Genomic DNA, 57671 nt, shown 5'->3' on the forward strand with positions numbered 1-57671 from the left:
ATCCCCGTGGCCCGGGCCACCAGTCCAGCCACCTTCGCCTGCACCCCTGCGGCGCCGGCGAGAACGTCCAGGCAACCACCAGCCAGGCCGGCCAACGGATCAGCCTCCGAAAACGCCTCCGGACCCGAACCGTCCAGCTCAGCATTCAACACGGCAAGGGCAGCATCGATCGCCGCGAACGCCCCCGCCACTGCCGCTTTACCCATACCAACATCATCCCAAGGAGGTCAGACATTCTGTTCGTCGGGAGAAGGCGGGTTGCTTCGGGAAAGAGGGCTACCCCTCCCTTGGCGCATTGTCCCGGATCATGTTCGTGATCCGGGCGGTGGACAGCCTGCGCCCCTGTTCGTCGGTCACGATGATTTCGTGGGTGGCCAGGGTCCGTCCCAGATGGATGGCGGTGCATGTTCCGGTGACCGCGCCGGCGGAGATGGAACGATGATGCGTGGCGTTAATCTCAATGCCGACAGCGTGCCGGCCCGGCCCGGCGTGCATGCCGGCAGAAAACGAGCCGAGAGTTTCGGCCAGGACCGCGTGCGCCCCGCCGTGGAGGATGCCGGCCACTTGGGTGTTGCCCTCCACGGGCATGGTCGCCACGGTGCGCGCGGGGCCCATTTCCACGAACTTGATCCCCATTTTCACCACCAAAGCTCCGATCCCAAAGCCGCCAAGCCAGCCGTGAAGATGGTCAGGGATGCCGGCGGCCGCCAGCTCAGCGGCGAAAGGCCCGGGCGTGAAATTGTCCATCATGGCAACTAGGCTGGCACCTGTGAGTGAATCAACCAAACCGGCCCCTTTCCCGTCCCAGGCCCTGCAGGAGGACAACGCACCGCAGGGTTCAACCACCCTTGAGGACGCTGCTGTTCAGGACAAGGGTCCGGCCCCGGCCGGAGAATCGGTTTCGGCCACTGTCGCCCCAGTCGTCCCCATGACCGGACAGCCACGGCTCCTGGTGCTGGACGGCCACTCCATGGCATTCCGCGCGTTCTTCGCGCTGCCCGCGGACAAGTTCTCCACCTCCAACGGACAGCACACCAATGCCATCCACGGATTCACCTCCATGCTGATCAACCTCATCAAGGAGCAGCAGCCCACCCACATTGCCGTCGCCTTCGACGTCTCGGACGAAACCACCCACCGCAAAAGCGAGTACACCGAGTACAAGGGCGGCCGGAATGAGACTCCCCGGGAGATGAACAACCAAATCGACCTGATTGCGCAGGTGATGGAAGCCTGGGGCATCAAGACCATCACCATGCCCGGATACGAGGCCGATGACATCCTCGCCACCCTGGCCACCATGGGCGAAAAGGCCGGTTTCGAAGTCCTGCTGGTAACGGGAGACCGCGACGCTTTCCAGCTGATCAATGACAACGTCTTTGTGCTGTACCCGAAGAAGGGCGTCAGTGACATCCCCCGGATGGATGCCGCCGCCATCGAAGCGAAGTACTTCGTCCCCCCGTCCCGGTACTCTGACCTCGCCGCGCTGGTGGGGGAGACGGCGGACAACCTGCCCGGTGTCCCCGGCGTCGGGCCCAAGACGGCGGCAAAATGGATCAACCTTTACGGCGGACTCGAGGGCGTCCTGGAACACCTGGATTCCATCGGCGGGAAAGTAGGCGACGCACTGCGGGAAAACGTCGACGCCGTCAAGCGGAACCGCCGGCTGAATGCACTCCATACAGACCTGGAACTCCCGGTCACGCTGGACGACCTTTACCAGCCCCGCCCCAACCAGGCGGCACTGGAGGACCTCTTTGACAAGCTCGAATTCAAGACGATCCGGAGCCGGCTCTTCGCGCTGTACGGCGATGAGGACAAGCCTGCCGCGGAGCGGGAGAGCATCGACACGCCGGAGTACGCCACCCCGGCAGCTGCCGCCGAACTCTCAGCCTTCCTGGCGGCCGGAGCGGGGCAGCGTGCCGCACTGGCCGTAGACCTCGTTCCCGGCCGGATCGGTGAGGACGCCGCTGCACTGGCCATCGTGCGGGAGGGCGCCGCTGCCTACATCGACCTGTCCGGACAGGACGCCGAGACGGAGAACGTCCTGGCCGGCTGGCTGCGGGACCCGGAGTCACCGAAGGTCCTGCACGGGTTCAAGGCCGCCCTCAAGGCGCTCACCGCGCGTGGGCTCGAACTCGAAGGCGTGGTGGATGACACCTCAATCTCGGGCTACCTCATCCAGCCGGACCGCCGCACCTATGAGCTCGCCGAACTCGCCCAGCACCACCTCAACGTAGCGATCTCCTCCGCTACAGCCAAAGCGGGCCAGCTGGAGCTTTCGTTCGACGGCGAAGACAATGCCGCCGCGGACGCACTGGTCCAGGCGGCCGCCGTCGTGCTTGCCCTCAGCCGCTACTTCGAAGCGGAACTGAAGGAGCGCCGCGCCGAGGAACTTCTGTCCACCCTGGAGCTGCCGGTCAGCCGGGTCCTGGCGGACATGGAGCTCGCCGGCATTTCCATCGACATGGGGCGCATGGACGACCAGCTGGCCGATCTGGCCCGGGTCATCGACCAGGCGCAGGAGCAGGCGTTTGCGGCAATTGGCCACGAGGTCAATCTGGGCTCGCCCAAGCAGCTGCAGACTGTCCTGTTCGAGGAACTGCAGCTCCCCAAGACCAAGAAGATCAAGTCCGGCTACACCACGGACGCGGCTTCGCTGAAGAACCTGCTGGAGAAGACCGGGCACGAGTTCCTGGTCCAGCTCATGGCGCACCGCGAAGCAGCAAAACTGCGCCAGATGATCGAATCGCTGAAGAAGTCGGTGGCGGAGGACGGGCGCATCCACACCACCTATGCACAGAACGTGGCAGCCACGGGCCGGATCTCCTCCAACAACCCCAATTTGCAGAACATCCCCATCCGCAGTGAGGAAGGCCGTCGGGTCCGCGGCATCTTCGTGGTGGGGGAAGGCTATGAATGCCTGCTCTCCGCTGACTACTCGCAGATCGAAATGCGCATCATGGCCCACCTGTCCGGCGACCAGGGCCTTATCCAGGCCTACAAAGACGGCGAGGACCTCCACCGGTTCGTCGGCTCCAACATCTTCCACGTGCCCGCGGAAGAAGTCACCAGCGCCATGCGCTCCAAGGTGAAGGCGATGTCCTACGGGCTGGCCTACGGCCTGACGTCGTTCGGCCTGTCCAAGCAGCTGGAGATCTCGGTGGACGAGGCCCGCACCTTGATGAAGGAATACTTCGACCGGTTTGGCGCCGTCCGCGACTACCTCCGCGGCGTGGTGGACCAGGCCCGTGTGGACGGCTACACGGCAACCATCGAGGGACGCCGCCGCTACCTGCCGGACCTCACCAGCACGGACAGGCAGTTGCGCGAAAACGCTGAGCGCATCGCGCTGAACAGCCCGATCCAGGGCTCCGCTGCTGACATTATCAAACGCGCCATGCTCGGCGTCCATGCCGAGCTGAAGGCGCAGGGACTGAAGTCCCGGATGCTGCTGCAGGTCCACGACGAACTGGTCCTTGAGGTGGCGACGGGTGAGCGCGAAGCCGTCGAGAAGCTGGTCACCGAGCAGATGGCGGCCGCAGCGGACCTCAGCGTGCCGCTGGAGGTCCAGATTGGCGTCGGTCCCAGCTGGTACGACGCCGGGCACTAACGCCGGTCGCTGCTGGTCAGGCGCCGGTTTTCTTGGTTAGGCTCAGGTGCGTGGCTGATCTGAGTGGAAACTATGAAATTCGGCGCTTCAGCGCCGTGTCCCAGGGCAAGGACGGTTACGCGCAGGCGGAGACCTGGAGCCGTGCAGTGTCCTTCGGCTTCCACGAATCCACCAGGACCGCCGAGCACGTGGCAAAATCGCTCGCGACCTACGAGGCCGACGGCCGTGTCCTTACCGGCGTTTACCAGACCGGCCCGGTGGCACCCTCGTCAATGCCTGCCGACGTGCCGGTGGCCACCTTCGCCACGTTCCGCAAGACCCTGAACATCGGCTTCGGGCAAACTCTCGAAGCGCACCTGGTCACCTCGGTGACCGTTCGCACCTCGCACCGGCGTCGGGGCCTGCTGCGCCGGATGATGTGCGAGGACCTGCAGCTGGCCAAAGAGGACGGCGTGGCAGTCGCGGCGTTGACGGCGTCGGAGGGAACCATCTACGGCCGTTTTGGCTACGGCGTGGCGAGCTTCGAACGCGTCGTCAAAGTGGACACCACCAGCCGCTTCAGGCTGCGGCACGAGGCCACCGGCACTGTGGAGGTAGCTGACCCCAAAGCCTTGCTGGAGCTGGCGCCGGCAGTCTTTGACCGGGTCCACCGGCTGACTCCGGGATCCATCGGCAGGCAGGAATGGTACCGGCAGCTGGCCTCCGGCTCGCTGGGCCGCGACGGCAAAGAGGACCCATCGGTCAAGGTGGCGCTCCACTACGGGCCCGGGGGAGACGTGGACGGCTACGTCTCCTACAAGTTCCTTGGCTGGGACACCGAGCCCTACACGGTGGAGGTCGTGGACCTGCTGGCCGGCAGCAACGACGCCTACCTTGAGCTGTGGCAGTACCTGGGCGCCATCGATCTGGTGGAACGGGTGTCATGGGTTGAGGCGCCGCTCGATGACCCGCTTCCCTGGGCCCTGGACGATCCCCGCTGCATCGACTCCTCCGACAGCCGGGACATGCTCTGGCTCCGCATCCTGGACGTCCCGGAGGCGTTGGCCGCCCGGCACTATCCCGCGGACGGCCGCCTGATCCTGGAAGTCCTGGACCCGCTCGGCCTCACAGCCGGAACGTACGCGCTGTCAGCGCAGGGCGGCAAGGCCGCCGTCGAACGCTTGCCGGAAGCCGCGGAAGCAGACCTGACGATGGCCGTGTCAGCCTTGTCCTCCATTTACATTGGCGGCGTCTGTCCCGTCACCCTGGCAACGGCGGGAAAGATCCGCGAACACACCGCAGGCTCCGCTTTGCAGGCCCGGCAGATGTTTGCGGTGGAACGGCCAACCCACTGCCTTACGCACTTCTGACGGCAGCGCCCGCGGTCAGGAGCGGCCAGGGCCAGTGCGGGGGCGGTTTTGACCCGTGTTGTGCCCAGCCACTAGAATGAACGGGCGTGTGTGAAGTGTGCCCAGTTTTGGCTGCATGTGAACGCCGCGCAATCAGGATGACCCGGCAATTCCGCCGCGCTCCGCTTCCAGGTCAGTACCCGGAAGTGGTGGTCGCCTGATCAACTAACTATCCACAACGGAGCCCCTACTACATGACCATCACCTCCACCGAGAAGCCCGGTACCCCCGTAGTCGCGATTAACGACATCGGTACCGCTGAGGACTTCCTCGCAGCTGTCGACGCCACCATCAAGTACTTCAACGACGGAGACCTCGTCGAAGGTACCGTCGTCAAGGTCGACCGCGATGAAGTCCTGCTCGACATCGGTTACAAGACCGAAGGTGTCATCCCCTCCCGCGAGCTTTCCATCAAGCACGACGTTGATCCCGGAGACGTCGTCTCTGTTGGCGATCAGGTCGAAGCCCTGGTGCTCACCAAGGAAGACAAAGAAGGCCGCCTGATCCTCTCCAAGAAGCGCGCTCAGTACGAGCGTGCCTGGGGCGACATCGAGAAGGTCAAGGAAGAAGACGGTGTTGTCACCGGTACCGTCATCGAGGTCGTCAAGGGTGGTCTTATCCTCGACATCGGCCTGCGCGGCTTCCTGCCCGCATCCCTCGTCGAGATGCGCCGTGTGCGCGACCTGGCTCCGTACATTGGCCAGCAGATCGAAGCCAAGATCATCGAGCTGGACAAGAACCGCAACAACGTGGTCCTGTCCCGCCGTGCGTGGCTCGAGCAGACCCAGTCCGAGGTCCGCTCCACCTTCCTCAACAAGCTGGAAAAGGGCCAGGTCCGTCCCGGCGTTGTTTCCTCCATCGTCAACTTCGGTGCCTTCGTGGACCTGGGCGGCGTAGACGGCCTGGTTCACGTTTCCGAGCTGTCATGGAAGCACATCGACCACCCGTCCGAGGTTGTCGAGGTTGGCCAGGAAGTCACCGTCGAGGTTCTCGAGGTGGACCTGGACCGCGAGCGCGTCTCCCTGTCGCTCAAGGCTACGCAGGAAGATCCGTGGCAGACCTTCGCCCGCACCCACGCCCTCGGCCAGGTTGTTCCGGGTAAGGTCACCAAGCTCGTTCCGTTCGGTGCGTTCGTCCGCGTCGAAGACGGCATCGAAGGCCTCGTCCACATCTCCGAGCTGGCCGTCCGCCACGTGGAACTGGCCGAGCAGGTTGTCTCCGTTGGCGACGAACTGTTCGTCAAGGTCATCGACATCGACCTCGAGCGCCGCCGCATCTCCCTCTCCCTCAAGCAGGCCAACGAGGGCGTCGACGCCGACAGCACCGAATTCGATCCGGCTCTGTACGGCATGGCCGCAGAGTACGACGAAGAGGGCAACTACAAGTACCCCGAGGGCTTCGACCCCGAGTCCAACGAATGGCTCGAAGGCTACGAAGCACAGCGCGCCGCCTGGGAGCAGCAGTACGCTGACGCCCAGACCCGCTGGGAAGCCCACAAGAAGCAGGTTGCCCAGCACGCTGCCGACGACGCTGCAGCTGCAACGTCCGGTGACAGCGATTCCGGTGCCACCAGCTACTCCTCGGAGCCCGCTGCTGAGTCCAACGCCGGTGCAGGCACCCTTGCATCGGACGAGGCTCTTGCCGCGCTGCGCGAGAAGCTGACCGGCAACTAATTGCCGCCTGCGCCGGATATCCGGCGCCAGCACACACAGGCTCCCTGCTTCGGCAGGGAGCCTGTTGTGCTTAACCCGGCCGTGCCCGCCCGGCTCTAAAACCTGAAGGCGGCACTTTTGCTGCTGCCGGCGGGGTGCTGCCCGTTACCATGGGGTCTGCAGGCAGGCGAAGGGGCGGAAGTTACGCAAATGCGCCGTTAGCCCCTCAGAGCGCAGGCCCGCCTAAAGCGCGACGACGGCCTGAACGGTCCCGTTGTCGTCGGGCGTGAGGACTGCCCCGGCACCTGCAAGGACACGCTGGGCGCCAAGGTTGCCTGTCAGGGTCCGGGCTGTGACCTGGTCGATGCCGGCTTTGCGTGCCTCGTCCAGCACCAGGTCCAGGGCAGCACTGCCGATGCCCCGGGACCTGAAGCTCCTGCCAAGCCAGATGCCGGTTTCCGCCGTGCGCTGGCCATTGTCGGAGTCAACGCGGCGCAGCCGAATGGAGCCGGCAAGACTGCCGTAGGCAAGTATGCCCCAGGTCTTTTCTCCGGCGAGTCCGTTGAGCCCATGGGCGGCGGCGCGGTGGTGGCTGCAGAACCACTCAGTCCGTTCCGGGTTCCAGCCCGGCCCGCCCAGTGGGGGAGCGACTTCGTCAGGGGAGGCATCCCGCCTGGCCAGTTCCAGGAGTTGTGCCAGGACTGTCTCCTCGACATCCACCAGGGCCACGTCAGGGGAACGGGACATCAACCCACTCCGTTCCCTCAGGGGAAAGCATCGCGGTGCCCCCGGACAGGGACAGCACGCGCTCTGATGCAGTGGCCACGGCTTCCGCATCGTCGGGCACCACAACACGCAGCACTGCATGCTGTCCCGGGTAGCTGGTTTCACCCATCACGAACGCTGCGGCCCGGAGGTCGTTTTCCAGCCTCCCGGCAGCAGTGTGCGGAATATGGGTGGAGCAGATCCGCAAGCGACTGCGGCGCACCAGGGGCACCAGCGACAGTGCCGAGGACACGGATTCCGAGTACGCACGCACCAGGCCGCCTGCCCCGAGCAGAACGCCGCCGAAGTAACGCACGACGACGGCGCTTACGTCGCTGAGGTCGGCCACCCCAGGTGACGTTTCCCTTTTGGCCAGAGCCTCGAGCATGGGGGCTCCCGCTGTTCCCGATGGTTCGCCGTCGTCGCTTGAGCGCTGGATGTCCCGGTCCGGGCCGATGATGAAGGCCGAGCAGTGGTGCCTTGCGTCGTGGAACTCCCGGCGAAGGCCGGCGATGAGGTCCCGGGCAGCTTCCTCGGTACCGGCCCGGCGGAGGACCGTGATGAACCTTGAGCGCTTGATCTCGAGCTCGTGGCGGAAATCAGGCCCGCCGGCAAGGGTGGTGTATGACCCTGTCCGGCTCTCATGATCTGGCACCCACCAAGTCTAGTGTCGGGGAGGGGCCCCCGGGCCAACCCCGGGGCTTCACAGCGCGTGCGGTGGGGCCAGGGAGGCAGTCCGGCATAGTGTGGGAGGGTGCTGAAGATCGGGTTGACGGGCGGTATTGCCTCAGGGAAGTCAGTGGTTGCCTCGCGATTGAAGGAACGTGGGGCAGTGCTGGTGGATGCTGACGCCCTTGCACGTGAGGTTGTGGAGCCAGGTACGGAGGGACTGACCCGCATCGTGGCGGAGTTCGGCAAAGATGTCCTCGCCGGCGGCGGCCGGCTGGACCGGCCCAAGCTCGGTTCGCTGGTATTCGGTGATCCGGCCCGGCTCGCCGTGCTGAACGGGATCGTCCACCCATTGGTCCGTGCCCGCGCCGCGGCCATCACCTCAGCGGCACCCGCCGACGCCGTGGTGGTCCAGGACATCCCCCTGCTGGTCGAAACCGGCCAGGGCAGCAGCTTCCATCTGGTGCTGGTGGTGGACGCCCCGGAGGACACCAGGCTCCAGCGGATGCTGGAACACCGGGGGATGACCGCTGAAGCTGCCCGTTCCCGTATTGCAGCCCAGGCCACACGGGAAGACCGGCTCGCGGCGGCCGATATCGTCCTGGACAACTCCGGCAACATCCAGCACCTGCTGGAGCAGGTGGACCGGCTGTGGGACGACCGGCTGGTGCCCTTCGCCCGCAACCTCGCGGCAGGGACGCGCGCGGCGCGGAGCGGCGGCCCTGTGCTGGAGCCGCACCGCGCAGACTGGGCGCGGCAGGCAGTTAGAATCTCGGCACGGTTGACGACGGCGGGTTCCGGGCTCATCCTGGCCGTGGACCACATCGGTTCCACCTCCGTCTCCGGGCTGCCTGCGAAGGACGTCGTTGACCTGCAGGTCGCGGTGCCGGACCTCGAAGCCGCGGACAGGCTCGCACCGCTCCTGGCCGCCGCAGGCTTTCCGGGGATACGGGGAATCGAATCGGACACTCCAAAACCCAACGCGCCTGATCCAACCGAGTGGCAGAAGCGGTTCCACGCCAATGCCGACCCAGGCCGTCCGGTCAACATCCACGTCCGCGTTGCCGGCTCTCCCGGCTGGCGCTATGCCCTGATGTTCCGGGACTGGCTGCGGGACAACCCGTCCGCGCTGGGGCTCTACGCAGCGCACAAGGCAGAGCTTGCTGCGCGCTTTTCCGGTTCGGCCGGCACCAGGGAGTATGCGGAGGCCAAGGAACCCTGGTTCAACGATGTTGCCTGGCCGCAGATGTCCGCCTGGGCCCGGGAAACCGGGTGGGCGCCGCCGTCGTACGAATCCTGAAACCGCCAAAATACGGCTGCTGTTCGCCCATAACGGACTGGACCGTTCAGTGTCGGTGCCCGGTTGTAGATTAGATCCATGAGCCTTGCGCAGGAGATCAACCGTGTTGTAGCGCCCTTCGAGGTCATCAGCGAATTCAAGCCCGCGGGCGATCAGCCGGCAGCCATCGCGGAACTTACGGAGCGCATCAGGAATGGCGAGAAGGACGTGGTGTTGCTCGGCGCCACCGGTACCGGTAAAAGCGCCACCACGGCCTGGCTGATCGAACAGGTCCAGCGCCCCACCCTGGTTATGGTCCAGAACAAGACCCTGGCGGCGCAGCTCGCGAATGAGTTCCGTGAACTGCTGCCCAACAACGCGGTGGAATACTTCGTCTCCTACTACGACTACTATCAGCCGGAAGCCTACGTGGCGCAGACGGACACCTTCATCGAAAAGGATTCCTCCATCAACGAGGAAGTTGAAAGGCTCCGCCACTCTGCCACCAACGCTCTGTTGACCCGTCGGGACGTCGTCGTCGTCGCTACCGTGTCCTGTATCTACGGCCTGGGCACGCCGGAGGAATACATCGCAGGTATGGTCACGCTCCGCAAGGGGGCGGAGATGAACCGTGACGACCTCCTCAGGAAATTTGTGTCCATGCAGTACGCGCGCAATGACATGGACTTCCACCGGGGTACCTTCCGTGTCCGCGGCGACACTGTCGAGATCATCCCGATGTACGAGGAACTGGCTATCCGCATCGAGTTCTTCGGTGACGAGATTGAGAACATCCAGACCCTCCACCCGCTGACCGGAGAGGTGATCCGGGACGAAGAGGAGATGTACGTCTTCCCGGCATCCCACTACGTCGCCGGGCCCGAGCGCATGTCCCGGGCCATCAAACGGATCGAGGACGAGCTTGCCGACCGGCTGAAGGTACTCGAGGGTCAGAACAAGCTGGTTGAGGCTCAGCGGCTCCGGATGCGGACCAACTATGATCTCGAAATGATGCAGCAAATGGGCTTTTGCAACGGCATCGAGAACTACTCCTCGCACATCGACGGCCGCGCACCCGGAACAGCTCCGCACTGCCTCCTCGACTACTTCCCGGATGATTTCCTGCTGGTGGTGGACGAGTCCCACGTGACCATCCCCCAGATCGGCGCGATGTACGAAGGCGATATGTCCCGCAAGCGGAACCTGGTGGATTTCGGCTTCCGCCTGCCCTCGGCCATGGACAACAGGCCGCTCAAATGGGACGAATTCCTCCAACGCATTGGCCAGACTGTCTACCTGTCCGCCACCCCGGGCAAGTATGAACTGGGCAAGGCTGACGGCTTCGTCCAGCAGATCATCCGGCCCACCGGCCTTATTGACCCCGAGGTGGTGGTGAAGCCCACCAAGGGCCAGATCGACGACCTGCTGGGCGAGATCAAGATTCGCACGGCAAAGAACGAGCGCATCCTGGTCACTACCCTCACCAAGCGGATGGCGGAGGACCTCACGGACTACCTCCTCGGACACGGCATCAAGGTGGAGTACCTGCACTCGGACGTGGACACCCTCAGGCGGGTGGAACTGCTGCGTGAACTCAGGATGGGTAAGTTCGACGTCCTGGTCGGCATCAACCTGCTCCGTGAGGGTTTGGACCTGCCCGAAGTGTCGCTGGTCAGCATTTTGGACGCAGACAAGGAAGGTTTCCTGCGGTCCTCCACGTCGCTGATTCAGACCATCGGCCGTGCAGCCCGTAACGTCTCCGGGCAGGTGCACATGTACGCGGACCGCATCACAGACTCCATGGCGCAGGCCATCGATGAAACAAACCGCCGCAGGGCCATCCAGGTTGCCTACAACAGGGAACACGGCGTGGATCCGCAGCCCCTGCGGAAAAAGATTGCCGATATCACGGACCAATTGGCCAAGGAAGACGCCGACACCCAGGAGCTGCTCAACAACAACCGGCTGGCCAAGGGAGGCAAGCGGAAAGCCGCGGCCAAGGGTGCCGCCCAGGTGCGGGCGGACGGCCTTGCAGCAGCGCCGGCCGAGGACCTGGTGGGGCTGATCGAACAGTTGACGGAGCAGATGCACGGTGCCGCAGCCGAACTGCAGTTCGAAGTTGCAGCCCGGATCCGGGACGAAGTCAGCGAGCTGAAGAAGGAACTGCGGCAGATGCAGGCAGCCGGGCACGCCTGACACAAACGCAGCCGGGGACAGCCCGGCCGGCCGCCTGCGGTACAGTTAAGGTCACGTAGGGGAGTATCCCAAGCGCTACGATCGTCAACACGCAGGGCATGGATGCCCGGCCGGGCGTAGCGGGCCGCCGTTTCAGCACCAAGTGCGCAGGCAGGCCGGAGAGACTTACACCGCATCTCTGTACCCTGCGAAAGGCTACCCTGTGCTCGAATTGCCCGTGTGGTTCGAAGTCGGCTCTTTTGTCGTCCTCGGCCTTATCCTCCTGATCGACCTTCTCCTGGTGGTCCGCAGGCCCCACGAACCCTCCATGAAGGAAGCCGGCCTCTGGGTAGCGTTCTACGTCAGCCTTGCGCTGGTGTTCGCCGGAGCCATGTTCGCTTTCACCGGCCCGGAATACGGCGGCCAGTTCGTTGCCGGCTGGGTCACCGAATACAGCCTCAGCATCGACAACCTGTTCGTCTTCATCATCATCATGGCCCGCTTCTCGGTGCCCCGGAAGTACCAGCAGGAAGTGCTGATGGTGGGTATCATCATCGCGCTGATCCTGCGCGGCATCTTCATCCTGCTGGGCGCCATCGTGATCGAGCAGTTCAGCTGGGTGTTCTACATCTTTGGAGCGTTCCTCCTGTGGACGGCCTGGAAGCAGGCCCAGGACGAGGGTGAAGACGAGGAAGACCGTGAGAACCCGCTGATCGCCAAGATCCGCAAGGTTATCCCCATGTCGGAGAAGTTCGACGGCGGCAAGCTGCGCACCACGGTGAACGGCAAAAAGGTCTTCACCCCCATGCTGATCGTGTTCATCACCATCGGCCTCACGGACCTGCTGTTCGCCGTCGACTCCATTCCCGCGATCTTCGGCCTCACCCAGAGCCCCTTCATCGTGTTCACGGCCAACCTGTTCGCCCTGATGGGCCTGCGCCAGCTGTACTTCCTGCTGGGCGGCCTCATGAACCGCCTGATCTACCTGAAGCACGCGCTGTCCTTCATCCTCGCCTTCATCGGCGTCAAGCTGGTCCTGCACGCGATGCACGTGAACGAGCTTCCGTTCATCAACGGCGGGCAGCACATCGAATGGGCTCCCGAAATCCCCACGTTCGTGTCCCTGGCCGTCATCGTCGGCACCATCGTCATCGCGGTGATCGCCAGCCTGGTCAGCTCCAAGGCCAAGGAAGCGCACCTGGATCCGCGGCTTGAGGAAGACGTGCGGCGAAGCCACAGCGACGTCGAGTAAGCGTCTCCTTTCCTTCAGTTCCGGGATAACCCGGCCGTCCTGCGGCCGGGTTTTTCCGTTTAAAGTCGGTTCTCCAAGCCCGCAAAAAGTGGCTCTGTAGGTGCGGCGGGACCGGGACTATGCTCGGAGCATGGCTTCCGCCCTGACACCGGAACAACCCGCCCTGCCTTCGGAACAAGGAGTGCGCCGCGTGCAGCGCCGCACCGTGGTGCTGCTGAGCGCAGCCCAGGTATTCGGCGGAATCGGCACCGGTGCCACCGTCTCGATCGGGTCTATCCTTGCCGTGGAACTGTCGGGTTCCAGCGCCTGGGCCGGCGCCGTCGCCACCGTTATGACACTGGGCGCCGCGCTGGCAGCGTTGCCCCTCGCCTCGCTGGCAGACCGCCGCGGCCGCCGCGCCGGCCAGGTCACCGGACTCGCCGCCGCCCTGGCGGGTGCCGTGCTGATGGTGCTCGCAGTGGTTTCCGGCCTTTTCATCCTCCTGGTGCTGGGGGCCGCCGGCATCGGCGTGGGCACCGCAGCCAGCCTCCAGGCCCGCTTCGCCGCCGTCGACCTTGCCGACGCGGAACACCGCGGCAGGGCACTGTCCGCCGTCGTGTGGGCCGTGACTGTTGGGGCGGTGGCCGGGCCCAACCTCATCCAGCCGGGGACCGCCGTCGGCGAAGCCCTCGGTCTTCCGCCCGTAGCGGGGCCCTTCGTGATCGCGGGGGCGGGGCTCCTCGTGGCGAACGTCCTGCTGTTCGCCGGGCTGCGGCCGGACCCACTGCTGCTGGCCAGGGAAATCGCCTTCCGGGAGGCAGGCGGAGGCGCGCAGGGCAAGGAACAGGTGTTGGCGGCGGTGCAGGGGCACGGCAGCAAAGGGACAGCCACCAGCGGGCCGGCCAGAACCCCGGGACAGGCAGTTGGACCAGTGAAGCGCGGCGGCGGCTCACTGGTCCGTGGGCTGCGCGCGATCCGCGGCTCCCGGACAGCGCTTCTGGCGGTGGCCGCCGTCGTCGGAGCGCATGCGGTGATGGTGGGTGTGATGTCCATGACTCCCCTCCATCTGCAGGAACTGGTGGAGGGCCCCGGTGCCGGCCATGCCGGCCACACTGCGTCCGGTGATGTGCTGGTGATCATCGGATTCACCATTTCCCTGCACATCGCCGGGATGTTTGCCTTGTCGCCGGTCATGGGCTGGCTGACCGACAAAGCGGGCAGGGCCCAGACAATCATGATCGGCTTCACCCTCCTGATCACAGCCGTGGCAGTGGCCGGGTTCGGCGAGTCGTCCACGGGTGCGGTCGCGGTGGGGCTGGTCCTGCTGGGCCTCGGCTGGTCGGCCGCCACGGTGTCCGGTTCCACCCTGCTGGCCGAAAGCGTGGGGCAGGAGTCCCGTGTGGTGGTGCAGGGCGTCTCGGACATGCTGATGGGGGCCGCCGGTGCGGTGGGCGGGGCCGTCTCAGGCCTGGTCCTCAGCTGGTTCGGCTACCTGGGACTGAACCTGCTGGGCGGCGTGGTGGGCGCAGCGGTCCTCGCCGCTGCCTTCCTCACCGTCATGGCACGGCGGCGCCAGTCAGCGGCCGCCTGACCGGACCATCCCCAGGAGCCGGCCGAATATGCCTTCGCCGTCATCCGCGATGCCGTCATGGTGGAAGTCGGCGGTCTCCCAGACCTGGAGTCCGCGGACTGCGGATGCTGTCTCAAGGGATAGCTTGCGGTCCACATAGATGTCGTTGGAGTAGATGGCGGCAGCCACAGGAACGGTATTGGCGGCCAGCCGGTGGGGGTCGTAGAGCGGCCGCCAGTCCTCTTTGGCAGCCAGCAGCCCTGCCACCTCCTTCAGGGGCCGAAGCGCCGGATCCTGCTCGAAGTACCAGGGATAGACCATCTCACCTGTCAGCAGCAGCGGTTCCGCATCCGGCCGGAATTCGGGGTACTCGTCCAGCACACGCCAGGCGGACCACCCGGTGGCCTGTCCCTGCCCGTAGATGGATTCGTGCATCAGGGCGTAAAGCGGGTTGGCACGGCGCGACACGATGCCCTGCACCTGGTCCAGGAACACATCGGAGAGCCTCGCGCCGCCGTCGGCTTCAGTGAAGGCGTCCTCCAGCAGGTAGTGCAGGCTGTCCACCCTGGTGTTTCCGCCCAGGTAGGCACCCAGCATCTGGAAGCGCTCCACAGTGAGGGGGCCGCCGTCGGGCAGGAATTCAGGCGTGCTCCGCAGGTGCCGGGCAATGCGTTCAACCGTGGCACGGTCTTCCGGATACCAGCCGAAGTACTCGGCGTTCCGGGCGGCCACCCGCTGGAACGTGGCCCGGTAGACGTCGTCCGCGGGGCCGGACAGGGGTGGGAGGCCACCGGTTACCAGGACCTCGCGCAGGCCCTCGGGGGCGAACGACAGGTAGGTCAGCGCGCAGAAGCCGCCGTAGCTTTGGCCGTACACAGTCCAGGGCCCGGAGCCAAGCGCGTCCCGGATGAGCTCGGCGTCGGCCACGATGGAATCGGCGCGGAAGTGCGCCAGGTAGGCGGCCTGGCTGCCGGCCGGCCCGCGCAGCGGCAGGGTGTTGCGGTCTATCGGTGACGACAGGCCGGTGCCCCGCTGGTCCAGCATCAGGATACGGAAGTCCCTCGCAGCGGCTTTGCTCCAGCCGCCCAGCGAGCCAAGCCTGTTGCCGCGCCCGCCCGGGCCGCCCTGAAGGAACAGCAGCCAGGGAAGCTGCGCAGCCTTCTCCTCACTGTGCGCCGCCGAAACGTACTCCCGGGCAAAAACAGTAATGGTCTCGCCAGAGGGCACGGAGTGGTCCAGCGGGACCGTGAAGACATGCTCGGCGGTGCGCATGCCCCGGAACTCGTGCCTGGCCCTGATTTCGTGCGGCGCCCCGACCCTTGCTCCGGCCGGCAGGCCTGACTTAGCCATTGGCAACGGCGGGCACGGCGCTGCCGGACCTATCGCTGCCAAACGCGGTAAGGGCCTCGCCGGTGAGCCGGAAGGTGGACCAGCCGTCCATTGCCCTGGCGCCCACGCGGCGGTAGAAGTTGATGGATGGTTCGTTCCAGTCAAGGACGCTCCACTCCACCCTGGCGTAGCCGTTTTCCAGGGCGATTGCGGCCAGGTGCTGGAGCAGGGCCTTTCCGTGCCCTTCGCCGCGGGCCTCCGGGCTGACGTACAGGTCCTCAAGGTAAATCCCGTGCACGCCTTCCCACGTGGAATAGTTCAGGAACCACAAAGCGAACCCTTGGACTTCCCCTGCCCCGTTTTCCGCCATCGCAGCGAACACCCGCGGGTTATCCCCGAACAGCACCTGCTGCAGCATTTCCGGAGTGTTCCGGACGGCGTCCGGTTCTTTCTCGTAGTGCGCCAGTTCGTGGATCATCCGAAGGATTGCGGGGACGTCATGGGGGGTTGCGGGGCGGATTACACTCATTGTTCGAGCTTACCGGGCGACCCCCGGCCAGGGGACGGTTCAGAGCCGGTTGACGTCCGTTACCCTGATGACTGCCGTTCCGGTTTCGTCGGATGCCGCCAGGTCCACCTCTGCTGAAATGCCCCAGTCGTGGTTGCCGGCAGGATCGTCGAAGATCTGCCTGACCTTCCACTGGTCCTTTTCTTCCGTGATCATCAGAAGTCCCGGGCCGCGGGCGTCCGGCCCGGTGCCAATGTCGTCGTGTTCGTCGAAGTAGTCGTCCAGGGCGTCCTCCCACCGGTCTGCATTCCAGCCGGCAGGGCCGTCGAGTTCGGCCAGCGCTGCAGCGTCCTCGTCGGCGAACAGTTCCACCCGGCGGAACATCTCGTTGCGGACCATCACCCGGAAGGCGCGGATGTTGGAGGTCAGCGACGGCGGGGGCGGCGGGGGTGCGTCGTGCGGGGTGGGCGCGGCGCCGGAAGCCAGTTCCTCCCACTCATCGAGGAGGCTTGAGTCGACCTGGCGGACCAGTTCGCCGAGCCAGGCAACGAGGTCCTCGAGGTCTTCGCGCAGCATGTCCTGCGGCACGGTCTGCCGCAGCGCTTTGAAGGCGTCCGCGAGGTAGCGCAACACGATGCCCTCGGAGCGGGCCAGACCGTAGAACTGGACGAATTCGCCGAAGTTCATGGCACGTTCGTACATGTCACGGACCACCGACTTGGGCGCCAGCTCGAAGTCTCCCACCCAAGGTGCGGCCTTCCGGTACAACTCGAACGCTTCGCCCAGAATTTCCGCCAGCGGCTGGGGGTAGGACACCTCGTCCAGCATGGCCATCCGCTGGTCGTAGTCGATGCCGTCCGCCTTCATGGCTGCCACCGCCTCGCCGCGGGCCTTCTTCTGTTGCGCGGAAAGAATCTGGCGGGGTTTCTCCAGGGTCGCCTCGATCACGGACACCACGTCCAGGGCGTACGACGGCGACTCCGGATCCAGGAGCTCCAGTGCAGCGAGTGCGAAGGGGGACAGCGGCTGGTTGAGCGCGAAGTTCGGCTGGAGGTGGACAGTCAGCCGGACCGTGCGGCCGTCAGGGCCCTGCTCTTCAGGAGGGATCCGCTCCACGACTTCCGCCGCGAGCAGCTCCCGGTAAATGCCCAGGGCTTTCTTCATGAGCTGCAGTTGGGAGGACCGGGGCTCATGGTTTTCGGTCAGGAGGCGGCGGGCAGCGGCAAAGGGGTCGCCCGGCCGTTCCATCAGGTTCATCAGCATCGCGTGCGTCACGGTGAAGCTCGAGTTCAACGGCTCCGGCACGGATTCGACGAGCCGCTTAAAGGTGGGCTCCCCCCAGCTCACGAACCCCTCCGGCGGCTTCTTTTTCACCACCTGGCGCAGCTTCTTCTGGTCGTCGCCGAACTTGGCCACTGCCTTGGCCATGGCTTTGACGTTCTCCGTCACATGTTCGGGCGCCTGGACCACGACGGTTCCGGCGGTGTCGTACCCGGCGCGGCCTGCCCGGCCGGCAATCTGGTGGAACTCGCGTGAGTTGAGCAGCCGGGTGCGGACGCCGTCGTACTTGCTCAGGGCTGTCAGCAGCACGGTGCGGATGGGCACATTGATGCCCACGCCCAGGGTGTCAGTGCCGCAGATGACCTTCAGCAGGCCTGCCTGGGCTAACTGCTCCACCAGCCGGCGGTATTTCGGCAGCATGCCGGCATGGTGCACTCCGATCCCGTGCCGGACCAGCCGGTTGAGGGTCTTGCCGAAGCCGGCGGCGAAGCGGAAGTCGGCGATCAGTTCCGCGATCCGGTCCTTTTCTTCGCGGGTACAGACATTGATGCTCATCAGGGTCTGCGCGCGGTCAATGGCCTCGATCTGGCTGAAGTGCACCACATAGACGGGCACCTGCCTGGTGGAAAGCAGTTCCTCCAGGGTCTCGTGGACCGGCGTCTCGTGGTAGTAGTAATGCAGCGGAATGGGGCGTTCAGCCGAGCTCACCGTTGTCGTGGCGCGTCCTGTCAGCGCGGTCAGCCCTTCCTCAAACCTGCTGACGTCGCCCAGCGTGGCCGACATCAGGAGGAACTGTGCCTGCGGAAGCTCCAGCAGGGGAACCTGCCAAGCCCACCCCCGCTGGGGGTCCGAGTAAAAATGGAACTCATCCATGATCACGGTGCCCAGTTCTGCCGCGGACCCCTCGCGCAAAGCGGTGTTCGCCAGGATTTCTGCTGTGCAGCAGATGATGGGCGCATCCTTGTTGACGCCGGAATCGCCCGTGATCATCCCGACGTTCTCCGCGCCGAAGATCTCGCACAGGGCAAAGAACTTTTCGGATACCAGTGCCTTGATGGGAGCGGTGTAATAGCTCCGATGGTCCTTTGCCATGGCCTGGAAGTGCGCGGCGGTGGCCACCAGCGACTTTCCGGAGCCGGTGGGCGTTGCCAGGATGACGTTTGCCCCGGTTGCCAGCTCGATGATGGCCTCATCCTGCGCCGGGTAGAGGGCCAGTCCGCGGCTTTCCGTCCACTCAACGAACCGCGTGTACAGGTCGTCGGGGTCGACGCCGGCCGGCGGGGTGGGAGAGGGCAGGTAGGTCAGCTGGTCAACGAGTTTCATTGGTTTCCAGCTTAGTGCCCTGCCGGGCCCCTCTTTCCGCCGCCGCCGGGTTAGGCTTCGCCGTGCATGGGAACGCATCAAGACGTGGAGATGGACATGAAATGGGATCCGACAAAATACGTCCAGTTCGGTGATTACCGGGACCGGCCGTTCTTCGACCTCACCGGCAGGATCCATGCGGACCGGCCGGTCCAGGTGGTGGACCTTGGCTGCGGTCCCGGCAACCTGACGGCGACCCTCGCGGAGCGCTGGCCCGGGGCGGAAGTGGTGGGCGTCGACTCTTCGGAGGAAATGCTCGCCAAGGCGGCGCACCTCGCGGAGGGCAACCGGTCCCTGCGCTTCGAACTGGCGGACATCGCCGGCTGGAAACCGTCCGCGGAGACCGATGTGGTGGTGAGCAATGCTGCTTTGCAGTGGGTGCCTGGCCACCAGGAGATGATGCGCAGCTGGCTGCAGGACCTCCGGCCCGGCGCATGGTTCGCCCTTCAGGTCCCGGGAAACTTCAACGCCCCTTCCCATTCGCTGATGCGTGACCTGGCAGCTTCCCAGCGGTGGGCGCCGAAGCTCGGTAAAGTGCTGCGCGGGGGAGAGCCGGTGGGGGAGCCGGCGGACTACCTCCACATCCTGCTCGACGCCGGGTATTCCGCGGACGCGTGGGAGACCACTTACCAGCAGGTCCTGCCGGAAAGGGACGCGGTGCTGGAGTGGGTGCGGGGTACTGCGCTCCGCCCAGTACTGGCTGTTCTGGCGGAGGAGGAGGGCGAGGAGTTTGAAGCGGAGTATGCAGCAGCCTTAAGGGAGGCCTATCCCCGAACGGGTCATGGCACCCTGTTTCCGTTCCGGAGGACCTTCGCGGTGGGCCGGAAAAGGGACAATTTGTCCACCAAGTAGACGTTCTCTACAGCCCAGTCATTGCTTTGACAAAACCGGAAAGTGATGTGGCTTACAATAGCGGGGTGGCTGATGGGGGAGAGGCTACCGCCGGGCGCCCCATCGGCTGACTGACCTACTGGAGGTACGTTGCTGATCGGATTTGCGAGGCGGTTGTTGGGGGGCCACAAGGCCCACGTCGCTGCCATTGTTGTTCTCCAGTTGGTGCAGGCGGCCGCCACCCTCCTGCTGCCCACGGTCAACGCCGCCATTATCGACGAAGGCATCGTTGCGGGGAACAACCCAGTCATTTCCAGGCTCGGCGCGGCAATGGCAGCAATCGCGGTGGTGCAGGCAGCCACGGCCATCACAGCGGGTTACCTTGCTGCCGTAGTGGCCATGAAAATCGGGCACCAGTTGCGGGCGGAAATCTTCACCAGGATCCAGTCGCTGTCTTCACAGGAAGTGGCTGTCTTTGGAACCCAGAGCCTGACCATCCGGGCCACCAATGACGTCCAGCAGATCCAGGCCTTCGCGGTGCTGGTGTTCACCATGCTGGTGGCAGGGCCGGCGATGGGGCTGGGCGGCATCATCCTGGCGCTGCAACAGGACGTGGCGCTGTCTGCAATAGTGGTCGTCATCGTGCCCCTGCTCCTTCTGATCATGTACCGCATCGTGGGGCGGCTCATCCCCCTCTACCGTGAGGGGCAGGACCTCCTGGACCGGGCAGGGGGCATCCTTCGCGAACAGATCATGGGCGCCAGCGTGATCCGGGCCTTTGTCCGCCAGGACCACGAAGTCCGGCGCTTTGCGCGCACCAACAGCGCGCTGACAGCTAACAATCTCCAGTCGGCACTGCTGGTGGCGGGAATGCTGCCGATGATCATGCTGGTGATCAACATGTCCTCCGTTGCCGTGGTGTGGTTCGGCGGGTACCGGATCCAGGCCGGCCTGATGAACATCGGGGCACTGACTGCTTTTATCGCCTACATTATGCAGATCCTGCTCGCCATCATGATGGCAATGTATGTCCTGATGACAGCCCCGCGGGCGGCAGTCTGTGCAGAGCGCATCGGCGCCGTGCTCTCGCTTGAACCCTCAGTGCGTGATCCGCGGCCAGCCACGACTGCGGCGTTGCCCGCGGTGGGCCGCTTTCCGCGGGACCCGCCGGCCCCGTCCTGCAGGCTGGAGTTCAGCCACGTGGGATTTTCCTATCCCGGCGCCGAGGCCCCCGTCCTCGCCGACATAACCTTCACCGCCGCTCCGGGCACCACGACGGCCATCGTAGGATCCACCGGCAGCGGAAAATCCACGCTGCTGAACCTGATCCCTCGCTTCCTCGACTCCACTTCCGGAACCATCAGCCTCGACGGCGTGGACATCAAGGATCTCCCGCTCCAGACCCTCCGTTCCGGCCTGTCCATCGTTCCCCAGCACTCCCACCTGTTCTCGGGCACCATAGCGGACAATCTCCGGATCGCCGCGCCGGATGCCACCGACGAGGAGCTCTGGGCAGCCCTGGAGACGGCACAGACCATGCGGTTCATGCGTGCGCTGCCGCTGGGGCTTGCCACCCCCGTGGGCCAGGGCGGAACCAATCTTTCAGGCGGGCAGCGGCAGCGGCTGTGCATCACGCGGGCCCTGCTCCGAAAAAGCCCGCTCTACCTTTTCGATGACAGCTTCTCGGCGCTGGACTACGACACGGACACAAGGCTGCGGCAAGCCCTCGCAACGGTTCTCGCCCCCGCCACGGTGATCGTGGTGGCAGAGCGGATCTCCGCCGTCGAAAATTCTGACCTGATCCTCGTCCTGGACGGCGGTCAGCTGGTGGCGCAGGGAACCCACGCCGAGCTGCTGGAGGTTTGCCCAACCTACCGGGAGATTGCGGATTCGCAGCTGGCGCTGGACGGCCCCCTTTGACCGCCCCGCTGGTGGCCCCGGCAGCGGGCGAAAGGTTCTGGCCCACAGCCGGGCGGCTGCTGGGCCTGCTGCAGCCGTTCGGGCGGTTCATGCTCGGCGCCGTCGCGGCCACCTGCGCCTTTGCCGCGCTCAACGTTGCGGCGCCGAAGTACCTCGGCGACGCCACCGACGTCGTGGTTGACGGCGTGTTCAGCGGTGCCCTGGACCAGGGCCGGTTCGGCTTCCTGCTCGCCGCAGTGGCATTGATGTACGTCCTCGCCTCGGTGTTCAACTGGGTCCAGGGCGCACTCACCGCCCGCTCGGTGCAGGGCCTGATGTACGGCCTGCGGGCGTCCCTGGAGGACAAGCTGCACCGGCTGCCGTCCACCTATTTCCAGGAACGGTCCCGCGGCGACGTCCTCAGCCGTGCAACGAACGACATCGACAACATAGCCCAGGCAATGAACCAGCTCCTGACCCAGCTGATCATGTCCTTCCTGATGCTGTGCGGGTCGTTGGCCATGATGCTGTGGATCTCGCCGCTGCTGGCCGGGATCGCCATTGTCACTGTTCCGCTGTCCGCCCTCCTGACCGTGGTCGTAGCCCGCCGTTCGCAGGCCCATTTCGCGCGGCAGTGGACGGAGACCGGTGAGCTGAATGCCCACGTGGAGGAGTTCGTCAGCGGACACGAGGTCATCAAGGCCTTCGGACACCAGGCGAAGGCTGAGGAGATCTTTGCGCGGAGCAACGACAAGCTCGCGCGCGCCGCCACCAAGGCGCAGTATTCCGCCGGCGTGGTCCAGCCCCTGATGATGCTGATGTCCAACCTCAACTACATCGCCGTCGCAGTGGTGGGCGCGCTCCAGGTCATTGCCGGAGCCATGACCATCGGCGGAATCCAGGCCTTCGTCCAGTTCAGCAGGCTCTTTACCCAGCCCGTGGGACAGATCGGCGGCATGCTTAGCCTCATCCAGTCCTGCGTGGCGTCCGCTTCGCGTGTTTTCGCGCTTTTGGATACCGGGGAAGATCCTGCCGAACCGGCTGCCGCCGCTTCCACCCCGGTACCCGGCGGCCGGATCGCCTTCGAGGACGTCACCTTTGGCTACCCGGAATCAGCGCCGGCCGTGCGCAACCTCTCATTTTCGGTGGAGCCTGGCCAGACGGTCGCCGTCGTTGGCCATACGGGGGCCGGGAAAACCACTGTGGTGAATCTGCTGATGCGGTTCTACGAGCCGAATTCCGGCCGCATCACCATGGGCGGGACAGACATCGCACAGATCCCGCGGGACCGCCTGCGCGAGCAATTCGGGGTGGTGCTGCAGGATGCATGGCTCTTCGCCGGAACCATCAGGGAAAACATTGCCTACGGCAGGCCCGGTGCCACAGACACCTCCATCATCGCGGCAGCAGAGGCCACCTATGTGGACAGGTTCGTCAGGGCCCTTCCCGCCGGTTACGACACGGTGCTGGAAAACCGCGGGGAGCCGCTCAGCCAGGGCCAGCGCCAGCTCCTCACCATCGCCCGGGCCCAACTTTCCGGCAGGGCAGTCCTGATCCTGGACGAGGCCACCAGCTCCGTTGACTCCAGGACTGAACTCCTGATCCGCCGGGCGATGCAGCGCCTGCGGCAGGGCCGGACCAGTTTCGTCATCGCCCACCGTTTGTCCACCGTCCGCAACGCTGATCTAATTCTGGTCATGGACCACGGACGCATCGTCGAGCAGGGCACGCACAACACCCTCCTGGCTGCCAACAGTTACTACGCCCGGCTTCACAATGCCCAGTTTTCAGACCCGGCCGGCCAGGCCGACGCACTCGAGGCCGGCATTTGAGCTCCCGGCCGGGGTTCCCCGGAACCTGGACGCCCAACTCCGCCAGTTCGGTGCCGCTGTTCGAGCAGCTCCGGCTCCAGGTCATCCACGCTGTGGACAACGGGACCCTGCCGCCCGGGACCAGGTTGCCTGCGGTCAGGGCGCTGGCCGAACGCCTTGACGTGGCTCCGCACACAGTCGCTCGCGCCTATAAGGAGCTCGAGGCGGCCGGCGTGGTGGCCACGCGGGGCAGGAACGGAACGATAGTGTGCCCCCGTGATGAACGTCTCGGCGGGCTGTCTGCCGCTGCCGCAGCCTATGCCGCTGCGGCCAAAGCACAGGGGGCCACGTTCGCTGAAGCCGTCAAGCTGCTCGCCGCCGCCTACGACGCAGCCTGAGAGTACCCCGCGTGGGGGTTCGAAGAAGTTTTCGATTAGCATAAGGGGGTGCCTAAAGCCGTAGCCGAAGAAACAGCCGTCCACCCCGTTTCCGTCGCAGTAGCCCCCGCCGCCACGCTGCACCGCCCGGACCTCTCCCGCCTCGTCGTCAAGGGAGCACGGGAACACAACCTGCGCAACGTGGACCTCGACCTGCCGCGCGACGCCATGATCGTCTTCACCGGGCTATCAGGCTCCGGAAAATCCTCCTTGGCGTTCGACACCATCTTCGCCGAGGGCCAGCGGCGCTACGTGGAATCGCTGTCCGCCTACGCACGCCAGTTCCTGGGCCAGGTGGACAAGCCTGACGTCGATTTCATTGAGGGACTGTCTCCGGCAGTTTCCATCGACCAAAAGTCCACCAGCAAGAACCCGCGGTCCACGGTGGGCACCATCACTGAAATCTACGACTACATGCGCCTGCTCTGGGCCCGCGTGGGCCGGCCGCACTGCCCGGTGTGCGGCGAGCCGGTGGCCAAGCAGACGCCCCAGCAGATCGTGGACCAGCTGCTGGAACTCGACGAGGGCACCCGCTTCCAGGTCCTGGCCCCGGTGGTGCGCGGCCGGAAGGGCGAGTTCGTTGACCTTTTCAAGGAGCTGACCGCAAAGGGCTACTCCCGTGCACGCGTTGACGGGAACCTCGTCCAGCTGAGCGATCCGCCCAAGCTCGGCAAGCAGTTCAAGCACACCATTGAGGTGGTGGTGGACCGCCTGGTGGTCAAGGAAGGCATCAGCCAGCGCCTGACCGACTCCATCGAAACTGCCCTGGGCCTGGCGGAGGGCCGGGTCCTGGCGGAATTCGTTGACCTTGAGGCGGACGATCCCGGCCGGCTCCGGGCATTCTCGGAAAACCTCGCGTGCCCCAACGAGCATCCGCTGGCGATCGACGAGATCGAGCCCCGCTCCTTCTCGTTCAACAACCCCTTTGGCGCCTGCGCCGCCTGCAGCGGCATCGGCACCAAACTGGAAGTGGACGAGGAACTGATCATTCCAAATCCGGAACTGTCACTGGCCGAGGGCGCCGTGGCCCCGTGGTCGCTGGGTACAGCCACCACCGAGTACTGGAACCGGCTCCTCGAAGGCCTTGCCAAGGAACTCGGCTTCTCCATGAGCACACCGTGGGAGAAGCTCGGCAAGGATGTCCGCCAGACCATCCTGCACGGCAAGGACCACAAGGTTGTGGTCCAGTACCGCAACCGTTTCGGCCGGGAACGCAAGTACAGCACCGGGTTCGAAGGCGCCATCCAGTACGTCCACCGCAAACACGGCGAGACGGACTCCGACTGGGCCCGCGATCGCTACGAAGAGTACATGCGGCAGATTCCCTGCCCCGCCTGCAACGGCGCCCGCCTCAACCCGGCCTCACTCTCGGTCCTGATCAACGGCAAGTCCATCGCCGAGGTGGCGGCCCTTCCCATGCGCGAGTGCGCGGCGTTCCTGAACAACCTGGTCCTGACGGGCAGGGAAGCACAGATTGCCCACCAGGTGCTCAAGGAGATCCAGGCGCGGCTCACGTTCCTGCTCGACGTCGGCCTGGAGTACCTGAACCTGGAACGCGCCTCCGCTACGCTCTCCGGCGGTGAAGCGCAGCGGATCAGGCTTGCCACCCAGATCGGTTCCGGCCTGGTGGGTGTCCTCTACGTCCTGGACGAACCGTCCATCGGTCTGCACCAGCGCGACAACCGGCGGCTGATCGACACCCTCACCCGGCTCCGGGACATGGGTAACACGCTGATCGTTGTGGAGCACGACGAGGACACCATCCACGTCGCGGACTGGATCGTGGACATCGGGCCCGGCGCCGGTGAACACGGCGGGCAGGTGGTCCACTCGGGCTCCTACAGGGAACTGCTGGATAACACTGACTCCCTGACCGGTGACTACCTGTCCGGACGCAGGAAGATTGAAGTCCCCGAGAAACGCCGCAAGTACGACAAAAAGCGTGAGCTGAAGGTCGTGGGCGCCCGGGAGAACAACCTGGTCAACGTGGATGCCGCGTTCCCGCTGGGCCTCTTCACCGCCGTCACGGGCGTGAGCGGCTCCGGCAAATCCACCCTGGTCAATGAGATCCTGTACAAGGTCCTGGCGAACAAGCTCAACGGCGCCAAGCAGGTGGCCGGGCGGCATAAGACAGTCCAGGGCCTGGAGCACCTGGACAAGGTGGTCCACGTGGACCAGAGCCCCATCGGCCGCACCCCCCGGTCCAACCCGGCCACCTACACGGGCGTGTTCGACAACATCCGCAAGCTGTTCGCCGAAACCACCGAGGCCAAGGTGCGCGGCTACCTTCCGGGCCGGTTCTCGTTCAACGTCAAGGGCGGCCGTTGCGAAGCGTGCTCCGGCGATGGCACCCTGAAAATCGAGATGAACTTCCTGCCGGATGTCTACGTGCCCTGCGAGGTATGCCATGGTGCCCGGTACAACCGGGAAACGCTTGAGGTGCACTACAAGGGCAAGACCATTGCCGACGTCCTCAACATGCCAATCGAGGAGGGCGCCGAGTTCTTCGCTGCATTTTCACCCATCGCCCGGCACCTCAACACGCTGGTGGACGTTGGTCTGGGCTATGTCCGCCTGGGGCAGCCGGCCACCACCCTGTCCGGCGGCGAGGCCCAGCGCGTGAAGCTGGCCGCGGAACTCCAAAAGCGTTCCAACGGCCGCAGCATCTACGTCCTGGATGAGCCCACCACCGGCCTCCACTTCGAAGACATCCGCAAGCTGCTGATGGTTCTGCAGGGCCTGGTGGACAAGGGCAACACGGTGATCACCATCGAGCACAACCTGGACGTCATCAAGAGTGCGGACTGGATCGTGGACCTCGGCCCGGACGGCGGATCCGGCGGCGGCCAGATCGTGGCCACGGGCACTCCGGAGGACGTCGCGAAGTCGGCAGCCAGCCATACGGGCACGTTCCTGGCCGAAATCCTCGACTGAGGCGGCGGAAGTATTCCGCTGCCCGTATACGAGTTTCAGGCATGAGTGCTGTCATGAGAAACTAACCCGGTGACTCAAACAACAGTGCCCGTGATCTTTGACCTGGACGGCACTCTTGTCGATCCCGCCGGTGGAATAACAGACGGAATCTCCTCTGCCCTGCGCGCCTTTGGCCTGCCGGTTCCGGATCAGGACCTGCTGCACGCCATGATCGGCCCGAAACTCAGCGACTCCCTGCTCAACGTGGCAAAGGTGCCGGCGGACCTGCTGGACGATGTCATCCGCGTGTACCGGGAGCACTATGTGTCCACCGGCATCGCCCAGAGCAGGATCTACCCGGGTGTCCGCGAAGTCCTGGAATCCTTCGCAACTTCCGGGCGCCCCTTGGCCGTGGCCACCCAGAAGCCGCAGGGGCTTGCGCGCACCGTCCTGGAACACCACGGCATCGACGGGCTGTTCCGGGGCATCCACGGCTCCGCCGACGACGAAAGCGCCGTGGAAGGCGTTCCGTTGGGGAAAACCGGGATCATCGCCGCAGCACTGAGGGACTTGAACACGCAGCATGCGGTGATGGTGGGGGACCGGGCGCAGGACGTCTCCGGTGCCATCGCCAACGGCCTGGACTGCATCGGCGTTGCCTGGGGTTTTGCTCCAGACGGCGAGCTGGAGGAAGCCGGGGCGGTCGCAGTGGTTGATACTGCGGAAGCCCTGGTGGAGCTGATCGAACGCATGCAGGACATCCACGCGGTGGCCATGAGCGAGGTGACCAACGATGGCAATGTTTGAAGCCGTCCGCTGGACCACCCGAAGCCTGATCGCAAGCACGTGCCGGCCCAACGTCGTCGGACTTGAGAACGTTCCGGCCGACGGTCCGTTCATCGTTGCGCCCAACCACCTGTCATTCTTTGACAGCGTCATTGTCCAGGCGCTGATGCCCCGCCCCGTGGCGTTCTTTGCGAAGGCCGAATACTTCACCACTGGCGGCGTCAAGGGCAGAGCCATGAAGGCTTTCTTTGAATCAGTGGGGTCCATTCCAGTGGAACGCGGCGAGCAGGCCGCCAGCGTCCAGGCGCTGAAAACGCTGCTTGACATTCTGGAATCCGGCAAGGGCATCGGCATCTATCCGGAAGGGACGCGGTCACGGGACGGCATCCTCTACCGGGGCCGGACGGGCGTGGGCTGGCTGGCGCTCACCACCGGAGCCCCCGTGATCCCGGTGGGCCTGATCGGCACCGAAAACCTTCAGCGCGCCGGAGAGAAAGGCGTCAAACCCCAGCACTTCACCATGAAGGTAGGGGAGCCGCTGTACTTCGACAAAACCGGGCCGGACCATTCCTTGCCCGCGCGGCGTGAAGTAACGGACCGGATCATGGACGCGATAGCCGCGTTGAGCGGCCAGCAACGCTCCACCAGTTACAACCAAAGCAAAGCCGTGGAGTAGGCCGGCAACCGGCCGCTGCCCAGCTTGCAATCACGGCTCCGGATGCCCCGCCTGGCCAAGACATCCCGGTGCGCTCAGTAGACTGTATAGGTGGCAAATCCAGCAAGTTACAGGCCCAGGACAGGTGAAATTCCCACCAACCCCGGCGTCTACCGGTTCCGCGACCAGCACGGCCGGGTCATCTACGTGGGCAAGGCCAAAAGCCTCCGCTCGCGCCTGAACTCCTACTTCGCCAACCCTGCCGGGCTGCTGCCCAAGACCTACGCCATGGTCTATGCGGCCAGCAGCGTCGAGTGGACCGTGGTGAACAGCGAGCTTGAGTCGCTGCAGCTGGAATATACGTGGATCAAGGAATTCAAGCCGCGCTTCAACGTGGTGTTCCGGGACGACAAGACCTACCCCTACCTTGCCGTCACCGTGGGCGAAAAGTATCCCCGGGTCCAGGTGATGCGCGGAGACAAGAAAAAGGGCACCCGCTATTTCGGGCCGTACACCGCCGGTGCCATCCGCGAAACCATGGACACGCTGCTGCGCGTTTTCCCGGTGCGCAGCTGCAGTGCGGGTGTCTTCAAGCGGGCCGAGGCCAGCGGCCGGCCCTGCCTCCTGGGCTACATCGACAAGTGCTCCGCCCCCTGTGTCGGCCGAATTTCCCCGGAGGACCACCGGGCCCTCGCCGATGATTTCTGCGCCTTCATGGGCGGCGAAGCCAAGCGCTTCATCTCCAGGCTGGAGAAACAGATGGCCGAAGCCGTGGCGGAACTGGACTACGAGCGCGCGGCGCGGCTCCGCGACGACATCACCGCCATGCGGAAAGTGTTCGAGCGCAACGCCGTGGTGCTCGCAGAAGACACGGACGCCGACGTCTTCGCGCTGCACGAAGACGAACTGGAAGCCGCCGTGCAGGTGTTCCACGTCCGTGGCGGGCGCATCCGCGGCCAGCGCGGCTGGGTGGTGGAAAAGGTGGAGGACTTCACCACCCCGGACCTGGTGGAGCACCTCCTGCAGCAGGTGTACGGCGAGGACGGAGACAGCCACGGCCGCCTGCCCCGCGAGGTGCTGGTCCCCGTGGCTCCCAGCAACCTGGATGAACTGACCCAGTGGCTCAGCGGGATCCGTGGCGCGAAAGTCGATGTCCGGGTACCGCAGCGGGGCGACAAGGCAGCCCTGATGTCCACTGTCCGCGAGAACGCCGAGCACGCTTTGAAGCTGCACAAGACGCGGCGGGCGGGGGACCTCACGGTCAGGTCGCAGGCGCTGCAGGAGCTCCAGGAAGCGCTGGATCTGCCGGTGCCGCTGCTGCGCATCGAGTGCTTCGACGTTTCGCACGTCCAGGGCACCAATGTGGTTGCCTCGATGGTGGTGGTGGAGGACGGCCTCCCCAAAAAGTCGGACTACCGGAAGTTTTCGGTGACGGGCCCCGCAGCCGCGGACGACACCGCTGCCATGCACGACGTCCTGACCCGCCGCTTCCGCCACTACCTGCAGGACAAGTCCGCGCAGGTGGACGAAGCTGCCCTTACCGGTGAAGCGGCGGGGCCGGAACAGCAACAGGGACAGGTCAAGGAAAGCAGCCTGCTGGACACCACTACACCGGCGCCGCGGGCCAAGTTCGCCTACCCGCCCAACCTTGTGGTGGTGGACGGCGGCAAGCCCCAAGTCAACGCTGCCGCCCGCGCCCTTGCCGACCTGGGCATCGACGACGTGTACGTGGTGGGACTGGCCAAACGACTGGAGGAAGTGTGGCTGCCGGACAGCGACTTCCCGGTGATCCTCCCCAGGACATCGCAGGGCCTGTATCTCCTGCAACGGATCCGTGACGAGGCCCACCGGTTCGCCATCTCCTTCCACCGGCAGAAGCGGGGGAAGGCCATGACAGTCTCCGCCCTCGACGGCGTGCCAGGCCTGGGTGCCTCGAAGCGCAAGGCGCTCCTGGCGCATTTTGGCTCCGTCAAGAGCGTCAAGGCAGCATCCGCGGAGGAACTCTCCGAAGCGAAGGGGATCGGGCCTGCCCTCGCCAGTGCCATCGTGAACCACTTCGCTCCTGACGGGCCGGAAGCGGCTGCGGTTCCCGCCATCAACATGACCACCGGAGAAATCATCGAAACTTAACGGTGTCCCGCCAAACTTGGCTAGGGTAAAGGAGGGGTTTCCGCCGATGCGGCGGCCCGCGGGACAACAACAGAAACGGGGCGGACCTGATGGCAGACACAACGGCGGAATCCGGAGCAGGGCAGGACGGCATGCAGCCCGTCAAGCCGCTCGAAGCGGAACTGCTGGTGGTCACCGGGATGTCAGGAGCGGGCCGGAGCACAGCCGCGGACGCGCTTGAGGACCACGGCTGGTATGTCGTGGAGAACCTGCCGCCCCAGATGCTGGGCACCCTGGCGGAACTGGTATCCCACGCCCCGCAGTCCATTCCCCGGCTGGCAGTGGTGATTGACGTCCGCAGCAAGGGCCTGTTCGCGGACATCCGCGCCGCCCTGGGAGCCCTGGCCGCCAGTGGAGTCACCTTCCGGGTCCTTTTCCTCGACGCCAGCGACGACGTCCTGGTCCGGCGGTTCGAACAGGGGCGCCGGCCCCACCCGCTGCAGGGCGGCGGCCGCATCCTCGACGGTATCGCTGCCGAGCGTGAGCTGCTCCAGGAACTGCGCGACAGCTCCGACGTCGTCCTGGACACCTCCGGCTACAACGTCCACGGCCTCGCCACCGCCATCACTGAGCTCTTCAGCGAAACCGGGCCGGTGGCCCTGCGGCTGAACATCATGAGCTTCGGTTTCAAGTACGGCCTGCCCGTGGACGCCAACTACGTCGCGGATGTCCGCTTCATTCCCAACCCGCACTGGGTGCCCCAGCTGCGCCCGCATACGGGGCTGGACAAGGACGTGAGCGAATACGTCCTGGAAGCCGAGGGCGTCAAGAACTTCGTTGACCGCTACGTCATGGCGCTGGAGCCGGTCCTGGACGGCTACCGCAGGGAGAACAAGCACTACGCCACTATCGCCGTAGGCTGCACGGGCGGGAAGCACCGCTCGGTGGCTGTCGCCGTCGAACTCTCCAAGAAGCTGGCGCAGTTCCCCCGGGTCACGGTGACCACCACGCACCGGGACCTGGGCCGCGAGTAATGTCGCTGTTCACCGGGGCGCTGCCGCTGGTTCCGCCTGCAGGCACGGCGGTCAACCAGCAGGATAAAGGGCGGAACGTTGCGGCACTGGGCGGCGGGCACGGCCTCTCCGCATCCCTTTCGGCGCTGCGCCTGCTCACCACCGAGCTCACCGCCATCGTCACGGTGGCGGACGACGGCGGCTCGTCCGGGCGCCTGCGCGACGAGTACGGCGTCCTTCCGCCGGGGGACCTGCGGATGGCCCTCTCTGCCCTGTGCGACGACACCGACTGGGGACGTACCTGGCGCGACGTCATGCAGCACCGTTTCCGCCCCGGGAAAGGTCCGGGCGGCTCGCTCGACGACCATGCCACCGGCAACCTGCTGATCGTCACCCTGTGGGAGCTGCTCGGCGATGCCGTCGCCGGACTCCGTTGGGCCGGGGCATTGCTGGGTGCCCGCGGCCAGGTCCTGCCCATGTCCACCGAGCCGTTGACGATCGAAGGCGACGTCCGGGTCACCGCCCCCGACGGCAGCACCGAACTGCAGACCATCCGCGGGCAGGCGCGCTGTGCCGTGGCCGGCAAACTGGAGCAGGTCCGCCTCCTGCCGGAGGCGGCACCGGCGTGCGTCGAGGCCCTCACTGCGATTGAGCTGGCCGACTGGGTCATCCTGGGCCCGGGCTCCTGGTACACCTCCGTGCTGCCGCATCTGCTGCTGCCGGAGATGCGCCAGGCACTCTGCCACACCCCGGCGAAGCGCTGCCTCACCATGAACCTGGCCACGGACACCAAGGAAACCTCCGGGATGACGGCCGCGGACCACCTCCATGTCCTGCGGCGCTACGCCCCTGAATTCACGGTGGATGTAGTCCTCGCGGACCCCGCATCAGTTCCCGACCTGCACGAGTTCGAGAAGGCCGCCGCAATGATCGGCGCCGAGGTGGTCTTGGGTAAAGTAGGGGCGTCGGGCCGCCGACCCGTCCACGACCCCCTGCGTCTGGCCACGGCGTACAACGACATTTTCGGGAACAGTTAGGAAGGTGCCATGGCACTGACAGCATCAGTCAAGGAAGAACTGTCCCGTCTGGACATCAAGAAGTCATCAGTCCGGAAGGCCGAAGTCTCCGCCATGCTCCGCTTCGCAGGCGGGTTGCACATCATCTCCGGCCGGATCGTCATCGAAGCTGAGGTGGATCTGGCCTCAACTGCCCGCCGGCTCCGTGCTGCCATCGCGGAAGTCTACGGCCACCAGAGCGAGATCATCGTGGTGTCCGCCGGTGGACTGCGCCGCGCCAGCCGGTACGTGGTCCGCGTCGTACGTGACGGCGAGGCGCTGGCCCGGCAAACGGGACTCCTCGACGGCCGCGGCCGCCCGGTGCGGGGGCTCCCATCCGCCGTCGTCAACGGCTCCGCAGCAGATGCCGAAGCGGTGTGGCGCGGCGCCTTCCTGGCGCACGGCTCGCTGACAGAGCCGGGCCGCTCTTCCTCGCTGGAGGTGACCTGCCCGGGCCCGGAATCGGCGCTGGCACTGGTGGGCGCCGCACGCCGGCTGGACATTCAGGCGAAGGCGCGCGAAGTGCGGGGAGTGGACCGGGTGGTGATCCGCGACGGCGACACCATCGCCGCGCTCCTCACCCGCATGGGCGCGCATGACGCGCTGATGGTTTGGGAGGAACGCCGGATGCGCAAGGAAGTCCGGGCCACCGCCAACCGGCTCGCCAACTTCGACGACGCCAATTTGCGGCGGTCTGCGCAGGCAGCCGTGGCCGCGGGCGCCCGGGTGGACCGGGCCTTGGAAATACTCGGCGACGACGTTCCGGACCACCTGAAGTACGCCGGTGAGCTGCGCGTGGCGCACAAGCAGGCCAGCCTGGACGAACTGGGCCGCCTTGCCGATCCCGTCATGACCAAGGACGCCATCGCCGGAAGGATCCGCCGGCTGCTGGCCATGGCGGACAAGCGCGCGCTGGACCTGGGCATCCCGGGAACCGACGCCAATGTGACGCCTGAAATGCTGGACGAGTAACAGGCCCATAGAATCAAAAAGATTCCGGGTGCCCGACGCCCGGATGCACAATCCGAGAGTTAGCAACCGGACCAAGTGTCCACGATATTGGAGGATTTTGTGACAGAGTACGTACTGCCCGAACTCAGCTACGACTACGCCGCCCTGGAGCCGCACATTTCTGCGCGCATCATGGAGCTGCACCACAGCAAGCACCACGCAACCTACGTTGCCGGTGCCAACAACGCCCTCGCCCAGCTGGCCGAGGCGCGTGAGAAGGGCGACTTCGCCAACATCAACCGCCTGTCAAAGGACCTCGCGTTCCACACCGGCGGGCACGTCAACCACTCCGTGTTCTGGAACAACCTTTCTCCGGACGGCGGCGACAAGCCCGAAGGCGAGCTGGCAGCGGCCATCGATGACGCCTTCGGTTCCTTCGACGCCTTCCGAGCCCAGTTCTCCGCGGCCGCCCTCGGCCTGCAGGGTTCGGGCTGGGGCTTCCTTGCCTACGAGCCCATCGGTGGGAACCTGGTCATCGAACAGCTGTACGACCAGCAGGGCAACACCGCGCTGGGCACCACTCCGCTGCTGATGCTGGACATGTGGGAGCACGCCTTCTACCTGGACTACGTCAACGTCAAGGCCGACTACGTCAAGGCATTCTGGAACATCGTGAACTGGGCCGACGTCGCCCAGCGTTTCGAGGCTGCCCGCACCAACGCCACCGGACTCATCACTCTCCCTTAGTGACCCCCGCTACAGGCACCTGTAACAAACTTCACATTCGGACTTAAACCGGTCGCGATGTGGACGGTCCGCCCCCGCACTTGCGGGGGCGGACCAAGTTAAACGTAAGATAGGTCACGGAAGGCGGTTAGCCTTCAGCAATGAGGCTGGTCGCCCTCCATCTGTAAATCATCTCTGCCCAATGGCGTGCGGGATCTGTTAGTTGGCTTGAACGCCCGCTCAACTAGTTGTGCTTCAGAAAGCACCAAGGAGACTGAAAAAGTGACGACCCGTATTGGTATCAACGGCTTTGGCCGTATTGGCCGCAACTACTTCCGCGCAGCGCTTGCACAAGGCGCGGACCTGGAGATCGTTGCAGTCAACGACCTCACCAGCCCGGAGGCCCTGGCTCACCTGTTCAAGTACGACTCCGTCGGCGGCCGCCTGAAGGAAACCATCGAGGTCAAGGACGGCAACATCGTCGTCAACGGCAACGTCATCAAGGTCCTGGCGGAGCGCGACCCCGCCAACCTTCCCTGGGGCGAACTCGGCGTCGACATCGTCATCGAGTCCACCGGCTTCTTCACCAAGGCCGCCGATGCGCAGAAGCACATTGACGCCGGCGCCAAGAAGGTCCTGATTTCTGCCCCGGCATCGGACGAGGACATCACCATTGTGATGGGTGTTAACCACGACCTCTACGACAACGCCACCCACAACATCATTTCCAACGCATCCTGCACCACCAACTGCCTCGGCCCGCTGGCCAAGGTAGTCAACGATGAGTTCGGCATCGAGCGCGGCCTCATGACCACCGTCCACGCCTACACCGCAGACCAGAACCTGCAGGACGGCCCGCACAAGGACCTGCGCCGCGCCCGCGCCGCAGCCGTCAACATGGTCCCCACGTCCACCGGCGCAGCAAAGGCCATCGGCCTGGTCCTGCCCGAGCTCAAGGGCAAGCTGGACGGCTACGCCATCCGCGTTCCCGTCCCCACCGGTTCAGCCACCGACCTTACCGTCACCGTCTCCCGCGAGACCACCGTCGAGGAAGTCAACGCCGCCCTCAAGCGCGCAGCCGAGTCCGAGGAGCTGCAGGGCTTCCTGACCTACACGGAGGAACCCATCGTTTCCTCCGACATCGTGGGCGACCCCGCATCCTCCATTTTCGACGCCGGCCTCACCAAGGTCATCGGCAACCAGGTCAAGGTTGTTTCCTGGTATGACAACGAATGGGGCTACTCCAACCGTCTCGTCGACCTCACGGAGCTCGTGGCATCCAAGCTGGGCTAGGGTTAGACACATGACATCTCACACCCTCAACGAACTGATCGCTGAAGGTGTCCGCGGGCGGTACATTCTGGTTCGAAGTGACCTGAATGTGCCGCTCGACGGCTCTACAGTCACTGACGACGGCCGCATCAAGGCCTCCCTTCCAGTGCTGTCAAAGCTCACGGACGCCGGTGCCCGCGTGCTGGTAACAGCCCATCTCGGACGCCCCAAGGGCGCCCCCGAGGACAAGTACTCCCTCCGGCCCGCGGTTGACCGCCTGGCCGAACTGGCTGGCTTCAAGGTTTCCCTGGCCGGGGATACCGTAGGCAGCGCAGCGAAGGAAGCCGCAGCCGCACTTCAGGACGGCGAAGTGCTCGTGTTGGAAAACGTCCGCTTCGATGCCCGCGAAACCAGCAAGGACGACGCCGAGCGCGGCGCCTTTGCTGATGAGCTCGTGGCCCTGACCGGTGACAACGGCGCCTACGTTGATGACGCCTTCGGCGCCGTCCACCGCAAGCACGCCAGTGTTTACGACGTCGCCACCCGGCTGCCGTCCTACCAGGGCGACCTGGTGCACACCGAGGTGGAAGTGCTCCGCAAGCTCACCACTGACACACAGCGTCCCTACGTGGTGGTGCTGGGCGGTTCCAAGGTCTCGGACAAGCTCGCAGTCATCGAGAACCTGATGGGCAAGGCCGACACCATCCTGGTGGGCGGCGGCATGCTGTTCACTTTCCTCGCAGCAGCGGGACACAAGGTTGCGTCCAGCCTGCTCGAGGAGGACCAGATCCCCGTGGTCCAGGACTACCTCAAGCGCGCCGCAGACGCCGGCACCGAGTTCGTCGTCCCCACGGACGTGGTGGTGGCCGAGAAGTTCGCCGCCGACGCCGCCCACGAGACTGTTGCGGCAGAGGCCATCGAGGGCAGCAGCTTCGGCGCCAAGGGCATCGGCCTGGACATCGGGCCTGAATCCGCAGCCGCCTTCGCTGACAGGATCAAGGGTGCCAAAACCGTCTTCTGGAACGGTCCGATGGGGGTCTTCGAATTCGAAGCCTTCTCCGCCGGCACCCGCGCCATTGCCCAGGCCCTCACCGAAACCGACGCGTTCACGGTCGTGGGCGGCGGGGACTCCGCTGCCGCCGTGCGCACGCTCGGCTTCGCTGATGACCAGTTCGGACACATTTCCACCGGCGGCGGTGCCAGCCTGGAATACCTTGAAGGCAAGGAACTTCCGGGGCTCAGCGTCCTCGACCGCTAGGAACAGTGTCCGGTAGCCGTACCGGACTGCCTTCCAGTCCCCGGGGCCGGCAGGCTGCGTCCGCAGCCTGCCGGCCCAACACTTATCAAGAACCTTTTTTGGAGAATATGTGACTACGTCAACGAACGGCGCTTTCGACCGCAAGCCCTTCATCGCGGGCAACTGGAAAATGAACATGGACCACGTGCAGGGCATCACCCTCCTGCAGAAGCTCGCCTGGACCCTTTCGGATGCCAAGCACGACTACAGCCGGGTTGAAGTGGCAGTCTTCCCGCCGTTCACCGACCTCCGCGGTGTGCAGACTCTGGTGCAGGGTGACGACCTGGACATTGCCTACGGCGGGCAGGACCTGTCCCAGTTCGACTCCGGAGCCTATACCGGCGACATCTCGGGCCAGTTCCTGAGCAAGCTGGGCTGCAAGTACGTCCTGGTGGGCCACAGCGAACGCCGCACCATCCACAGCGAATCCGACGACGTCCTGAACGCTAAAGTCAAGGCAGCCTTCAAGCACGGCCTCGTTCCCGTACTCTGCGTCGGCGAAGGACTCGAGATCCGCCAGGCCGGCACGCACGTCAACCACACACTGGAGCAGCTGCGCGCCGGTGTCGCTGGCCTTACCCCGGACCAGGCGGCGGAGCTCGTGGTGGCCTACGAGCCGGTCTGGGCCATTGGCACCGGCGAGGTTGCCGGGCCGGAGGACGCCCAGGAGATGTGCGCCGCCATCCGCGCAGAGCTCGAGTCCCTGTTCGGCCCGGAGACGGCTGCGAAGACCCGCCTGCTCTACGGCGGTTCGGTAAAGGCCAACAACGCCGCCGCCATCCTCAAGGAACGCGACGTGGACGGCCTGCTGGTGGGTGGCGCAAGCCTCGATCCGGCCGAGTTTGCTAATATTGTCAGGTTCGAGAGTCACCTGGTGGCGGACTAGTCCGTCCCACTGCGCACACTCCCGCAAATCCAACTTCCTGAAAGGCCGTCGTGGACGTTCTTCATGTCATTCTGCAGATCCTCCTGGGCATCACCAGCCTCCTGCTGACACTGCTCATCCTCCTTCACAAGGGACGGGGCGGCGGACTGTCCGACATGTTCGGCGGCGGCATGAGTTCCGGCCTGAGCTCCTCGGGCGTGGCCGAACGCAACCTCAACCGGTTCACCGTGATCCTCGGCGTCACATGGGGCGTCGTGATCATCGCCCTCGGGCTGATCATGCGGTTCACCGCCGGTGGAGATTCCTGAGCCGGTCACACGGATAACAGAAACTGCCGCGGTGACACTCCCGGCGGGCAGGTCTGCCAACTAAACTGTGGCTGTCGGTTCCCGACAGCCACAGTTCTGTTTTAACCAGGCAGGAGTCCCGATGATTCATCCGGCATCCGGCTTCCGCGGCACCCGCGCGGGAGTCACGGAAGGAACGGGTTTCAGCTTCGAGTCAGAGGACCACGCACAGGCCGTACCGCGCATCCAGGTCTCGTACTGGTGCGCAAAAGGCCATGAAACCAGGCCGGTGTTCCTCAAGATCCCGGAGGACCAGATTCCGCTCGTCTGGGATTGCCGGCGGTGTGGCGCCCCGGCCTCCCGGGACGGACACGCAGCAGCGGCGGACGTCATGGACGAAGGCTTCAAAAGCCACCTCGAGTACGTTAAAGAACGGCGCTCCGGCCAGGACGCCGAAGACGTGCTGGCCGGAGCGCTGGCAAAGCTACGCGCCCGCGGCGTCCTTCCGGACGAGCTGATGCGGGACACGTGACGCAGCGTTCTCGTCGATAAGCCACAGCGTCCGCGATGTTCCCCGCGGCCCTGCAGCCGGCACCTGGACCGGGTTGGCGCCGGCGAGGGCAAGTCCCACAGCGCCGGCCTTGTCCTCTCCCGCCACGACCATCCAGACCTCTGAGGCCGTGTTGATGGCGGGCAGGGTCAGGGATACCCGCAGCGGTGGCGGTTTGGGGGAGTTGCGGACTCCCACCACCGTCAGCTGCTTTTCGCGGATCCCGGCCTGCTCAGGGAACAGCGATGCAACATGCGCGTCCGGTCCAACCCCCAGCAGGACAACGTCAAGCCGGGGGAGCACAGCAGGCTCATCGGGCCGGTCGTCGGACATGTCCGCCGCGTGTTCGGCTGCAGCGGCCTCCCGAAGCCGGCGGGCATAGTCCTCCGCGGCTTCTTCCGGGCTGCCGAAGTCGTCCGCCGACCCGGGGATGTGGACCCGCTCGGGGTCAACCGGAATATGGGACAGCAGTGCATCGAAGGCCTGCTTCGTGTTCCGGTCCGGATCGTCAGAGGGGACGAACCTTTCATCCCCCCACCAGAAGTTCACCTTGGACCAGTCGACGGCGGGTGCCGCCGGAGAGTCAGCAACAGCCTTGAGCGTGCCGATGCCCACCGTACCGCCCGTCAGGACCACGGTGGCTTCGCCATGCTTGTCCTGGACATCAACAAGCTTGGTAATGAGGCGGGCCGCGATGGCCGCCATCAGCACGGACGAATCAGGATGGATGCTTACTCTTGGCTCAACGCTCACTGGGTCGGACGCTCCTTAGATTGGTTCGTGGCAGTCCCATAGTAATCACTTCACCGAAGACTTCGTCCGGGTCAAGGCGGCGCAGTTCCTCGGCCAGGCAGTCGCGGAGGCTGCGGCGTGGCAGCGAGATGCGCTGGGCAGGCTGACCCGGCTGGGTCAGTTCGGCCACGGAAAGTCCCGGGCGGAAGAGCTGGACGTCCCCGCCGGGCCGTGTGAGCCGGACGCGGCGGATGCCCGTTCCGGCGGGGTCGGCCACGATGGTCACGGGTGCTTCCAGCGCGAGGGTGAGCCAAGCCGCCAGGAGGATGGTGCTCGGCGAATCCGAGGCACCCTCGACGGCGACCGCGGTGACCGGTGAGGGGTCAACCTCGTCCAAAGCTGCCGCGAGCTGGATCCGCCAGTTGGTAAGGCGTGTCCACGCCAGGTCCGTGTCGCCGGCCCGGTAGGTTTTGTGGATATTCTCCAGCGCCGCCTGCGGATCCGGTTCGTTCGCCGAATCGGTGATGCGGCGGTGCGCGATGCGGCCGATGGAGGTTTCGCATGCATTTTGTGGGGCGCCGTGCGGCCACCAGGCCACGATCGGGGCGTCCGGGAGCAGCAGGGCAGCGACCAAGGACTCGCTTTCGTGCGAGAGCTGGCCGTAACCGCGCAGCACGATCACCTCGGACGCACCCGCGTCACCGCCCACCCGGATCTGGGCGTCCAGCCGGTCCTCGGCGTCCGCTCCGGCGTCGGCGAGGACAATGATCCGGCAGGGGTGTTCGCGGCTGGCATCGTTGGCCGCTTCGATCGCTTCTTCCTCAAGCCCCGACTTGGTGACCACCACGAGGGTAAGGACCCGGCCCAGGGCGATCACGCCGCCCTGCTCGCGCAGGGCCATCAGCTTCTTTGAAACGCTCGAGGTGGTGGTGTCCGGCAGGTCTACAATCATGGCCTTCTCCAGGTTCGTCCGTCGCGGGCCAGCAGCTCATCGGCAGAGGCAGGTCCCCAGCTGCCCGGGGCGTAGGGCTCGGGCTGTTCGTTCAGGGTGGCCCAGTACTCCTCGAACGGGTCAAGGATCTTCCAGGACAGCTCCACTTCCTCATGCCGCGGAAACAGCGGCGGCTCGCCCAGGAGCACATCCAGGATCAGCCGCTCATAGGCCTCCGGGCTGGATTCGGTGAAGGAATGGCCGTAGCCGAAGTCCATGGTCACGTCCCGGACTTCCATCTGCGTGCCCGGAACCTTCGAACCGAACCGGATGGTCACGCCCTCATCGGGCTGGACCCGGATCACTACCGCGTTCTGCCCGAAGTCATCCTCGGCGTGGTCGCGGAACAGCAGGTTCGGTGCACGCTTGAACACCACCGCAATCTCGGTGACGCGGCGGCCCAGCCGCTTGCCGGCGCGCAGGTAGAACGGCACCCCGGACCAGCGGCGGGTGTGGATGTCCACCCGGATCGCGGCGAAGGTCTCGGTGGTGGAATCAGCCGGGATGCCTTCTTCCTCCAGGTAGCCCTGGACCTGTTCCCCGCCCTGCCAGCCGCCGGTGAACTGGCCCCGCGCCGAGTGCGTGGACAGGTCCTCCGGGAGCTTGACGGCGGCGAGGACCTTTTCCTTCTCCGCGCGCAAGTGGTCAGCGTTGAAGGAGATGGGCTCCTCCATCGCCGTCAGCGCCAGCAACTGAAGCAGGTGGTTCTGGATCACGTCGCGGGCCGCGCCCACGCCGTCGTAATATCCCGCCCGGCCGCCGGTGCCGATGTCCTCGGCCATGGTGATCTGGACGTGGTCAACGTAGTTCGCGTTCCACAGCGGCTCAAACAGCTGGTTCGCGAACCGCAGCGCCAGGATGTTCTGGACCGTCTCCTTGCCCAGGTAATGGTCAATCCGGAACACCGCATCCTGCGGAAACACCGACTCCACGATGTCGTTCAGCTTCCGTGCGGACTCAAGGTCGTGCCCGAACGGCTTCTCGATCACCACACGGCGCCACTTCTCACCCTCGGCCTGCGCCAGGCCGTGCTTGGACAGCTGCCGGCAGACCTGCTCAAACGCCTTGGGCGGAATGGACAGGTAGAACGCGTGGTTGCCCCGGGTGCCGCGGACGTCGTCGAGTTCCTTGATGGTCTCGCCGAGCCGCTCAAAGGCGCCGTCGTCGTCGAACTCGCCCTGGACAAAACGGATGCCCTCGGACAGCTGGTTCCAGACAGCCTCATCAAAGGGCGTCCGCGCGTACGCCTGCACCGACGATTTCACCTGCGCGGCGAAGTCCGCATCACTCCAGGGCCGGCGTCCGAAGCCCACCAGCGCGAAGCTGGGCGGCAGCAGGCCGCGGTTGGCGAGATCGTACACGGCCGGCATGAGCTTTTTCCGGGCGAGGTCGCCGGTGACTCCGAAGAGCACCAGCGACGACGGGCCGGCAATCCGGTTCAGGCGGCGGTCACGCGGGTCCCGGAGCGGATTCCGGCGTTGGCCCGAACGCGTCCCGGCCGACCTGCCGTATTCAGTTTCTGGCATGGTGCTTTGTGCCTTAGCTTTCGATAACGGTGGCTGACCTGGCGGACAGGGCAGCGATGATTTCCTGCAACTGTGCCACACCGGCGGCCCGGTCGGTCAGGTGCAGGCGCAGCACGGGCCGGCCGTGCTCGCTCAGGACCTGCGCGTCGCCGGCAGCCTGTGCGGCGATCAGTTGCCCAAAGGTGAAGGGACGGTCCGGGATGGCAAGGTCTTCCGCGGCATCGGCAGTGACCTGCAGGAACACTCCAATCGCGGGCCCGCCCTTGTGGAACTGGCCGGTGGAGTGCAGGAAGCGGGGGCCCCAGCCGAACGTCACCGGACGGCCGGTGACAGTTGCCAGCTCGTCACGGACGCCTTCGAGCTGCACGAAGGCGAGCCGGTCGAAGTAGGCCTGGACGCTGAGGTAGCTGTCCGGCTGGAGGGTCCCCAGCAGGGCACGGACGGCCTCTTCGGCGGTGGCGGCTTCACCCAGCCAGTCGCCGCCGCGGACCTCGATGGCTCCGTCAACGAACGCCGCCGGGGTGGGCTCGGGCCGGGCGTCCAGCAGGCCGCGGGCGGCTACTTTTGCGGCCTCGACGTCGGGCTGGTCGAAGGGATTGATGCCCAGCAGGCGTCCGGCCACGGCAGTGGCAAATTCCCACACCATCATCTGGGTGGGCAGACCGCCGGCGATGGCTACTTCGTTGTCACCGAGCTCGACGTCGGCGTCCGCGGCAACCAGCCGCACCACCAGGACGTCCGGGGCTCCGGACGTGACTTCCGGGGCGGCCGGTCCAGCCACCACCGGCAGGACACCGGTGCCGAGCTTGCCCGTGGACTCGGCGATGAGCTGCTCGGCCCAGTCGGCAAAGCCGACGATCCCCGAGCCGTCCTCCGCAATGACGATCTTGTTGCGCAGGGGATTGGTGCCGCCCAGTGCGGTTCCCAGTGCAAGCCCGATGTTCTCGGGTGCGTCATCGTTGAGGATTTCCGCTGCTTCCTCGGCCTCGTCGAGGAAAGCCTGGATGTCCACGCCTGCCAGGCCGGAAGGCACCAGGCCGAAGGCGGTCAGGGCAGAGAAGCGGCCGCCGACGTTGGGGTCGGCGTTGAAGATGGCGCGGTATCCGGCATCGCGGGAGGCTTTGTCCAGCGGGGAGTCCGGATCGGTGACAATGATGATCCGGCTTGCGGCGTCGATGCCAGCGTCAGCGAATGCCTTTTCGAAAACCCTCCGCTGGGAGTCCGTTTCCACGGTGGAGCCGGACTTGGATGAGACAACAATGGCGGTCTCGGCCAGCCGGTCCGTCAGGGCAGCACGGACCTGGTCAGGGTCCGTGCTGTCCAGCACAATCAGCTTGACGCCGGCGGTACCTGCAATAACCTCCGGGGCCAGCGAGGATCCACCCATGCCGCACAGGACGATACGGGTAACGCCCTCAGCCCTCAGGGCGTCGCGGAGTTCCAGGATGTCCTTGACCAGGGGCTGGGAGACGGCGGCAGCTTCCACCCAGCCCAGGCGGATGGCGGACTCGGCCTCGGCATCGGGACCCCACAGGGTGTGGTCCTTGGCGAAGATCCGGGTGGCAATGCGGTCCTCCACCAGGGCGGGGAGGTGCTGTTCCAGGGCCTGCTGTGCGGCTCCTGTGGCGTCGTAGCTGAGTGTGCTCATGGTTGGTTAGGAAGCCTTCCGTGCGGCGGCAAGGGCGCCCTCGACGTCGCCGAGGAGTTCCTTCCAGCTGGCTACGAACTTGTCCAGGCCTTCGGATTCCAGGAGTGCGACGACGTCGTTGTAGGAGATGCCGAGCTTTTCCAGGGCGTCCAGGGTTGCGTTGGCTTCGGTGTAGGTGCCGGTGACGGTGTCACCGGTGACCACGCCGTGGTCGAAGGTGGCGTCCAGGGTCTTCTCGGGCATGGTGTTGACCACGCCGCGGGCGACGAGTTCGGTGACGTAGAGGGTGTCCGGGTAGGCCGGGTCCTTCACGCCGGTGGAGGCCCACAGGGGGCGCTGGGGGAGTGCGCCGGCTTCGGCGAGCAGCGCCCAGCGTTCGGTGGCGAAGAGCTCTTCGTAGACCTGGTAGGCCAGGCGGGCGTTGGCCAGGCCGGCCTTGCCCTTGAGGGCCGTTGCCTCGTCGGTGCCGATCGCGTTGAGGCGCTTGTCGATTTCGGTGTCCACGCGGGAGACGAAGAAGGATGCCACGGAGTGGATCTTCGACAGGTCGTGGCCGTTTTCCTTGGCCTGCTCCAGGCCGGACTGGAAAGCGTTGATGACCGCGCGGTAGCGCTCCAGGGAGAAGATCAGGGTCACGTTGACGCTGATGCCCTCGGCCAGGGTGGCGGTGATGGCCTCAAGGCCCTCAAGGGTCGCGGGGATCTTGATCAGGACGTTGTCCTTGTTGACCCGCTTGTACAGGTGCTTGGCCTCGGCGATGGTGCCGGCGGTGTCCCAGGCAAGGCGCGGATCCACCTCGATGGACACACGCCCGTCAACACCGTTGGTGGCTGCTGCTACGGGGGCGAAAAGGTCGCACGCGTCAGCGACGTCGGTGGTGGTGATTTCGAAGATGGTGTCCTCTACGGACGCGCCGGCCGCTGCCTGCTTGGCGATGGTGGCGTCGTAGTCCGTGCCGGCGGTGATCGCGGCGTGGAAGATGGACGGGTTGGTGGTCACACCGACCACGTTCTTCTCTTCGATGAGCTTGGCCAGGGTGCCGGTGTCGAGGCGTCCGCGGGAAAGGTCATCGAGCCAGATGGAGACTCCGGCGTCGGAGAGCTGCTGGGTGGGAGTAGTCATTGTCTTTTTCTCCTGGAAATCGGTGGTTAGGCCTGCAGGGCTGCGAGGGAGTCCTTGGCGGCGGCGGCCACTGCTTCCGCCGTGATGCCGAACTCCTGGAAGAGGCGCTTGTAGTCGGCCGAAGCGCCGTAGTGCTCGAGGCTGACGGAGCGGCCGGCGTCGCCGACGAATTCCTTCCAGCCCAGGGCCAGCCCGGCTTCGACGGACACGCGGGCCTTGACGGCGGCGGGCAGGACGGATTCGCGGTAGCCGGCGTCCTGCTTGTTGAACCATTCCACGCACGGCATGGAGACGACGCGGGCGGCGATGCCTTCGGCCTGGAGGGTTTCGCGGGCCTTCACGGCGAGCTGGACCTCGGAGCCGGTGGCGATCAGGATGACGTCGGCCGGGACGGTGGCGCCGTCCTTGGAGGCCTCGGCCAAGACGTAGCCGCCCCTGGCCACACCGGCGGTGGAGGCGAACGTGTCACCGCTGGCTTCACCGTCGCCGCGCTCCCAGGTGGGGATGTTCTGGCGGGTCAGGACGATGCCGGCCGGGTTGGCGTGGTTTTCCAGCATGGTCTTCCAGGCCGCGGCGACTTCGTTGGCGTCACCCGGGCGGACGACGTCCAGCCCGACGATGGCGCGCAGCGAGGCGAGCTGTTCCACCGGCTGGTGGGTGGGGCCGTCCTCGCCCAGGCCGATGGAGTCATGCGTCCACACATACAGGGACGGGACACCCATCAGCGCGCCAAGGCGGATGGCGGGGCGCTGGTAGTCGCTGAAGATCAGGAACGTGCCGGAGAACGCCCGGGTGCGGCCGTGCAGGCTGATGCCGTTCACGATCGACGCCGCGGCGTGCTCGCGGATGCCGAAGTGCAGGACGCGGCCATACGGGTTGCCGGACCAGGCCTCGGTCTGCTTGGAGGCCGGAACGAACGACGGCGAGCCCTCAATGGTGGTGTTGTTCGACTCCGCCAGGTCAGCCGAACCGCCCCACAGTTCGGGAAGGACCGGGCCGAGGGCGTTCAGGACCTTGCCGGAGGCGGCGCGGGTGGAGACGTCCTTGCCGGCGGGGAACACCGGAAGGGCACCCTCGACGCCCTCGGGCAGTTCCTTGGCCTCGATGCGCTGCAGCAGGGCCGCGCCCTCGGGGTTGGCGGCCTGCCAGGCGTTGAAGGACTCTTCCCATTCCTTGCGTGCAGCCGCGCCTCGGTCCACCACGGAGCGGGCGTGGGCCAGGACTTCCTGGTCCACCTCGAAGGACTTGGCCGGGTCAAAGCCCAAAACTTCCTTCAGAGCCGCGACTTCCTCGGCGCCGAGCGCGGAACCGTGGATCTTGCCCGTGTTCTGCTTCTTCGGGGCCGGGTAGCCGATGATGGTGCGCAGCGACACGATCGAGGGCTTGGACGTCTCGGCCTTGGCCGCGAGCAGGGCCGAGTACAGCTCGTGGACGTCTTCCTTATATTCGCCGGTCTTGGTCCAGTCCACCCGCTGGACGTGCCATCCGTACGCCTCGTAGCGCTTCAGGACATCCTCGGTGAAGGCAATGTCGGTGTCGTCCTCGATGGAGATGTGGTTCTCATCGTAGACAACAACCAGGTTGCCCAGCTCCTGGTGGCCGGCCAGGGAGGAAGCCTCGGCCGTGACGCCCTCCTGCAGGTCACCGTCGGAGGCGATAACCCAGATGGTGTGGTCGAACGGGCTCTCGCCGGCGGCAGCATCGGCGTCGAACAGGCCGCGCATGCGGCGCTGCGAATACGCGAAACCAACGGATGAGGCCAGGCCCTGGCCCAGGGGGCCCGTGGTGATCTCAACGCCGGCGGTGTGCTTGTACTCCGGGTGGCCCGGAGTCAGCGAACCCCACGTGCGCAGCGCCTCCAGGTCCTTCAGCTCCAGGCCGTAGCCTGAGAGGAACAGCTGGATGTAAAGGGTCAGCGACGTGTGGCCGGGGGAGAGGACGAACCGGTCACGGCCCAGCCACTCAGGATCGCGCGGGTCATGGCGCATCAGCTTCTGGAACAGAAGGTACGCGGCCGGCGCCAGGCTCATCGCCGTACCCGGGTGCCCGTTGCCCACCTTCTCCACCGCATCCGCGGCCAGAACGCGGACAGTGTCCACCGCGCGCTGATCCAGGCTGGTCCAGGACAGTTCTTGCTCTTCCAAATGTGGCACGAAAACCGGGCCCCTCTCTGTGCTGATGGCAGGCGGCACACCGGGTCCGTCTCAAGGCACGTGTGTGGCGCCCGCTGCGGTGTGTACCAGCCGTTCACCATCGAAACGTTGATCTTTGTCACTCAGCCACGAGCAAGTCGGGAATGCGTTTTCCACTGCTTTCTTGCTGCGTGCTGATCTGGTGACAGCTTAGCTCTATTCCACCTTTCGGGCGGCGCAAATCTCACGTTGTGGACGCAATTTCCGCTTTTGTGAACGGGCCTGAAGGGAGGTTGAGTTAATCTGCTCGAATCGGCGCGCGAGCGATCATCAGCACCAAAACGGCGGAAGGTGGGAGGGGTCCGGCGCGGTATGATATTCGGAGGCCAGCGCCGGGTGCAGAGTCCTCATAGCCACCCGGAACTCCCGGCTGTTGCGTGGATCACTGCTTCACCGGCGCGGTCGGGACGCAGCCGTATTGACACAGCTGGACAGCCAGACACAACTGCCGACAGAACGGGTGACCGCCACCGTGAGCACAACAGATATGCCGCTGAAAGCATCCCGGGCACCACGGCCCGGGTTTGCCCGTAAGGCAAAGGCGTATCTCGCCCTCACCAAGCCGCGCGTCATCGAACTGCTTCTGGTCAGCACCCTTCCCACCATGATCTACGCGGAGCGCGGCTTCCCCTCGATCGGGCTCATCCTGGCCACGCTGGTTGGCGGCGCGTTCGCGGCCGGCAGCGCCGGAGCCTTCAACTGCTACATCGACCGCGATATCGACAAGCTGATGCACCGGACCGAAAACCGTCCGCTCGTCACCGGCGAGGTCACGCCGCGCGAAGCGCTGGTCTTCTCCTGGCTTCTGGGCGCGGCCGCCATTGCCATCCTTTGGTTCGGGGCCAACCCCCTGTCCGCCTGGCTGGGACTCGGAGCGATCTTCTTCTACGTGGTGATCTACACGATCATCCTCAAGCGGCGCACTGCGCAGAACATTGTGTGGGGCGGCGCGGCAGGCTGCTTCCCGGTCCTGATCGCCTGGGCCGCCGTGACCAACTCGGTGGAATGGCCGGCAATCATCCTGTTCATGGTGATCTTCCTCTGGACACCGCCGCATTACTGGCCGCTGTCCATGCGGTACGGCGAGGATTACCGCAACGCCAAGGTTCCGATGCTCGGCGCCATCGCCGGGGCCAAGGTTGTTTCCGTGCAGGTGGTCCTCTACGCGTGGGCCATGGTGGCATGCTCCCTGCTTATGGTTCCCGCAGGCGGAGCGGGGTGGGTCTACACCGTCACGGCAGTTCTCGCCGGTGCCTGGTTCCTCTATGAGTCCCACGCGCTGTACAACCGCGCGCAGCGTGAGGATATCCCGGACAAGCGGGCCATGAAGGTCTTCCACGGTTCCATTAGCTACCTCACGCTGCTGTTCATCGCCTTGGCCATTGATCCTTTTGTCGGATCAGCCTTGATAGCCGGCTAGCCTTCCGCTTTCTGCCCAAGCCCCTCCCGGGTCTGTTCGGGAGGGGCTTTTTGCTGTGCGCGGGCAGCATCACCTGCCCGGACTGCGGACATGACAGAGTATGTCATGTCAGTCACTTAACACGTCACTGGTCGTGACTAGCCAGTTACTCTGGGACCGGTCCTGCCCGCAAGCAAAAGGAAACCCATGGCCCAGGCACACGATCCCGCCACCGTACCGTTCCCCAGCCACAGCCCGCCGCCGCAGCGGGGCCCTGGAGAACGCTCTTTCAGATTCCGCCGCCCAGCGGTCCTGCGGCACTTGGGGAAGGACGTCCCCGCATCACTGGTTGTCTTCCTGGTGGCGCTGCCGCTGTCGTTGGGAATTGCGGCCGCTTCGGGTGCACCCATCATGGCTGGCCTGATCGCCGCCGCGGTGGGCGGCCTCGTGGCAGGAAGCCTGGGCGGATCCCCGCTCCAGGTCAGCGGGCCCGCTGCCGGACTGACCGTCATCGTGGCAGGGCTGGTGGACGAATTCGGCTGGCAGACGACCTGCCTGATCACCGCGGCGGCCGGCGTCGTCCAGCTCCTGCTTGGGATCAGTCGCGTGGGTCGCGCGGCGCTGGCCGTCTCGCCGGTGGTGGTCAAGGCGATGCTGGCCGGCATCGGTATCACCATCATCCTGCAGCAGCTCCAGGTCCTGCTGGGTGCCAGCCCCGCCGGTTCCGCCCTTGAAAACCTCACCGCCCTTCCGGCGGCCATCACCAACGTGGAACTGCACGCCGCGCTGCTGGGGCTTGCCGTCGTCGCCATCCTCCTCGGCTGGAAGCACCTGCCTGTCGCTGTGCGGCGCGTCCCGGGTCCGCTGGCCGCCGTCGCGGCCGGCACCGGCCTGTCCGTGGCATTCGCTCCGGCGGTTGAGCGGATCTCCTTCAGCGGGTCGATTTTCGACGCCGTCGCCTTGCCGCAGCTGCCTGACGGAAACTGGCGGGCAGTCGCCTTCGCCGTGCTCTCGATGGCACTGATAGCCAGCATCGAATCCCTGCTCTCCGCCGTCGCCGTGGACAAGATGCAAAACGGCCCACGCACCAACCTCAACCGCGAGCTCTTGGGCCAGGGGGCAGCCAACATCGTCTCGGGCTCCATGGGCGGGCTGCCCGTCACGGGCGTCATTGTTCGCAGTGCCACCAACGTGGAGGCAGGGGCAGCCACCAGGGCTTCAGCCGTCCTGCACGGTGTGTGGGTCCTTGCCTTCTCCGCCCTCTTCGCGGGTCTGATCCAGCTCATCCCGCTGTCCGTCCTGGCAGGGCTGCTCGTGGTCATCGGCGCGCGCCTCATCAAAATCGCGGACATCAGGACGAGTCTGCGCACCGGGGATTTCCTGATCTACGCCGCCACGCTGCTCTGCGTGGTGTTCCTCAACCTGCTCGAAGGCGTAATGATCGGGCTGGCGCTGGCTGCGGCCAGCGTGCTGTGGCGGGTGCTGCGGGCGGCGGTGCAGGCACATCCGCCCGCCTCGCCGTCGGACCCCTGGCGGGTGACCATCACCGGCTCCTGCAGTTTCTTCGCCCTGCCCCGGCTCAACCGCGTGCTGCACGCAGTCCCCGCCGGCAAGCGCACCGTAGTGGAGCTGAACGCCGACTACCTGGACCATGCCTTCCGCGAGGCGCTGCTGGCCTGGAAGCACCAGTATGAGGCGGCCGGCGGCAGGGTCTGCCTCGAAGAACACGGAAACACTCTCTTCCAGGATGCAGCCCGCCAGGCGCCGAAACGGCAGGAAGCCCGGGAGCTTCCGCTGCCGCCCAGGACCTCCTGGCTTCAGCCGGCGGAAGCGCCGGAACCTGCTGGCAGCCAGGCAGGGAAGGACGTGGCTCCGCTGCAGCCGGTCCTGCTGGGCATCGACAAGTACCACCGGCGCTTTGCGGAACAGGTCCGTCCACTGGTGCAGGACCTGGCGGACGGCCAAAATCCGGACGCCCTGTTCGTGGCATGCGTTGATTCCCGCCTTAATCCCAACCTGATCACCAGCAGTGGGCCCGGCGACCTGCTGACCCTGCGGAACATTGGCAACGTGGTGTGCCACGACGGGCAGGACGCCTCGATCGACTCCGTCCTGTCCTTCGCCGTGAAGGGACTGGAGGTGGGCTCGATAGTGATCTGCGGGCACTCCAACTGCGGTGCCATGAAGGCCATCACCGATGCGGAGGGCAAGGGTCATGGTGCCCTGGGGCCGGGCTTCGATGCCTGGCTGGACCATGCCCGGCCCAGCTACCGCGAGCTGCTGGCTGGTCACCCGGTGGCGCAGGCGGCAGCCGACGCCGGCTTCTGCAGGTTGGACCAGCTCGGCATGGTCAACGTGGCCGTGCAGCTTGGCAAGCTGGAAACCCACCCGGTGGTGGGACCGGCACTCGCCTCGGGCAGCATCCAGGCAACCGGCCTGTTTTATGACATCGCTACGGCCCGTGTAGTGCTGGTGCATGCCGGGGGGATCGACTTCCTGGACACGGAACACGCCGCGGCACGATCCGGCGCTCCCGCTCCTGCGGTGGCAGGCTGAGCAGAAACCGCTGCACAGCGCAAAGCGCCCCGGTTCACAGATGAACCGGGGCGCTTCGTGCCGCAGGGACTGCGGCGGGCTGGCCGCGTCAGGCTTTCACCAGGCGCTGGACTACTACTTCGTGGGGCTGGACCGGGCGATGTCCCAGGCATTGGTCGCGGCTACCATCAGCAGCGCGGCCCCGAGCATGTGGGCGGCCACCAGCAGGGCAGGAATTCCGTTGTAGTACTGGGTGAACCCGATGACGGCCTGAAGCACCGTCACACCAAGCAATCCCAGGACGGCAGTGCGGACGGGGCCGGTGATCCGGCGCAGGAACACGAGTGCGAGGGCCACCAGGGTGCCGGCGGTAATGAGGTACGCGGGCACGGCATGGATGTGGGAGAAGAGGTCCCAGTCCAAGCCGTTGCGGGGGGCGTCAGCGTCCCCGGCGTGCGGACCCGCGCCGGTCACTACCACGCCGAGCATCACCGCAATGGCGGAGAAGAGCGCGACGGCGGCAGTCACCGGACGCATTACCCCAGGCAGGGCAGCATGGGGCACAGTGCGGAACCGCCCCGTCCGGGCAAAGGCCCGGTTGACCAGCAGCGTAGCGAACACGACCAAGGCCATCGAGACCAGGAAGTGCAGGCCCACCACCCAAGGGTTGAGGTTGGTGAGGACGGTGATGCCGCCAATCACGGCCTGTGCGGGGATACTGGCCAGCAAACCCAGGGCCAGGAGGAAAAGGTCACGGCGCTCCTTGCGGAGGTTCCACAGGTACACCAGCATCAGGGCAGCGACGGCGGCCAGGGCGAAGGTGAGGAGCCGGTTGCCGAATTCGATGAACCCGTGGATGCCCATCTCGGGGGTATTCACCAGTGAGGTGTCGGTGCAGCGGGGCCAGGTGGGGCAGCCGAGTCCTGATGACGTCAGGCGGACGGCTCCGCCCGTGACCACCAGCAGCGTCTGGCCGATCAGGGAAGCCACGGCCAGACGGCGGACGCTGGCATCCACACTGCGGGGCAGCCGTGAAGCCAGGCGGCCCGCGAACTCGGGAAGACGGAAGGTGGTGCTCACGGGTATCTCAATTCCACTTGAACCAACGGATCGCTGCTGCCCCGGCAATAACTGTCCAGAGCACCAGTATGAGGGCGGCGGAGCCATTGAGCGCACCGTGCAGGAAGGCGCCCCGCAGGGCCTCGCCGAGTGCGCCCGAGGGCAGGAACCCGACCACTTGCTGGGCGGCGGCCGGCAGCCGTTCAGCGGGAATTACGATCCCGCCCAGGGCACCCAGGAGTATCCACAGCAGGTTGGTGATGGCCAGCGTGGCTTCCGGCCGGACGGTTCCGGCAACCAGCAGCCCCAGGGCGGTGAAAGCGGCCGCACCCACCGCAAGGAGGATGAGTCCGGGAACCCAGCCCACCGCCGTCGGCTGCCAGCCCAGGGCGAGGCCCACGGCCGCCACCACCGCAACCTGCAGGCACAGCACGGCCAGGACAGAGAGGACCTTTCCCGCAATCAGTCCGCCGCGCCCAAGGGGCGTGGTGGAAAGGAAGCGGAGCACGCCATATCTCCGGTCGAAGCCGGTGGCGATGCCTTGGCCGGTAAACGCGGTGGACATGGCGCAGAGGGCAAGGATTCCCGGCACCGCCACGTCAATGCGGCTGGCCCCCAGTCCGTCCAGGAACGGCGTCACTGTCAGGCCAACGAGGGCCAGCAGCGGCAGCACCACGGCCAGGATCAGTTGCTCGCCGTTGCGCAGCATGGCCAGTGCCTCGTACTTGCCCTGCAGCATGACGCGCCGGTAGAGGGACGCGGGCTCCTGCCCGACGGGAGTGGCAGTGCTGAAGCCGGGAGCGGCGCCGGCGGCGTCCACGGGGGACGGGTTCATCGGATGTCCTTTCCCGATATGTCCAAAAAGACATCTTCAAGGCTACGCGCCTGCAGGGTCATGGAGGCGGGCATGATGCCGTTGGCGGCCCACCACGCCGTCAGGGCAGCGAGGTGCTGGGGGGTCAGGACTCCCGTGGCGCTGTAACTTCCCGCCCGCTCCTCAGCGACCACGACGTCGGCGGGCAGCACATCGGACAGGTCCAGTCCGGGCTTGGCCTCGAACGTGAGGGTCCGCACGTGGTCCGTGCCGGTTTCCACGGCCGGCCCGCGCCGCAGCAGTTCCTGCACGGTGCCCTCCGCAACGTTGCGGCCGCCGTCGATGATGTACACATAGTCCGCAAGCCGCTGGGCGTCGTCCATCAGGTGGGTGGTGAGGATAATCCCCATCCCTGCATCGCGCAGCTCCGTGATCAGTTCGAAGACCAGCTGGCGGGACTGGGGGTCCAGGCCGGCGCTCGGTTCATCCAGGAACAGAACCTCGGGCCTGCCCAGCAGCGCCGCGGCCAGCGCCAGGCGCTGTTTCTGTCCGCCCGAGAGCCGGCGGACGGTGGTCCGGCTGAACGTATCGATCCCGAGCCGCTCCGCCAGGTCATCCACCGGCCAGGGCCGGGCGTAGAGGCCGGCAATGTGCCGGAGCAGCGGAAGGGGCCGGGCCGACGGCGGGAGCCCGCCGTCCTGCAGCATCACGCCTACGCGGGAGCGCAGGTCAGCCCCTGCCGCCGCGGGGTCGTGGCCGAGCAGGGAGATGCTGCCGCCGCTGCGTTTCTGCAGGCCTTGCGCACATTCGAGCGTGGTGGTTTTGCCTGCGCCGTTGGCGCCCAGCAGGGCAGTGACCTGCCCGCGCTCGGCAATGAGTGAGATGCCGCTGACAACCCGGAGCATTTTGCCGTCCATACTGGACAGCGGACCTACATCCTTAACGAGCCCGTTAATGGACAGGACAGGGGACTGGGGCGATCGCACCCCAGTATTCTACGGGATGTAGTATTTTTCTCTGTCCGTTTGGCGGGAGGCAGGTCAGGTCAGCCTCGCCTTACTGGATCGCGGGACTAAATTACGACAACATTGTGTTGTGTATTCCATGAGCAATGCTACTGCTGTGCCTTTTGCCGGGCACGGAGCCGTCAAGGCTCCCGCAGACCGCGGTCCCGTGGCCGCCGGTCCGGTGGCCGATGCCGATGAGCGCACCCGGGACCGCGTTCTTTCGGCCGTCCTGGAGCATGGCCCGGTCAGCGCCGCTGAACTCGGCGACCTGCTGGGATTCACGCCGGCGGCAGTCCGGCGCCACCTGGACCATTTGTCCCGCGCAGGCGTTATTGAGGTCAAGCGGGTTGCCAAGTCCGGTGCCGGTGCAGGCCGTCCCGCCCGGCGGTATGTCCTCAGCTCCCAGGGCCAGTCCAGCCTTGGCAACGATTACCTGGGCATCGCTGCCCTTGCACTCCAGCAGCTCCAGAAAGTGGCGGGCCCTGATGCGGTCCGCGCCTTCGCCGTTGAGCGTTTTGCGGACATGGAACGCCGGTACGCGCCGGAAATCGAGAAGGCCGGCCCCGAGATTGCCGATCGGGCAAAGGCGCTGGCAGCGGCCCTGAGCCGCGACAACTTCGTGTCCTCCGCCGCTTCCATCGAGGCCAAAGCCCCGCTGTCCGCGGCCCTTTCCAGCGTGCAGCTCTGCCAGGGCCACTGCCCCATCCAGCAGCTCGCCGCCCGCTTCCCCGTGTTCTGCGACGTGGAAACCGAGGTCTTCTCAAGGCTGGTGGGCGTGGACGTGCGCCGGCTTTCCACACTGGCCCGCGGCGGCCACGTCTGCACCACCCACATTCCCACAGGCAGGCTGTCTGCCCAGCGGCCCACAAGGCCTTCAGCAGCCCCCGCCGGCCTGGATGAAGTAACCAACCATCAGCAAGAAAGGCCGTGATGACGGACCAACTATCAGAGAAAGCAGTCGCCGAAAACACTGTGATCTCGGAGATTCTGGAGAAGAATCCCGAGCTCCACGGCATCGGCAACTACGAGTACGGCTGGGCTGACAAGAACGACGTCGGCGCCAACGCACGCCGTGGGCTGGACGAAGAGGTTGTCCGGGACATTTCGGCCAAGAAGAGCGAGCCGGAGTGGATGCTCGACCTCCGCCTCAAGGGCCTGAAGTACTTCGACCGGAAGCCCATGCCCACTTGGGGTGCGGACCTGTCCGGCATCGACTTCGACAACATCAAGTACTTCGTCCGCTCCACCGAGAAGCAGGCTGCCACCTGGGAGGACCTGCCCGAGGATATCCGCAACACGTACGAAAAGCTGGGCATCCCGGAAGCCGAGCGCAGCCGCCTGGTCTCCGGCGTTGCCGCGCAGTACGAGTCCGAGGTTGTCTACCACCAGATCCGTGAAGACCTTGAGGCCCAGGGCGTCATCTTCCTGGACACCGACACCGCGCTGAAGGAGCACCCGGAGATTTTCCAGGAGTACTTTGGCACCGTCATCCCCGTGGGCGACAACAAGTTCGCGTCGCTGAACACCGCCGTGTGGTCGGGCGGCTCCTTCGTGTACGTGCCCAAGGGCGTCCACGTTGACATCCCGCTGCAGGCATACTTCCGCATCAACACGGAAAACATGGGCCAGTTCGAGCGGACCCTGATCATCGCCGACGAGGACTCCTACGTCCACTACATCGAAGGCTGCACCGCGCCCATCTACACCTCGGATTCCCTGCACTCCGCCGTGGTGGAGATCGTGGTGAAGAAGGGTGCCCGCGTCCGGTACACCACCATCCAGAACTGGTCCAACAATGTGTACAACCTGGTGACCAAGCGTGCCGTCTGCGAAGCGGGCGCCACCATGGAATGGGTCGATGGCAACATCGGCTCAAAGGTCACCATGAAGTACCCGGCCGTTTACCTCGTAGGTGAGCACGCCAAGGGCGAGACGCTCTCCATCGCCTTCGCCGGCGAGGGCCAGCACCAGGACACGGGTTCCAAAATGGTGCACATTGCCCCGAACACCAAGAGCTCCATCATCTCCAAGTCCGTGGCCCGCGGCGGCGGACGTGCAGCCTACCGCGGCCTGGTCCAGGTCCGTGAAGGCGCCAAGCACTCCGCCAACACCGTCCGCTGCGACGCGCTCCTGGTGGACACCATCAGCCGCTCGGACACCTACCCGTACATAGACATCCGTGAAGACGATGTGCAGCTGGGACACGAGGCAACTGTCTCCCGCGTCAGCGAAGAGCAGCTGTTCTACCTCATGTCCCGCGGCATGCCCGAGGACGAGGCCATGGCCATGATCGTGCGCGGCTTTATCGAGCCGATCGCCCGTGAGCTGCCCATGGAATACGCCCTCGAGCTGAACCGCCTCATCGAACTCCAGATGGAAGGATCCGTCGGTTAATGACTGCCGAAGCAACTACCGAAAAGGCGCGCATCGGCGCTCCGTCGATCGCCGGTTTCACTGAGGAGGGCGAACAGCTCGTTGCCTCCAAGGTGGACCGCCACCACAGCCACGGCGTGCAGGTCATGGCATCCCGCGCTGAACGGCTCACCAGCCACGACGTCGCGGACTTCGCCCTGCCCAACGGGCGTGAAGAGGAATGGCGCTTCACCCCCGTCCGGGAGCTGGCCAACCTGCTCTCCGATGCGCCCACCGACGGTGACGTGCTGAGCGTTTCCGTGGAGGCCCCCGAGGCTTTCGTGCTTCGCACGCTGCGTGCAGGCGAGGCCCCCCGCGGTGCCACCCTGGTCCCGGCCGACCGTGCAGCCGTCGTGGCTTCCGCCAACACCGACGAAGCGCTGTTCATCCAGATCCCGGCGAACGCCGAGCTGGACGAGCCCGTCCGCGTGCTGCTGACGGGCAAGGGCGCCGGCCGGCGCTCGAACTCCCACCACGTCATCGAAGCCGGCGAGAACAGCCGCGCCGTGGTCATCCTCGAGCACGACGGGTCTGCAGACCACAACGGCAACGTTGAGGTCTTCGTCCGCGGCGGCGCCCAGCTGACGGTGGTTTCCGTCCAGCTTTGGGAAGATGACGCCAAGCACCTGGCCCAGCACGACGCCGAGGTTGCCAAGGACGCCGTCTACAAGCACATCGCGGTGACGCTCGGCGGCAAGATCATCCGCATGAACTCCAACGTCCGGTTCGCCGGCGAAGGAGCAGAGGCGGAGCTCCTTGGACTGTACTTCGCCGACGCCGGGCAGCACCTCGAGCACCGTTCGTTCGTGGACCACAACGTGGCCAACTGCAAGTCCAACGTGCTGTACAAGGGCGCACTGCAGGGCAAGGGCGCGCACACCGTGTGGGTGGGCGACGTCCTCATTCAGAAGCAGGCTGAAGGCACCGACTCCTACGAGAAGAACCAGAATCTGGTCCTGACCGACGGCTGCCGCGCGGACTCCGTTCCGAACCTGGAGATCGAGACCGGCCTGATTGAGGGTGCCGGGCACGCCAGCGCCACCGGCCGTTTCGATGACCAGCACCTGTTCTACCTGATGGCACGCGGCATTCCGGAAGACGTGGCCCGCCGCCTGGTGGTCCGTGGCTTCCTGAACGAAATCATCCAGCAGATCAAGGTGCCGGCCCTCGAGGATCGCCTCACCGAAGCTGTGGAACGCGAACTCGCCGCAGGCGACAACTAGGAACGGCAGGAACGTATGAGCGGGAAGCCCAAGGGCGAGCTGGTTTGCAGCGCCAACGACATCCAGGTCAAGCAGGCGCTGCGCATCCTGATCGACGACTACCCGGTAGCAGTTGTCCGCGATTCGATGGGCGAAATCCACGCCATCGGGGACACGTGCTCCCACGCTGACATCTCCCTTTCCGAAGGGGACGTGGAAGGCTGCGCGATCGAATGCTGGGGCCACGGCTCCCAGTTCGACCTGCGCAGCGGCCAGCCGCTCCAGCTTCCCGCCTACGATCCAGTTCCGGTGTTCGCCGTCGAACTGGACGGCGACGACGTCTACGTGGACGTCACCAACGTTTTGAACGGCGCCGCAGTCAACAACTGAGCGCCCGGCAGCACCAGACTTACGAACGAACAGAAAGAAGAGCATGTCTACTCTTGAGATCAAGGACCTGCACGTCAGCATTGACACCGAGCAGGGCACCAAGGAGATCCTGAAGGGCGTCAGCCTGACCATCCGGACCGGCGAAACCCACGCCATCATGGGCCCCAACGGTTCCGGCAAGTCCACCCTGGCATCCACCATCGCAGGCCACCCCCGCTACACCGTCACCAGCGGGTCCATCACACTGGACGGCGAAAATGTCCTGGAGATGAGCGTAGACGAGCGTGCCCGCGCCGGCGTCTTCCTGGCCATGCAGTACCCGGTGGAGGTCCCCGGTGTGAC

46 protein-coding genes and 1 pseudogene (1 of these 47 running past the window's edge) are annotated in these 57671 nt (G+C 65.5%); 31 read left to right on the forward strand and 16 right to left on the reverse strand.

The annotated features are described in order from the left end of the window. Both FDW81_RS10040 and FDW81_RS10045 read right to left on the reverse strand, forming a co-directional pair. Positions 1-206 (reverse strand): annotated as a pseudogene (locus FDW81_RS10040) (endonuclease); the annotation flags it as partial. 70 nt (positions 207-276) lie between these two features. Further along, on the reverse strand, positions 277-750 hold the full coding sequence (locus tag FDW81_RS10045; protein ID WP_171027166.1) for a hotdog fold thioesterase: 474 nt from the start codon (positions 748-750) through the stop codon (positions 277-279). A gap of 178 nt (positions 751-928) precedes the next feature. Between FDW81_RS10045 and polA the strand changes: the two genes are divergently transcribed. The 3 genes from polA (at position 929) to rpsA (ending at position 6674) form a co-directional block, all read left to right on the forward strand. After that, positions 929-3613: a DNA polymerase I gene (polA, locus tag FDW81_RS10050; RefSeq protein ID WP_138134045.1), complete on the forward strand. Its 2685-nt coding sequence runs from the start codon at positions 929-931 to the stop codon at positions 3611-3613. 59 nt (positions 3614-3672) lie between these two features. Beyond that, positions 3673-4962 (forward strand): GNAT family N-acetyltransferase, encoded by a 1290-nt coding sequence (locus FDW81_RS10055; RefSeq protein ID WP_138134184.1) that lies wholly within the window; start codon positions 3673-3675, stop codon positions 4960-4962. Between the two features lie 233 nt (positions 4963-5195). Next, a complete protein-coding gene (gene rpsA / locus FDW81_RS10060; protein WP_138134046.1) occupies positions 5196-6674 on the forward strand; it encodes a 30S ribosomal protein S1 in 1479 nt (492 codons plus the stop codon). Between the two features lie 222 nt (positions 6675-6896). Here the strand turns inward: rpsA and FDW81_RS10065 are convergent, their stop codons facing one another. Further along, positions 6897-7400 carry a GNAT family N-acetyltransferase gene (locus FDW81_RS10065; protein ID WP_138134047.1) on the reverse strand — a complete coding sequence of 168 codons (504 nt, stop codon included), beginning with the start codon at positions 7398-7400 and terminating at the stop codon, positions 6897-6899. Further along, complete coding sequence (locus FDW81_RS10070; protein ID WP_138134048.1) at positions 7384-8073, reverse strand: YigZ family protein; 690 nt, start codon at positions 8071-8073, stop codon at positions 7384-7386. Before FDW81_RS10070 ends, FDW81_RS10065 begins: the two co-directional genes overlap by 17 nt. A 99-nt stretch (positions 8074-8172) precedes the next feature. On the opposite strand from FDW81_RS10070, the gene coaE reads away from it, so the two are divergent. The 4 genes from coaE (at position 8173) to FDW81_RS10090 (ending at position 14363) form a co-directional block, all read left to right on the forward strand. Beyond that, positions 8173-9387: a dephospho-CoA kinase gene (coaE, locus tag FDW81_RS10075; RefSeq protein ID WP_138134049.1), complete on the forward strand. Its 1215-nt coding sequence runs from the start codon at positions 8173-8175 to the stop codon at positions 9385-9387. 78 nt (positions 9388-9465) lie between these two features. Beyond that, positions 9466-11562, forward strand: coding sequence for an excinuclease ABC subunit UvrB (uvrB, locus tag FDW81_RS10080; RefSeq protein ID WP_138134050.1), 2097 nt, complete (start codon positions 9466-9468; stop codon positions 11560-11562). Positions 11563-11764: 202 nt separating this feature from the next. Continuing rightward, on the forward strand, positions 11765-12793 hold the full coding sequence (locus tag FDW81_RS10085) for a TerC family protein (RefSeq protein WP_138134051.1): 1029 nt from the start codon (positions 11765-11767) through the stop codon (positions 12791-12793). Positions 12794-12923: 130 nt separating this feature from the next. Further along, positions 12924-14363 carry an MFS transporter gene (locus FDW81_RS10090; protein ID WP_138134052.1) on the forward strand — a complete coding sequence of 480 codons (1440 nt, stop codon included), beginning with the start codon at positions 12924-12926 and terminating at the stop codon, positions 14361-14363. Here the strand turns inward: FDW81_RS10090 and FDW81_RS10095 are convergent. Genes FDW81_RS10095 through FDW81_RS10105 form a run of 3 tightly spaced genes read right to left on the reverse strand, consistent with a single transcriptional unit; the run spans position 14349 to position 18783 of the window. Beyond that, positions 14349-15692 carry an alpha/beta fold hydrolase gene (locus FDW81_RS10095; RefSeq protein ID WP_138134053.1) on the reverse strand — a complete coding sequence of 448 codons (1344 nt, stop codon included), beginning with the start codon at positions 15690-15692 and terminating at the stop codon, positions 14349-14351. The genes FDW81_RS10090 and FDW81_RS10095 overlap by 15 nt on opposite strands. Beyond that, complete coding sequence (locus FDW81_RS10100) at positions 15685-16200, reverse strand: GNAT family N-acetyltransferase (RefSeq protein WP_138134054.1); 516 nt, start codon at positions 16198-16200, stop codon at positions 15685-15687. The genes FDW81_RS10095 and FDW81_RS10100 overlap by 8 nt, the downstream gene beginning before the upstream one ends. 39 nt (positions 16201-16239) lie before the next feature. Continuing rightward, positions 16240-18783: an RNA helicase gene (locus tag FDW81_RS10105; protein ID WP_138134055.1), complete on the reverse strand. Its 2544-nt coding sequence runs from the start codon at positions 18781-18783 to the stop codon at positions 16240-16242. Between the two features lie 96 nt (positions 18784-18879). Between FDW81_RS10105 and FDW81_RS10110 the strand changes: the two genes are divergently transcribed. From FDW81_RS10110 to FDW81_RS10190, 17 genes are all read left to right on the forward strand, one after another. After that, the gene (locus FDW81_RS10110; RefSeq protein ID WP_138134185.1) at positions 18880-19674 is read left to right on the forward strand and encodes a trans-aconitate 2-methyltransferase; all 795 of its coding nucleotides are present in this window, start codon (positions 18880-18882) and stop codon (positions 19672-19674) included. Positions 19675-19803: 129 nt separating this feature from the next. After that, on the forward strand, positions 19804-21573 hold the full coding sequence (locus FDW81_RS10115; protein WP_138134056.1) for an ABC transporter ATP-binding protein: 1770 nt from the start codon (positions 19804-19806) through the stop codon (positions 21571-21573). Positions 21574-21662: 89 nt separating this feature from the next. Then, positions 21663-23384: an ABC transporter ATP-binding protein gene (locus FDW81_RS10120; RefSeq protein WP_138134186.1), complete on the forward strand. Its 1722-nt coding sequence runs from the start codon at positions 21663-21665 to the stop codon at positions 23382-23384. Further along, positions 23381-23761 (forward strand): GntR family transcriptional regulator, encoded by a 381-nt coding sequence (locus tag FDW81_RS10125; RefSeq protein ID WP_138134057.1) that lies wholly within the window; start codon positions 23381-23383, stop codon positions 23759-23761. Before FDW81_RS10120 ends, FDW81_RS10125 begins: the two co-directional genes overlap by 4 nt. Positions 23762-23809: 48 nt before the next feature. After that, a complete protein-coding gene (gene uvrA, locus FDW81_RS10130; RefSeq protein WP_138134058.1) occupies positions 23810-26734 on the forward strand; it encodes an excinuclease ABC subunit UvrA in 2925 nt (974 codons plus the stop codon). 69 nt (positions 26735-26803) lie between these two features. Beyond that, on the forward strand, positions 26804-27520 hold the full coding sequence (locus tag FDW81_RS10135) for an HAD hydrolase-like protein (RefSeq protein ID WP_138134059.1): 717 nt from the start codon (positions 26804-26806) through the stop codon (positions 27518-27520). Then, positions 27507-28175 (forward strand): 1-acyl-sn-glycerol-3-phosphate acyltransferase, encoded by a 669-nt coding sequence (locus FDW81_RS10140; protein ID WP_138134060.1) that lies wholly within the window; start codon positions 27507-27509, stop codon positions 28173-28175. Before FDW81_RS10135 ends, FDW81_RS10140 begins: the two co-directional genes overlap by 14 nt. Before the next feature lie 90 nt (positions 28176-28265). Further along, on the forward strand, positions 28266-30284 hold the full coding sequence (gene uvrC / locus FDW81_RS10145; protein WP_138134061.1) for an excinuclease ABC subunit UvrC: 2019 nt from the start codon (positions 28266-28268) through the stop codon (positions 30282-30284). Between the two features lie 89 nt (positions 30285-30373). Beyond that, the gene (gene rapZ, locus FDW81_RS10150; protein WP_138134062.1) at positions 30374-31297 is read left to right on the forward strand and encodes an RNase adapter RapZ; all 924 of its coding nucleotides are present in this window, start codon (positions 30374-30376) and stop codon (positions 31295-31297) included. Then, entirely contained in the window at positions 31297-32313 is a 1017-nt protein-coding gene (gene yvcK, locus FDW81_RS10155) for a uridine diphosphate-N-acetylglucosamine-binding protein YvcK (RefSeq protein ID WP_138134063.1), read from the forward strand. Before rapZ ends, yvcK begins: the two co-directional genes overlap by 1 nt. Before the next feature lie 9 nt (positions 32314-32322). Further along, positions 32323-33303: a DNA-binding protein WhiA gene (gene whiA, locus FDW81_RS10160; protein ID WP_015937022.1), complete on the forward strand. Its 981-nt coding sequence runs from the start codon at positions 32323-32325 to the stop codon at positions 33301-33303. 99 nt (positions 33304-33402) lie between these two features. Beyond that, the gene (locus FDW81_RS10165; RefSeq protein WP_138134064.1) at positions 33403-34029 is read left to right on the forward strand and encodes a superoxide dismutase; all 627 of its coding nucleotides are present in this window, start codon (positions 33403-33405) and stop codon (positions 34027-34029) included. Between the two features lie 261 nt (positions 34030-34290). Then, entirely contained in the window at positions 34291-35301 is a 1011-nt protein-coding gene (gap, locus tag FDW81_RS10170; RefSeq protein ID WP_138134065.1) for a type I glyceraldehyde-3-phosphate dehydrogenase, read from the forward strand. Positions 35302-35311: 10 nt separating this feature from the next. Continuing rightward, on the forward strand, positions 35312-36538 hold the full coding sequence (pgk, locus tag FDW81_RS10175) for a phosphoglycerate kinase (protein WP_138134066.1): 1227 nt from the start codon (positions 35312-35314) through the stop codon (positions 36536-36538). 109 nt (positions 36539-36647) lie between these two features. Next, positions 36648-37463 (forward strand): triose-phosphate isomerase, encoded by an 816-nt coding sequence (gene tpiA / locus FDW81_RS10180; RefSeq protein ID WP_138134067.1) that lies wholly within the window; start codon positions 36648-36650, stop codon positions 37461-37463. Positions 37464-37513: 50 nt separating this feature from the next. Further along, a complete protein-coding gene (gene secG, locus FDW81_RS10185; protein WP_138134068.1) occupies positions 37514-37771 on the forward strand; it encodes a preprotein translocase subunit SecG in 258 nt (85 codons plus the stop codon). 121 nt (positions 37772-37892) lie between these two features. Then, positions 37893-38282, forward strand: a complete 390-nt coding sequence (locus tag FDW81_RS10190) for an RNA polymerase-binding protein RbpA (protein ID WP_138134069.1) — start codon at positions 37893-37895, stop codon at positions 38280-38282. On the opposite strand, the gene pgl is transcribed toward FDW81_RS10190, so the two are convergent. Genes pgl through tkt form a run of 6 tightly spaced genes read right to left on the reverse strand, consistent with a single transcriptional unit; the run spans position 38235 to position 46463 of the window. After that, positions 38235-39053, reverse strand: coding sequence for a 6-phosphogluconolactonase (pgl, locus tag FDW81_RS10195; RefSeq protein ID WP_138134070.1), 819 nt, complete (start codon positions 39051-39053; stop codon positions 38235-38237). The two genes, FDW81_RS10190 and pgl, sit on opposite strands and share 48 nt — an antisense overlap. Then, the gene (locus FDW81_RS10200) at positions 39043-39984 is read right to left on the reverse strand and encodes a glucose-6-phosphate dehydrogenase assembly protein OpcA (RefSeq protein ID WP_138134071.1); all 942 of its coding nucleotides are present in this window, start codon (positions 39982-39984) and stop codon (positions 39043-39045) included. The genes pgl and FDW81_RS10200 overlap by 11 nt, the downstream gene beginning before the upstream one ends. Continuing rightward, positions 39981-41549 carry a glucose-6-phosphate dehydrogenase gene (zwf, locus tag FDW81_RS10205; RefSeq protein ID WP_138134072.1) on the reverse strand — a complete coding sequence of 523 codons (1569 nt, stop codon included), beginning with the start codon at positions 41547-41549 and terminating at the stop codon, positions 39981-39983. Before zwf ends, FDW81_RS10200 begins: the two co-directional genes overlap by 4 nt. 13 nt (positions 41550-41562) lie before the next feature. Continuing rightward, positions 41563-43197, reverse strand: coding sequence for a glucose-6-phosphate isomerase (locus tag FDW81_RS10210; RefSeq protein ID WP_138134073.1), 1635 nt, complete (start codon positions 43195-43197; stop codon positions 41563-41565). Positions 43198-43203: 6 nt separating this feature from the next. Beyond that, complete coding sequence (gene tal / locus FDW81_RS10215; RefSeq protein ID WP_138134074.1) at positions 43204-44319, reverse strand: transaldolase; 1116 nt, start codon at positions 44317-44319, stop codon at positions 43204-43206. Positions 44320-44345: 26 nt separating this feature from the next. Then, positions 44346-46463 carry a transketolase gene (tkt, locus tag FDW81_RS10220; protein ID WP_138134187.1) on the reverse strand — a complete coding sequence of 706 codons (2118 nt, stop codon included), beginning with the start codon at positions 46461-46463 and terminating at the stop codon, positions 44346-44348. A 508-nt stretch (positions 46464-46971) separates the two neighbouring features. On the opposite strand from tkt, the gene FDW81_RS10225 reads away from it, so the two are divergent. Together FDW81_RS10225 and FDW81_RS10230 are read left to right on the forward strand one after the other, a co-directional pair. Beyond that, positions 46972-47931 carry a heme o synthase gene (locus FDW81_RS10225; RefSeq protein ID WP_138134188.1) on the forward strand — a complete coding sequence of 320 codons (960 nt, stop codon included), beginning with the start codon at positions 46972-46974 and terminating at the stop codon, positions 47929-47931. 186 nt (positions 47932-48117) lie between these two features. Then, entirely contained in the window at positions 48118-50466 is a 2349-nt protein-coding gene (locus tag FDW81_RS10230) for a bifunctional SulP family inorganic anion transporter/carbonic anhydrase (RefSeq protein WP_138134075.1), read from the forward strand. 114 nt (positions 50467-50580) lie between these two features. Here FDW81_RS10230 and FDW81_RS10235 read toward each other — a convergent pair whose 3' ends face one another. From FDW81_RS10235 to FDW81_RS10245, 3 genes are read right to left on the reverse strand one after another with little or no spacing between them, the layout of a single operon-like run. Further along, positions 50581-51525 carry a heme A synthase gene (locus FDW81_RS10235; protein WP_138134076.1) on the reverse strand — a complete coding sequence of 315 codons (945 nt, stop codon included), beginning with the start codon at positions 51523-51525 and terminating at the stop codon, positions 50581-50583. A gap of 7 nt (positions 51526-51532) precedes the next feature. Next, positions 51533-52339 (reverse strand): ABC transporter permease, encoded by an 807-nt coding sequence (locus FDW81_RS10240; protein ID WP_370278916.1) that lies wholly within the window; start codon positions 52337-52339, stop codon positions 51533-51535. Continuing rightward, positions 52336-53304 (reverse strand): ABC transporter ATP-binding protein, encoded by a 969-nt coding sequence (locus FDW81_RS10245; RefSeq protein WP_138134077.1) that lies wholly within the window; start codon positions 53302-53304, stop codon positions 52336-52338. The genes FDW81_RS10240 and FDW81_RS10245 overlap by 4 nt, the downstream gene beginning before the upstream one ends. Positions 53305-53422: 118 nt before the next feature. Between FDW81_RS10245 and FDW81_RS10250 the strand changes: the two genes are divergently transcribed. The 5 genes in view from FDW81_RS10250 to sufC are tightly spaced (at most 43 nt apart) and all read left to right on the forward strand, a layout consistent with a single transcriptional unit that may run on beyond the window. Then, positions 53423-54256, forward strand: a complete 834-nt coding sequence (locus FDW81_RS10250) for a metalloregulator ArsR/SmtB family transcription factor (RefSeq protein ID WP_138134078.1) — start codon at positions 53423-53425, stop codon at positions 54254-54256. Next, a complete protein-coding gene (gene sufB / locus FDW81_RS10255) occupies positions 54256-55719 on the forward strand; it encodes a Fe-S cluster assembly protein SufB (protein WP_138134079.1) in 1464 nt (487 codons plus the stop codon). Before FDW81_RS10250 ends, sufB begins: the two co-directional genes overlap by 1 nt. Then, positions 55719-56960, forward strand: a complete 1242-nt coding sequence (gene sufD, locus FDW81_RS10260) for a Fe-S cluster assembly protein SufD (RefSeq protein WP_138134080.1) — start codon at positions 55719-55721, stop codon at positions 56958-56960. Before sufB ends, sufD begins: the two co-directional genes overlap by 1 nt. 15 nt (positions 56961-56975) lie before the next feature. Continuing rightward, positions 56976-57329, forward strand: a complete 354-nt coding sequence (locus FDW81_RS10265; protein WP_138134081.1) for a non-heme iron oxygenase ferredoxin subunit — start codon at positions 56976-56978, stop codon at positions 57327-57329. 43 nt (positions 57330-57372) lie between these two features. Next, positions 57373-57671 carry the start of a Fe-S cluster assembly ATPase SufC gene (gene sufC, locus FDW81_RS10270; protein WP_138134082.1) on the forward strand. 496 nt of this gene lie beyond the right edge of the window, so the window shows 299 of its 795 coding nt (coding positions 1-299); the start codon lies at positions 57373-57375; the stop codon falls past the right edge of the window.

The organism is Pseudarthrobacter sp. NamB4 (genome assembly GCF_005796185.1).
Classification (GTDB): domain Bacteria; phylum Actinomycetota; class Actinomycetes; order Actinomycetales; family Micrococcaceae; genus Arthrobacter.

Excerpts from the sequence above, each read along its gene's own strand:
- FDW81_RS10045 (WP_171027166.1), bottom strand. The coding sequence starts at position 750 with ATGATGGACAATTTCACGCCCGGGCCTTTCGCCGCTGAGCTGGCGGCC.
- polA (WP_138134045.1), top strand. The coding sequence starts at position 929 with ATGACCGGACAGCCACGGCTCCTGGTGCTGGACGGCCACTCCATGGCA.
- rpsA (WP_138134046.1), top strand. The coding sequence starts at position 5,196 with ATGACCATCACCTCCACCGAGAAGCCCGGTACCCCCGTAGTCGCGATT.
- FDW81_RS10065 (WP_138134047.1), bottom strand. The coding sequence starts at position 7,400 with ATGTCCCGTTCCCCTGACGTGGCCCTGGTGGATGTCGAGGAGACAGTC.
- uvrB (WP_138134050.1), top strand. The coding sequence starts at position 9,466 with ATGAGCCTTGCGCAGGAGATCAACCGTGTTGTAGCGCCCTTCGAGGTC.
- FDW81_RS10090 (WP_138134052.1), top strand. The coding sequence starts at position 12,924 with ATGGCTTCCGCCCTGACACCGGAACAACCCGCCCTGCCTTCGGAACAA.
- FDW81_RS10095 (WP_138134053.1), bottom strand. The coding sequence starts at position 15,692 with ATGGCTAAGTCAGGCCTGCCGGCCGGAGCAAGGGTCGGGGCGCCGCAC.
- FDW81_RS10100 (WP_138134054.1), bottom strand. The coding sequence starts at position 16,200 with ATGAGTGTAATCCGCCCCGCAACCCCCCATGACGTCCCCGCAATCCTT.
- FDW81_RS10105 (WP_138134055.1), bottom strand. The coding sequence starts at position 18,783 with ATGAAACTCGTTGACCAGCTGACCTACCTGCCCTCTCCCACCCCGCCG.
- FDW81_RS10110 (WP_138134185.1), top strand. The coding sequence starts at position 18,880 with ATGAAATGGGATCCGACAAAATACGTCCAGTTCGGTGATTACCGGGAC.
- FDW81_RS10120 (WP_138134186.1), top strand. The coding sequence starts at position 21,663 with ATGCTCGGCGCCGTCGCGGCCACCTGCGCCTTTGCCGCGCTCAACGTT.
- FDW81_RS10140 (WP_138134060.1), top strand. The coding sequence starts at position 27,507 with ATGGCAATGTTTGAAGCCGTCCGCTGGACCACCCGAAGCCTGATCGCA.
- rapZ (WP_138134062.1), top strand. The coding sequence starts at position 30,374 with ATGGCAGACACAACGGCGGAATCCGGAGCAGGGCAGGACGGCATGCAG.
- yvcK (WP_138134063.1), top strand. The coding sequence starts at position 31,297 with ATGTCGCTGTTCACCGGGGCGCTGCCGCTGGTTCCGCCTGCAGGCACG.
- whiA (WP_015937022.1), top strand. The coding sequence starts at position 32,323 with ATGGCACTGACAGCATCAGTCAAGGAAGAACTGTCCCGTCTGGACATC.
- pgk (WP_138134066.1), top strand. The coding sequence starts at position 35,312 with ATGACATCTCACACCCTCAACGAACTGATCGCTGAAGGTGTCCGCGGG.
- FDW81_RS10190 (WP_138134069.1), top strand. The coding sequence starts at position 37,893 with ATGATTCATCCGGCATCCGGCTTCCGCGGCACCCGCGCGGGAGTCACG.
- FDW81_RS10200 (WP_138134071.1), bottom strand. The coding sequence starts at position 39,984 with ATGATTGTAGACCTGCCGGACACCACCACCTCGAGCGTTTCAAAGAAG.
- zwf (WP_138134072.1), bottom strand. The coding sequence starts at position 41,549 with ATGCCAGAAACTGAATACGGCAGGTCGGCCGGGACGCGTTCGGGCCAA.
- FDW81_RS10210 (WP_138134073.1), bottom strand. The coding sequence starts at position 43,197 with ATGAGCACACTCAGCTACGACGCCACAGGAGCCGCACAGCAGGCCCTG.
- tal (WP_138134074.1), bottom strand. The coding sequence starts at position 44,319 with ATGACTACTCCCACCCAGCAGCTCTCCGACGCCGGAGTCTCCATCTGG.
- FDW81_RS10230 (WP_138134075.1), top strand. The coding sequence starts at position 48,118 with ATGGCCCAGGCACACGATCCCGCCACCGTACCGTTCCCCAGCCACAGC.
- FDW81_RS10240 (WP_370278916.1), bottom strand. The coding sequence starts at position 52,339 with ATGAACCCGTCCCCCGTGGACGCCGCCGGCGCCGCTCCCGGCTTCAGC.
- FDW81_RS10250 (WP_138134078.1), top strand. The coding sequence starts at position 53,423 with ATGAGCAATGCTACTGCTGTGCCTTTTGCCGGGCACGGAGCCGTCAAG.
- sufB (WP_138134079.1), top strand. The coding sequence starts at position 54,256 with ATGACGGACCAACTATCAGAGAAAGCAGTCGCCGAAAACACTGTGATC.
- sufD (WP_138134080.1), top strand. The coding sequence starts at position 55,719 with ATGACTGCCGAAGCAACTACCGAAAAGGCGCGCATCGGCGCTCCGTCG.
- FDW81_RS10265 (WP_138134081.1), top strand. The coding sequence starts at position 56,976 with ATGAGCGGGAAGCCCAAGGGCGAGCTGGTTTGCAGCGCCAACGACATC.